Below are 57,671 nucleotides of genomic sequence, written 5' to 3' on the forward strand. Positions count from 1 at the left end.
TGGAGCGGTATCTGCAATGATAACCAGTTTAAAAAACAATAAAAGAAAAAGAGTTAGTGCTTTTGATAAACTAGAACGGTTTCAAAAAGAAAACAGTGATAAATTATATTTTGATAGGTGTGCTAACAAAAAGGAACTTGATAAAATACGCCTACAAACCTTAAAGAAAATAAAACTCAATACATTAAAAATAACATTGGCATCCTCATAATCTTCTTTATACTAATATACATTGCTTTTGTTTTTGTGAATTCCTAAAATATTCCCCAAAAATCTTTCTTACTTTTGCAGTGCAACACACAACAAATGAACAAGAAAGTAATTTTAATGATTTTGGATGGATGGGGAATTACCCAAGATCCAAAAGTATCGGCCATATACAACGCTAAAACCCCATTTATAAATTCGTTATACGATAAATTCCCACATGCACAGTTAAGAACTGATGGCGAACATGTTGGTTTACCTGTAGGACAAATGGGAAATTCAGAAGTTGGGCATATGAACTTAGGTGCTGGTAGAATTGTATATCAAAACTTAGCTAAAATCAACAAGGCTGTAAAAGAGGGGACTTTGGCGCAAGAAAAGGAACTTCTAAATGCTTTTGAATATGCAAAGGCAAACAATAAAAATGTTCATTTTTTAGGGTTGGTTTCTAATGGAGGAATTCACTCTCATATTGACCACCTAAAAGGATTGCTATCTGCAGCTAACAATGTTGGTTTAGATAACGTATACCTACATGCTTTTACTGACGGACGTGATTGTGATCCAAAATCAGGGAAATACTTCATCAACGACATTCAAGAACATATGCATAAAACCACAGGTGAATTGGCTACAATTACCGGTCGTTACTATGCTATGGATCGTGATAATCGTTGGGAACGTGTACAACTTGCTTACAATGCCTTAGTTAAAGGAGAAGGCTCTTTTTCTTCGGATGCTTCAACTAGTATTCAACAAAGTTATAATACAGACGTTACCGATGAGTTCATTAAACCAATTGTGATGGTTAATGAAGATGAACAACCAAAAACCACAATTAAAGAAGACGACGTTGTTATTTTCTTCAATTTTAGAACCGATAGAGGGCGTCAGTTAACAGAAGCTTTGAGTCAAAAAGATTTTCCTGAGTTCAACATGAAGAAATTACCATTGTATTTTGTTACTATGACAAACTATGATGACACGTTTAACAAAATTCATGTTATTTACGACGGAAAGAACATTGAAAACACCTTGGGTGAAGTATTAGAATCGGCAGGGAAAAGTCAAATAAGAATTGCTGAAACAGAAAAGTATCCACACGTAACTTTCTTTTTCTCAGGCGGAAGAGAAGAAGAGTTTAAAAGAGAAAAACGTTTACTATGTCCATCTCCAAAAGTAGCTACTTATGATTTAAAACCTGAGATGAGCGCTTATGAGATTCGAGATGCTATTGTTCCTGAACTACAAAGCGGTGATGTAGATTTTGTGTGTTTAAATTTTGCAAATGGTGATATGGTAGGACATACTGGTGTATTTGAAGCTGCTGTTAAAGCCTGTGAAGCGGTTGATGATTGTGTAAAAGATGTAATTACCACAGCACTAGATAACGACTACACTACTATTTTAATTGCAGATCACGGAAACTGTGAAACAATGATTAACCCAGACGGAACACCACATACAGCCCATACTACAAACCCAGTGCCTATGATTTTAATTGATAAAGAATTAAATTCAATAAAAAGTGGTATTTTGGGCGATGTTGCTCCAACTATTTTAAAACTAATGGGCGTTGAACAACCTGAAGAAATGACACAACATTCGCTTATTTAAAAATAAACCTTATGAAAAAAATCGTATACTTTTTTGTAACCCTACTTATTGTTTCTTGTGCGTCAACACCCAAGAACTTGGCAACAAAAAACGAAAATGGAAATTTAGTTGGTATTGCCACCAAAAAAGACTTTCAACAAGAACCATATGGAAGTGATTGGTTCAACGATTTTTATTCATATTACGAAACAGACAAGGGTACCGTAGAAAAGCTAAAACCATACTTAAAAGATATAAAAATAAAAGGTTTTATGGGAACTTGGTGTGGAGACAGTAAAAGAGAAATCCCTAATTTTTATAAAATTTTAGACGAAGCAGAGTTCGACTATAAGAACCTTGAATTGGTTACTGTAAACCGTCAAAAAAAAGCCAACGGACTAGAAGAAGGCTTTAATGTAATTAGAGTTCCAACCTTTATATTTTATAAAGATGGAAAAGAAATTGGTCGTTTTGTAGAACATGCTATTGAAGATAGCTCAGTTGAAGAAGATTTCTTAAAAATACTATCTGGTCAAGAATACAAACATCCATATCAAAAATAACTGTAAATTTGCGCCTCAATATTTTTACCATGATTAAACCAAAAACTAGAGAAGAAATTGAATTAATGCGCGAAAGTGCTTTAGTAGTATCAAAAACTTTAGGTATGCTTGCTAAAGAAGTAAAACCTGGAGTTACTACATTGTATCTTGATAAACTTGCCGAAGACTTTATTCGTGAGCAAGGTGCCATTCCTGGTTTTTTAGGCTTGTATGATTTCCCAAACACTCTTTGCATGAGTCCAAACTCACAAGTAGTTCACGGAATCCCAAATAACACACCTTTACAAGAAGGTGATATCATTTCTATTGATTGTGGCGCTATAAAAAATGATTTCTATGGAGATCATGCCTATACGTTTGCTGTGGGTGAAATTGCTCCTGAAACTCAAAAACTACTTGACGTTACTAAAGAGAGTTTATATGTAGGTATTCGTGAATTTAAAGTAGGAAATCGTGTTGGAGATGTAGGTTTTGCTATTCAAAACTTCACAGAAAAGCATGGCTATGGTGTTGTTCGTGAATTAGTAGGTCACGGATTAGGACGCAAAATGCATGAAGATCCTGAAATGCCTAATTACGGACGCAGAGGTCGTGGTAAAAAATTCATAGAAGGTATGGTAGTAGCCATTGAACCTATGACCAATATGGGAACTCATAAAATCCGTCAACATAGTGATGGATGGACAATTACTACTTTAGACGGAAAACCATCTGCACACTTCGAACACGATATAGCTATTATTGACGGTAAACCTGAGTTATTATCTACCTTTAAGTATATATACGATGCATTAGGTATTGAAAGCAACGAGGAAGATGAATTCAGACAACAACCATTAGTCATATAATTTGTGTCTTTATTTAAAGTAATACTAAATACAATTCCAAGACCAATATTAATTAAAGCTAGTTATTGGGCTCGCCCAGTTATTGCTTGGTGGCTAAAAGGTGATAATTTCACAGATCCTATTGATGGAAAATCATTTAAGAAATTTTTACCTTACGGGTACGGAAAACAACGTGAAAACGCACTATCTCCTTCTACCCTATCTCTAGAAAGACATCGTTTAATGTGGCTTTTCTTACAACAAGAGAGTAACTTTTTCTCCTCAGATAAAAAGTTAAAAGTATTACATATTGCTCCTGAGCAATGCTTTTTGGATGTTTTTAGAAAACAAACGAACTTAGAATATACTACTTCTGATTTAGAATCGCCTATAGCAGATGTAAAAGCAGATATTTGTGACCTTCCTTTTAAAGAAAATTCTTTTGATGTAGTATTTTGTAATCATGTATTAGAACACATTTCTGACGATACGAAAGCAATGCAAGAATTGTATCGTGTAATGAAAGTTGGTGGGTTTGGTATTTTTCAAATTCCTCAAGATTTATCTAGAGAAATTACTTTTGAAGACGATTCGATTACTGATCCAAAAGAGCGTGCAAAAATATTCGGCCAGTATGACCATGTTCGCGTATACGGTCGTGATTATTTTGACAAACTACGTTCTATAGGTTTTAAAGTTGATGAAATAGACTACACAAAAAAAATCGCTCCAGAAAAACTAGAACGATTTGCTTTAATGAAAGGCGAAATTTTACCTGTATGTTATAAAAACTAGTTAATATACTCTGCTAACTCATTTGCTTCATTGTGATATAATAACACCACTTTCAACTCTGGATGTTTCTCTAAAAACGCTTTAGTTTTCTCTAAGCCCATTGCTAAAAAAGCAGTTGCATACGCATCTACATCAGCACAATCTCCTTTTAATCTAACCGACACACTTAGCAAGTTACTTTCCTCTGCCAATCCTGTCTTTGCATTTACCGTATGCACTATCTTTTTCCCTTCAGCATTTACCTTGTACTTTCTATAATTTCCTGAAGTTGCCATTGACTCATTATCCAATTCAATTACTTTTTGAATAGAGCGTGTTCCGTCAACATTTGGTTTCTCAATAGCTACCTTCCATAATTTTCCATCTTTTGTCCCTCTAGCTCTAATCTCACCTCCTATTTCTACTAAATAATCATGAATATTTTTTGATTCTAAAAATCTTCCTACCACATCTACACCATATCCTTTAGCAAAAGCATTTACATTAAACTCTATATCTGAGCTTTCTCTATGAACTTTTCTATCCTTTAAAGAAACTTTATCAAACCCCACATGTTCCATTAAGACTGAAATTTCCTCGGTAGTTAGATTCTTTTTTTCCTTACCTGACCCAAATCCATAAGCATCAATCAACCTTCCAATTGTCGGATCAAAATACCCATCAGTTTCTTTATAAATTCTTTTTGCTTTATCAAACACTTCAACAAACATATCGTCAACCACTACCGTAGTATCTCCTTGATTTATTTTTGAAATATCTGAAGTAGGCATGTATGTTGACAATGATTTATTTACCAAAACAAACAAACTATCAATAGATTTTTGATAATTAACAGTATTCAAATAAGTTATATGATAGGTAGTTCCAAAAACCGCTCCCTGTAGCTTAGTTATATTTTCTTTTTTTTCTTCTTTACAAGCTATTACTAACAATAATGAAACTACTAAAAGCGTTATCCTTTTAATCATCTTTAAAAATTTAGTCACAAAAATAATGCTTTCACACTTCATAAAAGATTGTTAATTCTCTTTTTTGTGTCTTCATTTTTATAAATTTGCTTAACTATTAATAAATACATCTAAAAAAATCAGAATAAAATGAGAAAAGTATTTTTATTCCTTACTGCTTCAATTTTACTAGCATCTTGTGCTTCTACAAAAGAGTTAGAAGCTATTAAAGCTAAACACGAACAGACAAAAGAAGAGTTACTAGCTGTAAAAGCCAACCTAACAAAATGTCTAGTTGAAAAAGAGAACTGTGAAGACAAAGCATTTTCTTTAGAGTCTAGAGTAACAGAATTAAAGAAAGATAAAGAAAATACGTTACAACAAGTTGAAAACTTAACTGTGTTAACTAAAGGTGCTAACGACAATATTAAAGAAACATTAGCTCAATTAAGCAAAAAGGACAAATACATCAATAAAATTAGAGAAGCTGCTTCTAAAAAAGACTCTTTAAACTTAGTGGTTGCTTTTCATTTAAAAAGAGAACTACAAGACGGTATTGATGATGAAGACATTGAAGTTAATGTTGAAAAAACAGTTGTATTTATTTCAATATCAGACAAATTATTATTTAAAAGCGGAAGCTACACTATTAACGACAAAGCTTCTAAAGTGTTAGAAAAAGTTGCAACTGTAGTTAACGGACAACCTCAAATGGATGTAATGGTAGAAGGACACACAGACAACACTCCTGTTGCTGCTGGATCATCATTAAAAGATAACTGGGGATTAAGTGTATTACGTTCTACTGCTATTGTTCGTGAATTACAAGGAAAGTACAATGTAGCACCAAGTAGATTAATTGCTGCTGGTAGAAGTAGCTATGTTCCTTTAGTAGAAAACAACAGTCCTGCTAACAAAGCTAAAAACAGACGTACGAAAATTATTATTTTACCAAGATTAAATCAATTTTTTGATTTATTAGATCAAAAGGTGGAATAATTTTTTTAACATATAATTTAAAAAGCGTGCAAAAAGCACGCTTTTTTTATACGCTTTACTTAGCTAAAACAAACAACATAAAAATTAAACTAACACGCTATTTGTCAATCAAATAATTAATCGTACATTTGCAGACCTTTTTAAAGGATTAAAATAAATTATTAATAAACAAAAACTAATCGTGTAATTATGAACACATTAAGTTACAAAACAGTATCGGCTAATAAAGCTACCGTAAACAAAGAGTGGGTTTTAGTTGATGCGGACGGGCAAACATTGGGTCGTCTAGCTTCTAAAGTTGCAAAACTTGTTAGAGGTAAGTACAAGCCAAATTACACTCCTCACGTAGACTGTGGAGACAACGTTGTTATTATCAACGCTGAAAAAATTAACCTAACTGGTAAAAAGTGGACAGATAAGTCTTACATCCGTCACACAGGTTACCCAGGAGGACAAAGATCATTAACTGCTACAGAAATGTTCGAAAAAGATCCTACAAGATTAATCGAAAAAGCAGTAAAAGGAATGTTACCTAAAAATAAATTAGGTAGTGCGTTATTCAGAAACTTATATGTTTACGCAGGTACAGAGCATGGTCAAGAAGCTCAAAAACCTAAAACTATTAACCTTAACGATCTTAAATAATTATGGAAACTGTACACAAAATAGGTAGAAGAAAAACAGCTGTTGCTCGTGTTTATGTTTCTCAAGGAAGTGGAAACATCACTATCAACAAAAGAGAGTTTAAAAACTATTTCACTACACCAACTTTACAATACAAAGTTCAACAACCTTTAATGTTAACTGAAAACTTAGAGGCTTACGACATTAAAGTTAACGTATACGGTGGTGGTGTTACTGGTCAAGCTGAAGCTATTCGTTTAGCGATTACTAGAGCATTAGTATCAATTAACGAAGAAAACAAAGCTGTATTAAAACCAGAAGGATTATTAACTCGTGATCCAAGAATGGTTGAACGTAAGAAATTCGGTCAGAAGAAAGCTCGTAAGAAATTCCAGTTCTCTAAACGTTAATATTTTACTGAACTTGTTTCAGTATTTAAATGTTTCGAGACTGTTATTTATAAATCAATTTTTAACAGTTTAGTATCTAAATATTTCAGACTTAATAACTACTGAAATATTGCGAAAACAGAACGTAAACACATTTATTAAAATGGCAAACATTCAAGAATTATTAGAAAGTGGTGTTCACTTTGGACACTTAACTAGAAAATGGAACCCTAACATGGCTCCATACATTTATACAGAGCGTAATGGTGTTCACATCATCGATTTGTACAAAACTTCAGCTAAAATTGACGAAGCTTCTGCTGCGTTACAAAAAATAGCTAACTCAGGACGTAAAATCTTATTCGTTGCTACTAAAAAGCAAGCTAAAGATATCGTTGCTGAAAAAGCTAAAGCTGTAAACATGCCTTACATTACTGAGCGTTGGCCAGGTGGTATGTTAACAAACTTCGTTACTATCCGTAAAGCCGTTAAGAAAATGACTTCTATTGATAGAATGAAGACTGATGGTTCTTTTGATGCATTATCTAAAAGAGAAAAATTACAAATTACTCGTCAACGTGAAAAATTAGAAAAGAACTTAGGTTCAATTTCTGATATGACTCGTTTACCAGGAGCTTTATTTGTAATTGATGTAAAGAAAGAACACATTGCTGTTGCTGAAGCACAAAAATTAAACATTCCAATCTTTGCTATGGTTGATACAAACTCTGATCCTAGACCGATTGATTTTGTAATTCCTGCAAATGATGATGCTTCTAAATCTATCGATAAAGTATTATCGCATGTAACTGATGCAATTGCTGAAGGCTTAACTGAAAGAAAAGCTGACAAGGAAAAAGCTAAAGCTGAAAAAACAGCTGACGCTCCAGCAAAAGAAGAAGCAAAATAATTTTTAATTTAAAGGTTTCATTACATTGGAACCTTTAAATTTTTACAACTTTGTACAACAATATATTTACAACTAAAAAATAACGATAGAAATGTCAGTAAAAATTAGCGCTGCAGACGTAAAAAAATTAAGAGAAACTACCGGAGCTGGTATGATGGATTGTAAAAAAGCATTAGTAGAAGCTGAAGGTGATTTTGATAAAGCTATTGAAATTTTACGTAAAAAAGGACAAAAGATTGCTGCTAAAAGAGCAGATCGTGAGTCTACTGAAGGTGTGGCAATCACTAAAATTAGCGATGACAACACATATGGTGTTGCTATCGTATTAGCATGTGAAACAGATTTCGTAGCTAAAAACGATTCATTCAAAGCTTTAGCGCAAGAATTTGTTGACATCGCTTTTAACCACAAAACAAAAGAAGAGTTCTTAGCTGCTGATTTTGGTGGTGTAACTGTTGCTGAAAAATTAATCGAGCAAACAGGAGTTATCGGTGAAAAAATAGATATCACTGCTTTCGAAAGAATTGAAGCACCATACGTAGGAGCTTATACTCACGTTGGTAAAATTGCTGCAATGGTAGGTTTAACTGCTGTTGTAGATAATGCTGCTGAGTTAACTAAAGACTTAGCTATGCAAGCTGCTTCAATGGGAGCTACTACTTTATCTTATAAAGATTTTGATCCTGCATTTGTAGCTTCTGAAACTGAAGCTAGAATTGCTGCTATCAAAAAAGATAACGAAGAATTAGTACGTTTAGGTAAAACTTTAAAGAACGTTCCTCAATTCGTTTCTCGTTTACAATTAACTGATGAAGCTATAGCTAAAGCTGAAGAAGAAGCTAAAGAACAGTTAAAAGCTGAAGGTAAACCAGAACAAATCTGGGACAAAATCTTACCAGGTAAAATGGAAAGATTTATCTCTGACAATACAACTTTAGATCAAGAACAATGTTTATTAGATCAAAAGTTTATTAAAGACGAAAAGAAAACTGTTGCAGAATACGTTTCTTCTTACGGTGACGTTGAAGTTAAAAACTTCGTAAGAGTTACTTTAGGATAATTCTCGACAATCATATTATAAAAACCATCCATTTTGGATGGTTTTTTTTTATGTGTTAAAATTAGAATAAAAAAAATATGTAGCTTTGCACAACTTTCAACAAAACAAATGCAATACAAAAGAATTCTTTTAAAATTAAGTGGAGAGGCACTGATGGGTGAACGTCAATATGGTATTGACCCAAACAGACTTAAGGAATATGCCCAAGAAATAAAACAAGTTGTAGATAAAGGTGTAGAAGTAGCCATTGTTATTGGTGGTGGAAATATTTTTAGAGGAGTTGCAGGTGCAAGTCAAGGTATGGATCGCGTACAAGGTGACCATATGGGGATGTTAGCAACTTGTATTAACGGACTAGCTTTGCAAAGTGCCTTAGAAGATGAAGGAATACATACACGTTTACAGACAGCTATTGAAATTAAAGAAATTGCGGAGCCTTACATTAAACGTCGTGCTAATCGTCACTTAGAAAAAGGACGTGTAGTAATTTTTGGTGGAGGAACAGGAAATCCGTATTTTACAACCGATACAGCAGCTGTTTTAAGAGCTATTGAAATTAATGCAGATGCTATTTTAAAGGGTACACGTGTTGATGGTATTTACACAGCCGATCCAGAAAAAGATAAAGATGCTGTTAAATATGAAAACATTACCTTTAAAGACGTTATTGAAAAAGGCTTAAAAGTAATGGACATGACAGCTTTTACTTTAAGTGAAGAAAATAAACTACCAATTATTGTTTTTGATATGAACAAACAAGGAAACCTATTAAAGTTAGTTTCTGGAGAAAACATTGGAACAATAGTTGATAACGAATAAACCGAAAAGTTACCCTCAACTTATTTGAGGTATTATAAATACGAACAAAATGAACGAAGAGATTGATTTTATTTTAGATTCGACAAAAGAGGCAATGGACAAAGCTATTAGCCACTTAGAAAAAGAATTAGTAGGAATTAGAGCTGGTAGAGCAACTCCTGCTATGTTAAGTACAATTATGGTAGATTACTACGGTTCTCAAACACCATTATCACAAGTAGCAAACGTAAATACTCCTGATGCTAGAACTATATCTGTTCAACCATGGGAAAAAAATATGTTACAAGAAATCGAAAAAGCCATCATGCTTGCTAACATCGGTTTCAATCCAATGAATAATGGAGAAAACATTATAATTAATGTTCCACCATTAACCGAAGAACGTCGTAAAGGTTTAGCTAAACAAGCAAAAGCAGAGGCTGAACATGCAAAAGTAGGAATTCGTAATGCTCGTAAAGATGCTAACAACGAAATTAAAAAAGTTGATATTTCTGACGATATGAAGAAAAATGCAGAAGCTGAAGTTCAGAAGTTAACTGATGATTACGTAAAAATAATCGACGAAAAGTTTACTGTTAAAGAGAAAGAAATTATGACTGTATAGTTTCTTTTAAGAAATAGTTAAAAAAGAGCGTCATATGACGCTCTTTTTTTCGTTTAATTAATTCATTTAGCATAACTTTGCTGAAATTTTTTTTGGATGACTTTTTGGACTAAAATCGCAGGGTTCTTATTGCGAAATCGTTACTTAGTTTTAATTACTATTGCTATAATTACAGGGCTTTTAGTCACTCAGATGAAATATATGCGCTTCTCCTATACAGAAGCCAACTTACTTCCTACCGATCATGAGGTAAATATTCAATACAACAAATTCTTAGAGATTTTTGGAGAAGAAGGTAATCTCATCATCTTAGGCGTTAAAGATTCTACAATATTTACACCTGCTAAATTTAATGCATGGAATAAACTTGTTAAAGATTTAGACAGCTTACCACAAGTAGATTTTACTGTTTCTGTTGCTGATGTTCAGCAATTAAAGGCCGATAGAAAAAAACGAAAGTTTGTCGTTGAGCCACTGTTTGATAAGGCTCCATCTACTGACGAAGAAATTAAAAACATAAAGAAGCAACTTTTTGAGAAACTTCCTTTTTATAACAACTTATTATACAATGGCAAGGGTACTTTACAAACAGCTATTTATTTAAATAAGGATATTGTAAACACTCCTATCCGTAAAGATTTTGTTTTTGATGTTTTAATACCAACTATAAAATCTTTTGAAAAAGACAATAAAATAGATGTTCGTGTTTCTGGTATGCCTTACATAAGGACCTTAAACTCTCAGAATATCACTGATGAAATGGGAATTTTTGTTATTGGTGCATTATTAATAACAGCTATTATCTTTTTCTTCTTTTTCCGTTCGTTTAGAGCTACATTTATTACGCTACTCGTAGTAAGTATTGGAGTAACTTGGGCTTTTGGTTTCATGGGATTATTCCGTTATGAAATTACCGTGTTATCTGCTTTAATTCCGCCTTTAATTATCGTAATCGGTGTACCAAATGCAGTTTTCTTAATAAACAAATATCAACAAGAAGTAAAAAAACACGGAAATCAAGCAAAATCATTACAGCGTGTAATTTCTAAAGTTGGAAATGCTACATTAATGACCAACATTACTACTGCTTCAGGTTTTGCAACTTTTATATTTGTTAAAAGTAGGCTAATGCGTGAGTTTGGTGTTTTAGCATCTGTAAACATCATTAGTATTTTTATTCTAGCATTATTAATTATCCCGATTATATACAGTTTTATGCCACTACCAGAAAAGAAACATTTAAACCATCTAGAGAAAAAATGGATGGGTAATGTTGTTTCTTGGATGGAACGTATGGTAAAAAAACAACGAATTGCTATTTACATTACTACAGTTTCCATAATCATTTTTAGTATGATTGGCCTATACATGATTCGTGTATCAGGAAGCTTGATTGAAGACATGCCTAAGGGAAAGCAGTTTTATAAAGATATTAAGTTCTTTGAATATGAATTTGGAGGAATTATGCCTTTAGAAATTTTAATTGATACTAAGAGAGAAAAAGGTGTTATGAAGCTTTCTACCTTAAAAAAGATGGAAAAGCTTAATGAAACTATTGAAACTTTTCCTGAATTATCAAAACCTATATCTGTTACAAATCTCGTAAAATACTCTAAGCAAGCCTATTACAACGGAAACCCTAAATATTATCAATTACCAACAAGTCAAGAGAAGAGTTATATTTTCTCATATACTAAAAACTCTGACAGTAATTCTGGTATGCTGAAGAACTTTGTAGATAGTACAGGACGTTACGCTCGCATAACTACGTTTATGAAAGATATTGGTACTGATAAAATGGACATTATCCAAGAGCGATTACAGGCTGTAATTAACAAACAATTTCCAGGTGAAAAATTTGACGTTTCATTAACAGGTAAAGCATTAGTATTTTTAAAAGGAACTAACTATTTAATTAAAAACTTGGTTATTTCACTATCGCTGGCCATCATATTAATTTCAATATTTATGGCGTGGATGTTCCGTTCGCCACAAATGATATTAATCTCACTAATACCTAATATGCTTCCACTACTAATTACAGGTGGATTAATGGGATTCTTTGACATACCTATAAAACCTTCAACTATTTTGGTATTTAGTATAGCCTTTGGTATTTCTGTAGATGATACTATTCACTTCTTAGCAAAATATCGACAAGAATTGCTAGCAAATAACTGGAAAGTAAAATCCGCTGTTTACTCAGCTTTAAGAGAAACAGGAGTAAGTATGTTCTATACTTCTATTGTACTATTTTTCGGATTTTTAGTCTTTACGGTTTCAAGCTTTGGTGGTACTATCGCATTAGGAGGTTTAGTTTCTATTACATTATTGTTAGCCATGGTTTCAAACTTATTATTGTTACCTTCTCTCCTACTTTCATTCGAGAAAAAAATAGCAAACAAAAAAGTTTTAAAAGAAACTAAGTTTAAAATATTACCTCCTAAAGAAGAAAAATAAGGCTAATATTAAGAATATTATGTTTAGTTTATAAATACTTGTTTTCCTATTAAACTTAGTAAGTAAAAGTTAACTCTTTATTCTTCGGTCTCTTTATTGCTAATTAACAGCAAAAAAGTATCTTTGCTTGATTTTATTGAAGATATAAAGACATGAAAAGAAGTAGCGTTAAAGATTTATTACAATCTGACAAATTTTTACAAGAAGTACACGTAAAAGGATGGGTAAGAACTTTTAGAAGCAATCGTTTTATTGCTCTAAATGATGGTTCTACTATTAATAATATTCAGTGTGTTGTAGATTTTGAAAATACCGACGAAACTTTATTAAAAAGAATAAATACTGGTGCTGCAGTTAGTATCCAAGGTACTTTGGTAGAAAGCCAAGGTAAAGGACAAACAGTAGAGATTCAAGTAAACAATTTGGAAATTTTAGGAGATTCAAATCCTGATGAATATCCAATTCAGCCTAAAAAACATAGTTTAGAGTTTTTACGTGAAAACGCACATTTACGTGTAAGAACTAACACTTTTAGTGCTGTAATGCGTTTACGTTCTGCATTATCATTTGCAGTACATCAGTACTTCCAACAAAACGGATTTTACTATGTAAATACTCCAATTATTACTGGTTCTGATGCTGAAGGTGCTGGTGAAATGTTTAAAGTAACTCAATTTGAAGCTAACAAAGCTCCTGTAAACGAAGAAGGTGAAATAGACTACTCTAAAGATTTCTTTGGAAAAGAAACTAACTTAACAGTTTCTGGTCAGTTAGAAGGTGAAACCTATGCCATGGCATTAGGTAAAATATATACTTTCGGCCCTACTTTTAGAGCAGAAAATTCAAATACAACACGTCACTTAGCAGAGTTTTGGATGATTGAGCCAGAAGTAGCTTTTAATGATTTAGATGCTAACATGGATTTATCTGAAGACTTCATCAAGTATGTATTGCAATATGTATTAGATAACTGTAAAGATGATTTAGCTTTCTTAGATAATCGATTAGCGCAAGAGGAAAAAACTAAACCTCAAGCACAACGTAGTGAAATGGGCTTAATTGAAAAATTACGATTTGTTGTAGACAACAACTTTAAGCGTGTAAGCTATACAGAGGCTATTGACATTTTAAGAAACTCTAAGCCTAACAAAAAGAAAAAATTTCAATTCCCTGTTAACGAATGGGGGGTTGATTTACAATCTGAGCACGAACGTTATTTAGTAGAAAAGCACTTTAAGTGTCCAGTTATTTTATTTGATTATCCAGCAAATATAAAAGCGTTTTACATGCGTTTGAATGAAGATGGTAAAACAGTTCGTGCCATGGATGTTTTATTCCCTGGAATCGGAGAAATGGTAGGTGGATCAGAAAGAGAAGAACGTTTAGATGTTTTAAAAGAAAAAATGGCTGAACTAAATATTCCTGAAGAAGAATTATGGTGGTATTTAGATACTCGTAAGTTTGGTACCGCAGTACATTCTGGCTTTGGTTTAGGTTTTGAACGTTTGGTTTTATTTGCAACAGGAATGAGCAATATTCGTGATGTAATTCCTTTTCCAAGAACACCACAAAACGCTGAGTTTTAAAAAAATCATAAAACTTATAAATATCAATCGTCATTCCTTTACGAATGACGATTTTTTTTGTCCTATTTCATATCTTTGTATATATGCTAAAACAAAGTTTACATCAAAAATTACTTCAAAAATTATCTCCACAACAAATACAGTTGATGAAGTTAATTCAGTTGCCTACACAAGCTTTTGAAGAACGTTTGAAACAAGAAATTGAAGAAAACCCTGCATTGGATACAGGTAAAGATGAACCTGAAAATTTTGAAGACTCTTTAGCCAATGATGTTGATTATGATGATTCAGGTAATGAAAAAATTGATGCAGAAGATATAAATATTGATGAATATTTAAGTGACGATGAATACCCTAGTTATAAGACACAAACGAATAACTATTCTTCAGATGATGAGGATAAACAAGTTCCTTATGCAGCTGGTACTAGCTTTCATCAATCATTAAAAAATCAATTAAACACTTTTAGAATTGACGAAGAAGAACGTGCTATTGCTGAGTTTTTAGTGGGTAGCATCGATGATAGCGGATATATTCGTAGAGATATTATAGATCTTGTTGATGACCTAGCCTTTACCCAAAATGTTTTTACTACTGAAGAAAAGGTACAAGATGTTTTGGTAAATGTTGTTCAAAAGTTAGATCCTACTGGTGTTGGTGCTCTGAACTTAAAAGAATGTTTAATTATTCAATTAAAAGCTAAATCTGAGAATGAAAGTAGAGCATTAGCTATAAGAGTTTTAGAAGAAGCTTTTGATCATTTTGTTAAAAAACACTACAAGAAACTTTTAGAAAAATTCAGTATTTCTGAAGAACAATTAAAGGATGTTATTAGCGAAATAAGCAAACTAAACCCAAAACCAGGAAGTTCATACGCTGGAAATAATAAAATTGCAGAGCAAATAGTTCCTGATTTTTCAATAAAAATTATTGATGGCAACTTAGATTTAACTTTAAATTCTCGTAATGCTCCAGAATTACATGTTTCTAGAGAATATAACAACATGTTAAAGGGGTATCAGGACTCTAAAGAGAAAACTAAATCTCAAAAAGATGCTGTACTCTTTATAAAGCAAAAGTTAGATGCTGCAAAGTGGTTTATTGATGCTATAAAACAACGTCAGCAGACACTTTTAGTAACAATGAATGCTATTATGCATCGTCAAGAAGAATATTTTTTAACAGGTGATGAGCGTAAGCTTAAGCCAATGATCTTAAAAGATATTGCCGATGAGATTAGCATGGATGTTTCAACTGTTTCTCGTGTTGCAAGTAGCAAATATGTTTCTACACCTTATGGTACGAAGTTGATTAAGGAATTCTTTTCTGAATCGATGAAAAATGACCAAGGTGAAGATGTTTCAACCAAGGAAATTAAGAAAATTCTAGAAACAGTGATTAAAGAGGAAGACAAACGAAAACCTCTTACTGATGAAAAATTGTCAAAAATTTTAAAAGAGAAAGGGTATCCTATTGCAAGAAGGACTGTTGCCAAGTATCGTGAACAATTAGACATTCCTGTCGCTAGATTACGTAAAGAAATTTAATGCGTTGGCATAAATTCATATCAACAATTCTTCACCCTATTGTAATGCCTACTATAGGGATTCTTTTGTATTTCTTTCTTTCTCCAATAGGATTGAATAAGCAGCAACAATACACAATATTGGCTATAGTTTTTGTAGCTACTTATCTTATACCAATGCTTTTATTAGTTTTTTTAAAGTCTATTGGTTATATAAAATCATTTCGTGTACACAGTATCAACGAACGAAAATTTCCTATTTTCTTTATGATGACTTTATTTTTGATTTTAGGAAAAATGTTTGCAAGTATGAGTATTGTAAAGGAAATTAGCTACTTATTTTACGGGACTGTATTTGGTTTAGTATTTATTTACTTACTATTTCCTTTTAAGATTAAAGGAAGCCTTCATTTGTTATCAATGGGAGTAGCTGTTGGATATTTCTTATTATTTCAACAAATACAAGCTGTTTATGTGCTTCCTGTAATTATATCGTTTATTTTCTTAGCAGGGCTTCTTGCAAGCTCTAGATTACACCTAAAAGCTCACACTGTTAAAGAAGTATATCTTGGTTTTTTTATTGGCTTAATAGCTCCTTTTATAGCTTATTATGCTTTATAGAAGATAAAAACTTAAACCAAGTTTAACTATTTTACTATTAATTGGCTTTCCTTTCAAGCTAACATCTTTAAACATTGGTGACAAACCGTAATATACATGAAAGTTAAATGTACCATAACCTGCGGATAGAGTTAAACCTGTTTGCCATTTGTTATATTTCTCAGCATTTGAAAAACTAACTTGTCCAGTTGGTAAATCGTATCGGAAACTATTACTTATGTTATAAGAAACTTTAAAGCCAGCATAAAAACGCCAAAATGAATACGTATTAGCATCTGAAGATCGCCATCTAAACTGGATAGGTATTTCTAAATTATGAAGTTTAATTTTATTGGATGTAATATCAGGATCAGTTTCAAACTCTTTAACACTACCATCTAACACTTTTAATCCATGATTAAATGAATCATAACTATAGCCTAAACCGAAAGCTATAGCTGTTTTTCCTTTACTATTGAAAGGTATATCTTTCATATATCCAGCTGCTAAACCATATGAAAAACCTGTTCTACCTATTTCTTCAGGCTGATCTTGCAATAAGTTATAAGTTATATCAATATATAATTGATCTTCCCAATACTTATCACCTAACTGTAAAGAATCTTTCTGACTAAAAATATTTAAAGGCAGAAAAAACACAAAAAAACTTAAAATGTACTTCATAGATAATTATCTAACGATAAATATACCTTTTTTGTATAAAAAAAGAGCAATCTAATGATTGCTCTTTTTGTTTTATTTAAAAGTAATTACTTCTTAATAACATCTCCCTTGTGAGTAGATAAACTTAATTTAAGAGCATTAACATCTCTTAATTTTTCACGAATATCGGCTAATGTACCTACACTCGATTCTCTATCTGCTTTTATAGAAGTTGTCATAAATGGTACTTCAGCTTCAGAAACATTATCTCTTTCAAGATATATAAACGACGGTACTTCATCAGGAGTAGCTATTTTATCGTTTAACTGTATTCTATTATATCCTGTACCATACTTTGGGTCTTTAGCTTTACCAACATAAATTGTACTCACTAAACTTTTACGCTCAAGTTTTTTTACTTCACTTGCACTTGGTAAACGAGGTGAATCAATTTGTAAATCTGTTTCTCTCATAGTAGTAGTTACCATGAAGAAGAATAATAACATGAAAACAATATCTGGTAAAGATGCCGTAGATACAGCAGGCAATCCTTTTTTCTTCTTTTTAAATTTAGACATACTCTATTGTTTTACTATTATTGAACATTTGTTGGGTCTGTATCAGAAATAATTTGAGGGTAACTCGCCTTAATATCTTCAACTTTCTTTCTTAATGACTCATCTTTTCTTGCGCTATCTTTGAAAGCTTGTTCTAATTCTGTAAAGCTCATACCATATTTTTCTTGGCATAATCTATTACGTAATTCTGTATAAGCTCTTAATAACTCATTTTGTACAGCAACATAAGTACCATACTCAGTACCTCTATCACTTTCAACAGAGATTACAGCTTTAGTTGGATGATCTGATGATTCAGGATCCTTATCACCTTTACAGTAATTACAAGTAGTTCCTGCTTCCATTCCTGGCATTGGGTTACCAATACCCCCACCATTATCAATAAATTTAATAGCAGCATCTTTTAAGTCTTTCAACTCCATTGCCTGATCTTCAACTAAAAGTTGATTATTTCGGTTAATGCTTACTTGAAAAATATTTTTCTCTTTAATAATTGGTGGCTTAACATCAGTTTTTTCAGCTAACTTTTTAGGGATACCTGAATCAACATCCATAGTTGTTGTTACAAGGAAAAAGATAAGTAGCAAGAAGGCAATATCTGCCATCGAACCTGCATTAATTTCTGGGTTTTCTCTTCTTGCCATATTAACTTACGATTTAACGATTCCTTTTAATAAATCCCAAACAAAGAATGCACCAGCAATTCCTCCTAGGATAATGCTGTATGTAATTCCTGTTCCTACCCATTTAGATGTACTTCCTTGAGCTGCTAATTTTCCTCCATCTGCTCCAATTACTTGTGCATCTGAAGACAAGAAATAAGATACAGCAAAAAGAACTGCTAATGCTAAAACACCTAATAATACCTTTTTTAATGCTGCAGGATTTTTAAACATACCCCACATTGAGGCTGCAACTGCTGTTACTACCACTCCAATCAATAACCAGTAAGAATAAGTTACTAAAGGAGAAACAGCACTTGATACTGCTTCTACATCTTCTTTATCTATTCTTGCTACATTTAAGAACAATGCAGCACCGATTAGTGAAATTGCAGCTACTAGTAATGTTAATATTTTACTATTCATATTGATTGATTATTTTTTATACTTAGCTAATAAATCGATTAAAGAGATAGATGCGTCTTCCATGTTGTTAACGATACTATCAATCTTCGAAATAATGTAGTTATAGAAAATTTGTAAAATAATCGCTACGATAAGACCAAATACTGTTGTTAATAATGCAATTTTAATACCACCTGCTACTACTGCTGGAGAGATATCGTTTGCTACAGCAATTCTATCGAATGCATCAATCATACCAATTACAGTACCCATGAATCCTAACATTGGTGCTAATGCGATAAATAAAGATAACCAAGAAACGTTTTTCTCTAATAATCCCATTTGTACTCCACCGTATCCTACTACAGCTTTTTCAGCAGCATCTAATCCTTCATCAGCTCTTTCTAAACCTTGGTAAAAGATAGAGGCAACAGGACCTTTTGTATTTCTACAAACTTCTTTAGCAGCTTCTACACCACCTGAACTTAATGCTTCGTCAACGCTAGCTACTAATTTTTTAGTATTAGTTGTAGCCATGTTTAAATAAATAATTCTTTCAATTGCAATAGCTAAACCTAATATTAAGGCTACCAATACAATTCCCATAAACTTAGGGTCTCCTTCAATAAAACGTTGCTTTAACTCTTGGTGAAAAGTTTTCTCAGCTTCTTGAGCATAAGTTGATTGAATAGCTCCTAAAAACATAAATCCTGTAATAGTTAGGATATTTACTACTTTTTTCATTTTGTTATAATTAATTTTAAATAGTTAACGGGTTAAAAATACAAATTTTACCATGAAAAACTTAATTTTTTATAAATAAGTGATTCTTTACTTGTACTTATTACGCTTTTAATTTTACAGAGTGGCAAGTAACAAAAAAATGTTGGTACATTAAAAAAAATCTATAGGATTTCTATTAACCACACCTTTTTTAACTCTTTTCTATAGTATTTCAAGCAGTTACAAACACAAAATTAACGATTTATTTACAAACTATGCCATTTCTCCTCTTAGGGGTGTTTGAAAATAATGCGTAAAATCTTCTTTTGAAAGCTTTTCTCCTAACAAATACATCATTTTTGCAATGGCTGTTTCTGTTGTAATATCCTTACCATCAACAATACCAATGCGTTTTAATTCTGAACTTGTTTCATAATGTCCTAAAATTACACTTCCTCCTTTACATTGAGTTACATTAACAATGTAAATTCCTTTGCTTACCGATTCCTCTAATAAATCAACAAACCATTTTTCAGTTGGTGCATTTCCTGATCCGTAAGTTTCTAAAATAATACCTTTTAAATCTGGGATATTCATAAAACTTCTCACTACAGACTCTGTAATTCCTGGAAACAACTTTAAAATAGCTACGTGATTATCAAGGTTCTTTCTTACTACTAAATCATTTTGATTCTCTTTAGACTTAAGTAATAATGGATAATTAAAGTTTAAATGCACTCCACTTTCTGCTAAGGGTGGATAATTCATAGAAGCAAACGCTTCAAATTGTTCGGCATTTATTTTTGTAGTTCTATTAGCTCTGTATAGTTTATACTCAAAATACAACCCTACTTCCTGAATAACAGGTTTACCATTTTCATAGGCTGATGCAACTTGTATAGATGTTATTAAATTTTCTTTAGCATCTGTACGTAAATCTCCAATAGGTAATTGTGATCCCGTAAAAATCACAGGCTTTTGTAAATTCTCAAACATAAAGCTTATTGCTGACGATGTATACGACATGGTGTCTGAGCCTGTTAACACTACAAATCCGTCAAACTTGTCATAATTATCAGAGATTATTTCTGCTATTTGTATATAATAGGCCACATTCATGTTAGAAGAATCAATAGGTTCGTCAAACGATATCGTATTGATTTCACAATTAATCTGCTGTAATTCTGGGATTTTACTTGATATTTGACTAAAATCAAACGCTTTTAATGCGCCCGTATTATAATCTTTAACCATACCAATAGTTCCGCCTGTGTAAACTATTAAAATTTTAGGTTGATTTGCCATTTTGACATTTTTTTATACCGTTAATATTTTGGAATAATTTATGTTGTAAATTTAACCAACAAAAATGATACAAAATTTTAAAACTATATAGATTATGATAGGATTTTATATTCTAATTGGTATTATATCTCTTTTCAGTTGGTTAGTGAGTAATACGTTAAAAAACAAGTTTAAAAAATACTCTCAAGTTCATTTACGAAATGGAATGAGTGGTGCTGAAATTGCTCAAAAAATGCTAGTTGACCATGGAATTTCTGATGTACAAGTAATTTCTACACCAGGTAGGTTAACAGATCATTATAATCCACAAAACAAAACTGTAAACTTAAGTGAAGCTGTATACAACCAACGAAATGCTGCCGCAGCTGCTGTTGCTGCACACGAGGTTGGACATGCAGTACAACATGCTAGAGCTTACCAATACTTACAAATGCGTTCTAAACTAGTACCAATGGTAAGCATTACCTCACGCTTTTCTCAATGGATGGTAATTGGTGGTATCGCTTTTGGTGCTGCTTCTGGTAGTACGGGTATTGGTTTTTATATAGCACTAGCTGGTTTAGCTTTTATGGCTTTAGGTACTATTTTCAGCTTTATAACCTTACCTGTTGAATATGACGCAAGTAATAGAGCCTTAGCTTGGTTAGAGAATAAAAACATGGTTACTCATGAAGAATTAGCTGGATCTAAAGATGCTTTAAAATGGGCTGCAAGAACTTATTTAGTTGCTGCTTTAGGTTCTTTAGCGATGCTATTATATTGGGCTTTACAAGTTTTAGGAAATAGAGATTAAATTAATATTTTATTTAGAAATACAACCAAATAAGCCCCTCGTTTTGATAAATTTAAAACGAGGGGCTTATTTTATATATTTTTTTTCCAAAAACTTCACAAATAGTTAATCTTAAAATGAATATATTCGTCCCTTAAATATTAATTATTAAATTTTTAACTATGAAAAAAATTATTTTATCAATTGCTATGGTAACTTCTATCTTTTTTATCGCTTGTTCCGATGACGATACTCCTCAAAAAGACTGCAAAACTTGTTTAAACATTGCAGAAACTGGGATTGACATTGAGGTGTGTGACAACGGAGATGGAACCGCTACTGTTACATCATCTATTAAAGGAAATGAAATTTCAACTACCACTATAAATATTCCTGAAGGAGAAAGCGCCAATACTATTAATTGTACTGATCTTTCTGATTTTGGTGATGAAATAGTTACTGATGAAGTAATCAATTAAACGATTAAAAAAAGGAAGCTTTAAAGCTTCCTTTTTTTAATCGTTTAATTTCAATACTGCCATAAACGCTTGCTGTGGAATTTCTACATTACCAACTTGACGCATACGTTTTTTACCTTTTTTCTGCTTTTCTAATAATTTACGCTTACGAGAAATGTCTCCTCCATAACATTTTGCAGTTACATCTTTACGTAAAGCTTTAACCGTTTCACGGGCGATGATTTTTGCACCAATAGCAGCTTGAATAGGAATATCAAATTGTTGACGAGGAATCAATTCTTTTAGCTTCTCACAGATACGTTTTCCAATTGAATACGCATTACTATCATGTAATAAAGCTGAAAGTGCATCAACTATTTGTCCGTTAAGTAACATATCTACACGAACTAATTTCGATTTTTGCATTCCTATTGGATGGTAGTCAAACGACGCATAACCTTTAGACACAGTTTTTAATCTATCATAGAAGTCAAAAACGATTTCTGCTAATGGCATATCAAATATTAATTCAACTCGCTCTGGAGTTAAATAGGTTTGATTTACAATCTGTCCTCTTTTTTCAATACAAAGTGACATTACTTGTCCTACAAAATCAGCCTTGGTAATAATTGAAGCTTTAATAAATGGCTCTTCTACTCTATCTAATTTTGATGGATCTGGTAAATCTGATGGGTTATTTACTATAATAACTTCATCAGGATTTTTCTTCGTGAATGCATGGTAACTTACGTTAGGAACCGTAGTAATTACCGTCATATTAAATTCACGCTCTAAACGCTCTTGAATAATTTCCATGTGTAACATCCCTAAGAATCCACATCGGAAACCAAAACCAAGTGCTGCTGAACTTTCTGGTTGAAATACCAACGAAGCATCGTTTAACTGGAGTTTTTCCATCGAAGCACGAAGCTCTTCATAATCTTCAGTATCTACTGGGTAAATTCCTGCGAATACCATTGGTTTCACATCCTCAAACCCTTCAATTCTATCTGTAGTTGGATTTGCAAAATCTGTAATAGTATCACCTACCTTTACTTCTTTTGCTGCTTTAATCCCTGTAATTAAATACCCTACATCACCTGTTTTTATTTCGTTTTTTACAACTTGACTTAATTTCAAAGTTCCTACCTCATCTGCTCCATATTGTCTACCAGTAGCCATAAACTTTATTTGTTGATTCTTTTTGATAGAACCATCAATTACTCTAAAGTAAGTTTCAATCCCTCTATATGAATTGTATACTGAATCAAAAATCAATGCTTTTAAAGGTGCATCAGGATTTCCACTAGGCGCAGGAATTTTTTCAATAATGGCTTTTAAAATATTATCTACTCCAAAACCTGTTTTTCCACTTGCATGAATTACATCTTCAGGTTCACATCCTAATAAATCTACAATATCATCTGTTACTTCTTCAGGGTTAGCTGATGGTAAGTCTACTTTATTTAATACTGGAATGATTTCCAAATCATTTTCTAACGCCAAATACAGGTTAGAAATAGTTTGTGCTTGGATACTTTGTGCCGCATCTACAATTAATAATGCTCCTTCACATGCTGCAATAGAACGAGAAACTTCATAAGAAAAATCTACGTGACCTGGAGTATCAATTAGGTTTAGTATATAATCTTCACCTTCATAAACATAGTCCATTTGAATGGCGTGTGACTTAATGGTAATTCCACGCTCACGTTCTAAATCCATGTTATCAAGTAACTGATTTTGTTTTTCACGCTCAGTAACTGACCCCGTATAGTCTAACAATCTATCTGCAAGGGTACTTTTACCATGGTCAATATGTGCAATAATGCAAAAATTTCTAATGTTCTTCATCAATATAAAGTTTCTCAAGCCATTTCTAGATATGCAACATAAACTTTTGTTTACTCAATACCTATCATGGATTCATTCGTCGTAATTCTAACTACTTGTAATTTGCAAAGATACTTTATTTGCAGGCTACTACAAACAAAATAAATAGCGAAAATTAAACATCATTTTTAACTTATTTAACTAAGTATACCACCACATATACCTAATCCGATTATCAGATATAAAACTGCTAGTATGTAAAATATTTTTGAGGCTGTTTTACTTTTTTTTCTAATAGCTGCTCCAATAACAGCTAGTAACACGGGTGGACCAAACATTATTAAACCTATAATTACGAATAAGCCTGAAAGATCGCCTACTTCTAAAAATACCATATCCTTTTTCTTATATTTCTTGTCTTAACTTTTCTAAATATTCTTTTTTATCATCCCTGTAAAAGAGATTCATTGTCTCAAAAGGAATAATTTTATTGTCTTTATCTACTATGTGTACACATGATTTTTTTACCGCTCGTACATCAAAATTATAAGCATCAATAAACTGCATGATTATAACTCTAAATAAATTATCGTACCCTAACTCTGGTGCATCAATATTTGGTAAACAACACATAATAGATTTTAAATTTTCTTCAGCCACTTCAACAGAATTCCCTGTACTAAATAAGTCTATCATTTTTCCATGCAAGGCTTCATCTTGCTCGTAAATAATCGTGTTTTTACTATTATCTAATAAGTCATTTGGATTAATATAGCGTGTTAACGGAAACACTTCTCCTCCCAACTTAAGAGCATACCCCATTACCAAAGCATCAGGGTTACAAGGTACTGGAATTAAATCGTCAGTATTAAAAACATCAGTTTGTTCCATGATTTTTCTTCTGACTTCTGTAAGCGTCATTCTATCTGTTTCTGGATTAAAACTTTCTAATCTTCCCGCTATTTGTGTTGGTTGGAAAGTAACACCACGAACACATTTTTGTTGTAAAGCATAATCAATTACTTTACCTATTTCATGGTCATTTAGTCCTTTTTGAAGAGTAACTACCAAAGTTGTTGATAGATTTAACTTATTCAAGTTTTCGAGCGCTTGTTTACGAATTTCATTCAAATCTGCTCCTCTCAACTCTCTCAATACACTATCTTCAAAAGAATCGAACTGTAAATATACTTCAAAATCTGGCGTATACGTTTTCAAACGTTCTGCAAAAGCAAGATCTTTAGCTATTTTTATTCCGTTTGTATTTAACATTAAATGCCTAATTGGAAGCGATTTTGCGTAATCTAAAATTTCCCAAAACTGTGGATGTATAGTTGGTTCTCCTCCGCTAATTTGTACCACATCTGGTTCTTTCTCATTTTTCACCACAGCATCTAACATCGCTTTTACTTCTTCTAAAGTTCGATGGCGTCCATAAGTAGGTGATGAGCCAGCGTAACAGGTAGGGCAAGTTAAGTTACACCTGTCCGTAACCTCAACAACAGTCAAGCACGAATGTTGTTCATGATCTGGACACAAACCACAATCGTAAGGACACCCATAATCTGTTTTTGTGTTAAACGTATAGGGCATCTCACTAGGTTTATTGTAATTTCTGATATTTTTATAATATTCAATATCATCTGCTATTAACACTTTTGAATTCCCATGTTCTCTACAACGTTTAAGCATATAAACTTTGTCATCTTCAAAAACAATTTTGGCATCTACTCTTTTTAAACATTCAGGACACAAGCTCAGTGTAAAATCATAGTAGTTATATTTTCTTTCTGGCATTTTTTATTTTTTGAATTATAAATCTCGTGTAATATACATAACAAACTATACATAGTATTTGAATAGTACTTAACCCTAACACAAAAAAGGTATTCGGTTTTAAAAACTCTATACAAAAGCGAAAACCAAAGTATGCCAACATAAAAAACTTAAAAAGTTCTCCTGATTGTAAAGTATGACGTTCTTGTATGATTTTTAAGCAAAAAAACACCCCTATTAAAAACACCAACTCATATAATGCAACTGGATGTCTTAACACTCCATCACCTAAATCCATACCTAAAAAAGAAGTAGTTTCAATTCCATAGGTAAACTCATTTGTTCCTGAAAGAAAACACCCTATTCTCCCTATAAAAATTCCAGCAATTATAGGAAACACAAACAAATCACCAGATGATTTTGTTTCTCCTATTATTTTTTTTGCTAATTCTACCCCTATTAAACCGCCAAATAAGCCTCCCATAATAGTTTTTACATTTAATAATTGAATGACGTTTTTTGCTGAAAAAGTTACTAAAGGATTTTCTAATACTCCAACTAATCGAGAACCAATAAAAGCTCCTACAGCAGCTCCTAAAATAATTGACAATCTGTTATTAGAAGAAATATAATCTTTCCTTTTCTTACGTAAGAAAACATAATAACGAAAAGCTAAAAAGAATGCTAAATATTCTAAAATAAGATGAATATTAACCGTGTAACCGAACAAAATGGGCTCAAAAGGCAGTTTCAATAAAAAAGTTTGTGAGTTAAAAGGCGAAATATACGTAATTACTCAAAAAAAAGTAACTTTGCAGCATGGTAAAAATAGGTAACATAGAACTTCCTGATTTTCCGCTATTGTTAGCGCCAATGGAAGATGTGAGTGATCCACCGTTTAGAGCTTTATGTAAAGAAAACGGTGCTGATGTAGTGTATACTGAATTTATTTCTTCGGAAGGATTAATTCGCGATGCAGCTAAAAGCGTAATGAAATTAGATATCTACGAAAAAGAACGCCCTGTTGGGATTCAAATTTTTGGTGCTAATCTAGACTCGATGTTGCGTTCTGTAGAGATTGTTGAAAAAACGAATCCGGATATTATTGATATTAATTTTGGCTGTCCTGTTAAGAAAGTAGTTTCTAAAGGTGCTGGAGCTGGAATTTTAAAAGATATTGATTTGATGGTTTCTCTTACTGAGGCCATGGTTAAACACACAAACTTACCTATTACCGTAAAAACTCGTTTAGGTTGGGATCATGATTCTATTAGAATAATTGAAGTTGCCGAACGTTTGCAAGATGTGGGATGTAAAGCTATCTCTATCCATGGACGTACACGTGCTCAAATGTATAAAGGTAATGCTGACTGGGCTCCTATTGCTGAAGTGAAAAATAACCCTAGAATGCATATTCCTGTATTTGGAAATGGTGATGTTGATTCTCCTGAAAAAGCTATGGAAATGCGTGACAAATATGGACTAGATGGTTGTATGATTGGTCGTGCTTCTATTGGATACCCTTGGTTTTTTAATGAAGTGAAACATTATTTTAAAACTGGTAAACATTTATCTAAACCAACTATTTCTGAACGTGTTGATATGGCACGACGTCATTTAGAAATGGCTATAGATTGGAAAGGTGAACATTTAGGTGTTGTAGAAACAAGAAGACACTACACAAACTATTTTAAGGGAATTCCACATTTTAAAGAACACAGAATGAAAATGGTTACTTCTGATGATCCTAAAGATGTTTTTGCTGCGTTTGACGAGGTACAAACTAAATTTGGAAATGCAACGATTCCTGAAATAGGGTAGGTTAACGTTTTATCGTTCAATAAAACTTTTTGAAATTCTAGAACTTGCAATTTTTGCTGCTAAATATCCTAAAGCTGAAATTGTAACAACTACTACTAGTAGGTTTAACCACTTAAATTCTACTGGGTATGCTAAATTTTGTGTAATCATTAACAACTCAAAGCGTTGTTGCAATAATACTAGAATTACACCTAAAACAATTCCTATCCCCATTCCCACGAGTGTTAACAAGAAACCTTGTAATACAAATATCTTTTTTATATCCTCTACACTACTTCCTAAGTTAAAGAGAGTTTTTAGATTTTGACGTTTATCAATAATCATCATGATAATTGACCCTATCACATTAAACAAAGCAATAGCTACAATTAACGTAAAAATTAAATATGAGATAAAGTTTTCAGTATTTATCACCTTATAATACAGCGTATTTAACTGTGTACGTGTTTGTACCTTTAACTTACCCCCTAAAATGCTTTGTAAATCCTCTTGGAATGCATCGAGATTTACACCTTCTTTTAAGCGTAACTCAACTCCTGTTATTTGGTTATTATCGTAACCTAATAACTCTTGTGCAAGTGATGCCTCAGTAAATACATATTTATTCTGAAATTCTTCTGATCCTGTATACACACCCACTATTTGTGTTGAAACCGATCGAAAAGCGTTATTTGCATTGATAAATCCTTTTCCTGGTTTTGGCACTAAAATTTGAAGTGCTTCACCAAAATTAAAAACCCCCAACGATAGTTTATAAGATATTCCGTATCCTACTACTGCTGTATTTTTATATTCTTCATCAATCCAAGTACCTACTGTTAGCAAAGAATCTGTCGGAATAATTTTTGAGTAATTTGAATCAACTCCTTTAATTTGGGCAATATGCTCTTTATCTTTATACTTTAAAAAAACACGTTCTTCTACTACTTTTGAAGCAGCCTCTATCTCTTCATTTTGTTGTAAAACATTATCTAATTTTTGTGAATATTGAAAAGATTTTCCTTTTGAAGCCGTAATTTTTATATCTGGATCTGATGCATTAAGTAATGAATCACTAAAAGTCTTTAACCCAGAAAAACCAGACAATACAACAAACAAAGCCAAGGTACCTACCACAACACCAAAAACAGCTATTGCTGTAATAATATTAATTGCATTGGTACTCGTTTTAGAAAACAAGTATCGTTTAGCTATGTATAAAGAAAAGTTCAAGCATTAATAAATTTAGCTAGCCAATGTAACAAAAATTATTAACGTTTTTGACGACGAGGCAAAACATCTGGATTTTTTATTGGGTCGACATCTTTTCCTTTTAAAGACTTATCAATCTCTTCAATATAATCCAAACTATCATCTCCAAAGAACAACAATTCTGGCATTCTTCGTAATTGATTTTTTGTTCGTTGTGCTAATTCATGGCGAATTAAAGGTGTATTAGATTTTACTCCTTCAATAATTTCGTCTCTTTTTTCTGAAGGGAAAACACTTAAGTATACTTTTGCCACTCCCAAGTCGGCAGTAACCGAAACTTTAGAAACCGATATAATCACTCCCTTCATTCCATCTTGAGCAGCACGTTGTAAAACGTCTACTAAATCCTGTTGCAACACTCCTGCTATTTTTCGCTGTCTATTTGTTTCTTCCATGTTGCAAATTTAAGCATAAAATTACGGAGTGTAAATTTTATTTTTTATCGCATACATAACTAAGCCTACTCTATTTCTTACATTTAACTTTGTAAATAGACTATCTCGATAACCATCTATCGTTTTTGGGCTTAAAAACATTTTTTCGGCTATTTCTTTATACGTTAATTCCGAGCATGCAAGTTTCATAAAAGTTATTTCATTGTCTTTAAATGCCAAGTTGTTTCTTGAGTTTTTTCCTGAAACGGAATCTAACAATAATGTAGTAACATTTTTTGTATGATAAAATCCGTTATCCATCATTTCTAACAACGCTTTCTCTAGGATTTCTTTTTTGGTATCTTTTAGCAAGTACCCTACAGCACCAGCTTTTAACATTTTTAAAATAGTACCATCAGCGTCTTCTACTGACAACGCCATAACATGAACTTGTGGGTAGTTATTCACTATCCACTCTGTAGTCTCAATACCGTTCATCACTGGCATATTTACATCTACTAAAACTAAATCTGGTATGTTTTTAGGCGATGCTAAAAACTTTTCTTCGACTTCTTTACCATTTTTGCAAGTGTAAAGCACTTTAAATTTATCAAAAGTGTTTACCATACCTTCGATAGCTTGTGATAATAACGTATGATCATCTACAACAACAACTGAGTATTTCATAATTTTGTGGGTTATATTGGTTATTAGTTGTTGGGGAAATACACTAAGGTTCTTTAAATATAGTAATTTATTATTAAACTTGTGCCTTTTTGAGACTCTGACATAAACTTAGTCTCTGCGTTAATTAGTTTAGCTCTTGCTTTTATATTTTGTAGTCCTAAACCTTTTAACCTGGCTCTTTCCATATCAAAACCTACCCCATTATCTTGAGCTTTTACCTCTATTGAATCTTCTTTATAACTTAAAAACACTTCCAATTTAGATGCTTTAGAGTGCTTTATCGTGTTAGAAAAAAACTCTTGAAGAATTCTAAAAATAATTATTCCATGTTTTTGATTTATCTCTTGTTCTTCTCCTGCAATTGTTAATTTAGCATCAATATAGTTTAGCCTATTAAATCGCTCAATTTCTAAGTTTAATGCTTCTTTTAATTTTATATTATTAATAAAATCTGGATTAATAATTTTTGATAACGCTCTTACTTCCGTTAAGCTTTTTGCTATAATTTCAGAAATTTCTTCCATACTTTCAGGAGAAGCATGTTGTAGCTGTATTTTAGCTAAAGTTAGGAGTTGCCCTATATTATCGTGCAACTCCCAACTAATATTTCTTAAAGTCTCTTCTCTTATTTCTATTTGAGTCTCAGCAATTTCACGTTCGTAACGTTTTTTATTTTTATCTCGCTCTTGCAACAATTTATTCTTACGGCGTTGAAACACCATAAAAAGAACCACTAAAAAAACTACAATAAATGTAACAACTATAGTAGATATTATTAATATTTCACCTCCTTCTTGCTGCATATTAAACCATAAACAATTATCAAATTCATTAAAATAATTAATATATTTAAAATAAAAAACAACCCTCTTGTTTTCATATAATTTAGCATACTAAAAAAAGGAATAGAAGGTAAATAAAAGACTAAGAACCCTACTGAAACCCAAAATGGTAATAATTTTTTATAATTTAAGATTCTATCAGATAACAACAACTCTCTAAGGTAAAAGAAAATACTAATCGCTGTGTTTATTGCCCCGAATATAAAAACATACATCAACCATGATGAATTATACATAACGAAAACCCAACAAATATTAAACAAAATTAATAATCCTTTCATGACATTAAGTAAAATAGTATCTCTAATCAACATAAAATAAAGAAATGCTATTAGATTAAAATTTATTATTACGTATATATAATGACAATAAAAGCTAGATTTACCTATATACAAATAATAATATCCTATTCCCTCTACCAACAAAGAAGTGACTTGTATAAACAATAATAGAAGAATAAACTTTCTATTATACCTCTTAAAGTACAAGAAATTTACTATAGCAGCAATAGTCTGTATCAATAATTGAAGCTTAATAAATGTTAAATCTGACATTAAATATTTAATATTTCTATTAACGATATGGAGGAGAATAAGTACCTAAATTTCCAGCTCCGCTCAATAATTCATCATCTAAAGAAGTTATAAACATAAACCCTGCTTTATTTTCTCTCACAGTTTTGATTCTATAGTTATAATCATCTCTTTTCCCTTTTTCAAACTCTTCTCTCGTATTATATATCCATTTATATCCATGCTTTGCCAGCATTTCTTTAAACGTTACTAATTTTCCATGTTTTGCTGATTGTACAGGATCAAAAGCTATTTGTTCCCCATCAATTGTAGTCGTAGGTATATAAATTAAACTACTGTAGCTTTTACCAGTATCGTTATGATTCTCTTTAGCTGTAGATATAAAGCTGATTCCTGTTATTTTTATTTTTGCTTTCTTACTAAGGTTTTCTACATGCCCCAAATACTTTTTAAATTGCACAAAGTCAAATGTATTAATACGTGTATCTTCATATCCTAAAGCTTCTTCTAGTGGTGCAATTCTTGTTCTATCATAACTTGATAGCATTTGAATGACTTCCTTATAGTTTAGCATTTCTTTTGTTCTTCCTTCATCAGAGTAACAAAAAGTACCTTCTGGCACTTGAGACTGCCAATCGTCACAGTCACATTTATTGCCATTGATCTTATCACATGAAATAGCAAAAGTCATTACAAGAGTTAACAATAATAATTTAAGTTGGTTAGTGTTTTTCATAATAAAATTGATTTTTTGATTTTCTAAATATAACGGCTTATTTCTTAATAAAAAAAACGGAATTACTCAGAAACCCTTTAAAACCTGAGTTATCAAATGGTTACTTAACCTTCCACAACCCACAAACAGGAAAAACCCCTAAGCCATACAAATGTTTTAACTCTTGTTTTTTCATGGCATATACTCTTGTTTTTTTCTTGTAAAAAAAGTTAAACATCCTTTCTACACTAATTTTACTACAGAAAAAGATTTTTTACTTGGAATATTAAAAAAGTGTTCTTAAAACCTTTACTCGTAATTTTCAAAAACACATAAACAATCTGTAATAAAAATTATAGAGAAGTGATTTTTATTAAATTTTTCATAGCATTTCAAGTCTACTAATAATAACTATACAAAACAAAAACTTTTATTCCCTAAAATATACAGGAGAAAAATCTCCTTTAAAACCTAGGGCTATCACAACACTTTTACAGTTCTACTCCTCTAAACTGTACTCTCTATTTCATTCAACTTTGCCTTCAATTATTTCGAAATACTAGGCGAACACCGAAAAGCCTCATAATAAACAGAGTAGGTACACAAAATAAAAAATATGCCAAATTTAGTTCCAGAATTAAACAGTTTAGACTTCAACGTATATGTTGGAGGACCTTTACAAGCTGCAATACAAGCACAAACAGCAGCTTCAATGGCCACTGTAAATTTTATTAAAGAAGTAGGTTTTGAAAAAGACAATAACCCTGCTAATCCAGATTCATTACGTTATGTTGATTTTCAATATGAAAAATCAGTACCTAACCCTGATTACGATCCAAATGAAGCCATTGGTCCTGACAATCTAAAATTCATAAAAAGCGAAATTGAAATCAAAGTACCATTTTTAACAATGCTTACCATTCCATCAATTCGTATTGATGAAGTAAACATTGATTTTAATGCTCGTTTAAGTTCTACTGAAACAAGAAATGTATCTTCTGAGTTTGCAGCTAGTGCTGAATTAGGAATCAATTACAAAATCGTAAACTTTAAAGCTTCTGCATCTTACAAAAGAAACACATCTCAAGGCGTTAAGGTTGATAAAACATATAATCTTGGGGTAAAAGTTCGTGCCGTAAACGACGAATTACCTGAAGGGTTAAGTAGAATTTTAAATATGCTAGAGGACAGTATTGCTGCTGTAGCTTAACATTCATAACGAGGTTGTACTGTAACAAACCGTACAACCTCTTTTTAAAAAATTTTATTATGGTAAATTTAAATGAGTATTTAGGTGGAATTGCCACCAGCATCGCAGAAGCACGTTTAATGTCTGATTTGAAATCTTTAGAGATTGCTGAGAAGTTTTCACGTCATGAACTCTTGAAACATTTTTCTATCCCTCGTTTTAAAGCACAAAATATTGAACTCACCATTCCTGTGGCGATTGGAGAATTAGAAGAGACTTATGAGGCCGATTATGAACCTATTGATAATATTGCTTTCAATTCGCAGACCTATACAATTTTAAAAGATGCTTCAAAAATTACTTCTTTTGACAGAAAAACGTCTACTATGCTTCGTTCAATAATAGCACAAAGAACAGATGAACTTGAAAAAAACATAAAAGCAACTGGTGAAATCGACCCTGTATTATCAAGGTTTTCACAACAATTATCTGAAGAATTCATCTCTATTTATAATGAAAAAGTAAGTTACGACGTATTAGTTAAAAAACTTAATTCAGAATTAAGACCATCTATTAAAAGTAGGCAGATAACTCAAAAAAACACAAAAGTTATTGTAGAAGCTCATAAACTAAACGAAATCAAACCTGAAAATATAGTTCAGATTAAAATGACTTTAAATGAAGAAGGTATGGAGTGGTATACTTCAGAAAATGAAGATGGTGTAAGAGAAACCAAACTATTACCAGAATAGTTATGAGAAAATCAATTACAAAAATAACCAATCAACTCAAAACTCAATTGAATGAAATACATGAGTTGGCGAATCAAATTGAGAAAAAAAATACGCAGAGCACAAAAAATATTCGCGATTGGTTGTTAGCTACAGAAGAAGTATTAAAAGCACTTAACTTACCAGAATCATCAAAATTTGCAGTTAAAAGAGCCATGTTAAGTTCATTCATTCCAAATAGTAGAAATAAAAAAAAAGAGATTCTACAATTAGGAGCATCAACATTAACAGAAGCTCAACAAGACTTATGGGAAGTATACACTCCCTATGCTACCATTTTAGATAATTCAACAACCTTGATAGAGCAACTTTTAGCAGTAATTTACCAAACCAAGCAGTTTAAATACGATACAAATGAAGATTTTACGCAATTTCTAGAACAAGTTTGGAGGTTTTGCTGCAATCATGAACAACTTAAAGGAATTAGCTCACAAATACTTTCAATGATAAATCAATCAGACGTACTTATTATTATGGCTGAAAAAATAGCAATAGAAAGTTTATAGATAGTTCGCTATATTTTTTACTTTTACGTTATGAACAAAATTGAACATATTGGTATAGCCGTTAAAGATTTAGAAAAATCTAACTCATTATTTGCTTCTCTTTTTGGAGAATCTCATTATAAAATTGAAGAAGTTGCTAGCGAAGGTGTAAAAACTTCATTTTTTAAATCTGGCCCTAATAAAATTGAATTATTAGAAGCTACAAAGCCCGAGAGCCCTATAGCAAAGTTTATAGAAAAAAAAGGAGAAGGAATTCATCACATTGCTTTTGCAGTTGATAACATAAAAGAAGAAATTAAACGTTTACAAGGTGAAGGTTTTACTGTTTTGAATGAAACTCCTAAAAAAGGAGCCGATAATAAACTAGTAGCTTTTTTACATCCTAAAACTACCAATGGTGTACTTATTGAGTTATGCCAAGAGATAGAAGAATAGGAACAGTTTAAAAATTAAATATTTGTATCTTGCAACGCCTTAAAATCAGTATTTACTAATGACAACCTCTTTTGATTCTTTTCAAAAACGCCGATTACAATCTTCATACATATCAGTAGTAGTAAGTATTGCTTTAGTACTTTTTATGATTGGTGTTTTAGGTTTAGTTCTTTTAAAATCAACAAAAGTTGCGAATCACTTTAAGGAAAAAGTAGTTATGACGCTTTTCTTAAAAGATGAAGTAGTTGATAAAAACATTAAAAGTCTTAAGGAATCAATTAAAAAAGAGACGTTTGTTAACAAGGTTGTTTATATTTCTAAAGAAGACGCTGCCAAAGAGTATAAAAAAGATTTAGGTGAAGATTTTTTACAGTTTTTGGGAGATAATCCCTTAAAAAATGGAATTGACATTTATCTAAAAGCAGATTTTGTGACTCCTGAAAAAATGAGTGAACTTGAAAAGTCTTTTGATAAAAACAAATTTGTTGCCGAAGTAAGTTATGATAAACCATTGGTTCAATTGCTTACCAAAAACATCCAACGTATTAGTTTTTGGTTATTGGTGTTAAGTGGTTTTTTCGGATTAGTTGCTATTATTTTAATAAACAGTTCCATCCGATTGTCAATTTACTCAAAACGATTCAACATAAAAACCATGCAAATGGTTGGTGCCACTAAGAGCTTTATTCGTAGACCTTTTATTTGGCAAAGCATTAAGCTAGGGTTACTAGGTGCTTTTATAGCAATAAGTGGATTGGGTATTTTAATTTATTATGTAGATAAATACATCCCTACATTAGAACTACTTACAGACTATGTTGCTTTAGGTTATGTAGCTGGAGGAGTTATACTTGTTGCTTTTTTTATTACATGGATTAGCACTTTCTTTGCTACACAACGATTCTTAAATTTACAAACCAACGATTTGTACTACTAAAATATTTATGAAAAAAGACAATTCACCAAAACAAGAATTTCTATTCGGTAAACGAAACTATATTATTATGCTTATTGGTATTGCTGTAATTGCCTTAGGGTTTATTTTAATGGCAGGTGGCGGTAGTGATGATCCTAATGTATTCAATCCAGAAATATATAGTTGGCTTAGAATTCGTTTAGCTCCTACCTTAGTAATTATCGGATTAGGTATAGAAATTTATGCTATTTTTGCCAATCCTAAAAAATAAGCATGGATTTATTAGAAGCAATTATCCTTGGAATTATCCAAGGTCTTACTGAATTTTTACCCGTATCCTCTAGCGGTCATCTAGAACTAGCTAAAGCTTTATTTGGAGATACTTCTGTACCTCAAGAAAGCCTAACATTTACTGTGGTTTTACATGCTGCAACAGCATTAAGTACTATTGTAGTATTTAGAAAAGAAATTGCTGAGATTTTTAGAGGTTTATTTCAGTTTAAATGGAATGAGGAAATGCAATTTTCTGTAAAAATCATTCTTTCTATGATTCCTGCTGTAGTAATTGGGTTGGCCTTTGAAAAAGAATTGGAAAGCTTTTTTGGAGGAAAAGTTTTATTAGTAGGTTTTATGCTTTTAGTAACTGCTGTGTTACTTTTATTGGCTGATAAAGCTAAGAACACTAACAAAAGTGTTTCTTTTAAAAGTTCAGTAATTATAGGAATCTCTCAAGCAATTGCCATGTTACCTGGAATTTCACGTTCGGGAGCTACTATTTCAACATCTGTTTTATTAGGTGTAGACCGAACCAAAGCAGCTCGTTTTTCTTTTTTAATGGTGGTACCTTTAATTTTAGGAAAAGTTGCTAAAGATATTTTAAGTGGAGAAATTAATTTTCAGAGCTCGGAAATTGTTCCTTTATCTGCTGGATTTATTGCAGCTTTTATCTCGGGATTATTAGCGTGTACTTGGATGATAGCCCTAGTTAAAAAAAGTAAATTATCATATTTCTCATTATACTGTGCTATTGTAGGTTTAATTGCCATTGGCTATTCTTTATTTTTCTAGATGACTGCAGAAGATTACAAAAACGGACAGGTTTTATTGATTGATAAACCTTTAGAATGGACTTCTTTTCAAGTAGTGAATAAGCTACGTTGGCATATCCGTAAACGTTTTGATATTAAAAAAATTAAAGTAGGACATGCTGGAACGCTTGACCCTTTGGCAACTGGTTTGTTAATTATTTGTACTGGTAAACAAACTAAAAACATCAACGAATATCAGGGACAAGTAAAAGAATATACAGGTACGTTTGTTGTGGGTGCTACAACACCAAGTTACGATTTAGAAACAGAAATCAACGAAACATTCCCAACAGAACACATAACAGAAGAGTTACTACACAAAACTACAGAGCAGTTTATTGGAAAAATTCAGCAAAAACCACCTATTTTCTCTGCAATTAAAAAAGATGGAAAACGTTTATATGAATTAGCTCGCAAAGGTGAAACCACTGAAATTAAAGCTCGTGAAGTAGAAATTAACGAGTTTGAAATCACAAAAATTGATTTACCTAATGTTGAATTCAGAATCGTATGTAGTAAAGGAACTTATATTCGTTCTATAGCCAACGATTATGGAGAAGTATTAAACTCTGGAGCACATTTATCAGTTTTAAGAAGAACTAAAATTGGAGATTTTTCAGTTGATAATGCTCTCAGTGTTGATGAGTTTATCGACTCTTTAGAAATGGAATAATTTTTGCTTATCAAAGCAAAAATTATCTATTACTATGAAAAAAAAACTACTCCTATTAGTTATCCTATTAACAGCTCAATTCACTTTTACTCAAGAAAACTACAAAAAACCTTATTTTACAGGAAGTCTTAGCACAACATTCGCTATAAATGAAGATTATACATTAGATCCTGATGATGATGAATCTTTTTTAGAACCTGCTTCTCTTTTAATTCGCCTAGGTGCAGGATATCAACTTCACAGACGTTGGCAAATTGGTATAAATGCTGGTTTTGACCATCACTTTAGATTTGGTATCAACGCTATTCCTTTTTACGGTAACTTACGTTATAATATTGTTGAAAAAGACAACGACAATTTTTTTATTGAGTATAGCCAAGGAAAAATGTGGAGACCTTCTTCTAAATATGAAAATGGTAATTACTACGGATTAGGACTTGGGGTACAAGTAACGGGAGCCAGTAGATGGAATACTATTGTACGTTTAGACTATCACAGAAAAGCTATTCAAAACTTTGAGAACGGTCATTTAGATAGTGTGTCTATCGGTATTGGATTTTCTTTCTTTTAGAAGAGAAAACTCACAATTTTAGTAGTTAAAAATTTATTATAAAAATCGACTATACCAACTTTCCGTAATTGGTACTTCCCAATAGTTTTCTAATTCCACTTTGGTTTGTACTAAATTATCAAAAACTATTGTTTTTGCTGACACAGACTTCTTTTTAAGCAACTTTTTAAATTCTTTGACGTCTTTGTACTGAATAAATTCTCCTTGCTTAAAACACACATTCATCTTATCTAACAACTCTACTTCATATTCTTGTTGTAGTTGTAAAATAAATGCTACTTGCTTATCAATATCTGCATTCGTTAATGTTGAACCTTCTTCCGCAGAAAAGATAATAAAACGACTGTATTTCAGTTCAAAAGAAGCTTTGAAATCAGTATCTTCAGACTTCCACCCATCAACAAAGCCTTGTAACTTTTCTTTTAGCCCGTCAATTTCTTGCGGATAAAATTTTCGACTTGATGGATATACCCAAACTTTTGCCTCTTCTGATAAACTACTGAATTCTACAAACATATTTATTCCTTATGGACGCAAAGATACAGAAAACAATTCCCCTTTTTGATAAAAACAAAAAGGGGAATTTCTAGCTTTTTTATGCACTATATTACTGAAGCATTGACACTAAATCTTCTTGTGTATTTTCTCCTTTATTTTTGTTATACCAAACTTGTAAATCTGTTTTAAAGTCAGCATCCAAGCTACCATGTTTTTCTTTATAATCAACAACCATTTTAGTTGCTGTGGTAGGTCTTGGTCCCCATGTGTTGATTACTTCGTTCTCCTGATTTAAAGCAATTAACTTAGGTATTGATCTTCCTCCATTTGTTAAAAATTTATCCATCAACTCTAAATTTTCATCTCGTAAAACTAGTTTTAAATTGATGTTTGGATTCTCTTCTGCTATTTTATTAATTACAGGTAAGTTTTGTGCTGCATCACCACACCATCCTTCAGTTAATACTAACCAAGTTTGTGGTTCTTTTACATCTTTAATTTTAGCAAGTGTCTCTTTAGTAAGTTTTACTGTTTTATCTAAACGCTTCATACGTTTATCATTTAACTTACTATAGTTTAATAAATCATCTGATTGATTAGGTCCAGTAGATTTTCCTTGCGACAATAAATCACTTACTAAATCTCTATATTCATTATAAGACAGCGCCTTTTCTAAGCTATTTTGAATAATTTTTTTCATCGTAAATATATTGTTATTACAAAAGTATTTTATCTATAGTGAATCCTAGGTAACCTAAGTTACAATTCACTACAAAACTTGAATAACATAGACGAAAACACAAATACAACCTTACACTTCAGCTGACTCTTGAGCTTTTGCTTGCAAATTGGTAATAATATCTTTAGTCATAGAAGCTAAATCAAACTGATGTCTCCATCCCCAATCTTTTCTTGCTGCTGAATCATCAATTACTTGAGGCCAACTGTCTGCAATCGCTTGTCTAAAGTCTGGATTATATGTAATGGTAAACTCTGGAATGTATTTTTTAATTTCAGTAGCTATTTCAGCTGGTGTAAAACTAATTGCCGCTAAGTTGTATGAAGTTCTTGTTTTAATATTCTCTTCATCTGCTTGCATTAATTGAATAGTAGCATTGATAGCATCATCCATATACATCATTGGTAAACGTGTATTTTCTGATAAAAAGCACTCAAAAGTTCCTTTTTTCAATGCATCAAAGTAAATATCAACAGCATAATCAGTCGTTCCTCCACCTGGCAAAGTTTTCCAGCTTATAATTCCTGGATAACGAATGCTTCGTACATCTACCCCATATTTATCGTGGTAATAATTACACCAATGCTCTCCTGCTACTTTACTTATTCCATAAACTGTAGAAGGCTCCATAATTGTTTGCTGTGGTGTATTCATTTTTGGTGATGTTGGTCCAAAAGCAGCCATTGAACTAGGCCAATATATTTTTTGAATATGCTTTTCTCTAGCTAATTCCAATACTGCTAACAACGAAGTCATGTTTAAATCCCAACCTTTTAATGGATATTTTTCTGCAGTTGCAGATAACATTGCCGCCATTAAATACACTTGGGTTACTTTATATTTTTGAACAACACTTAAAATTTGCTCTTGGTTGGTAGCATCGATGATTTCAAAAGGTCCAGAACTCATCATTTCTGCATTTCCTTCTCTAATATCGGAAGCTATTACATTATTTGCTCCATAAATAGAACGCAATTTTTGGGTTAATTCTGTTCCTATTTGCCCGCAAGCTCCTAAAATTAATATCGTTTCACTCATTTTAAATTATTCAAAAATAGATGTTTGCAAAGTTATTAAATTTAAGATTTCGCAAAAAGTATTTATTCTTTTTTAACTATCTACAAAAGAGACTGCTAATCTACTGATTTCAAACTTCTAATTTAATTCTACAAAGAATACCAAGTAAAATATGTACTTTTATCGCTTAATTATTTTATTAAAATGAGTCGTTTTTTATTTGTTATTGCTTCATTCTTTTTTTTAGTTACTTCTTGTAAAAAAAAGAGTGAACAAAAAGAAGAGTTACCAACTAAAACTGAAATGAATATTTCGGTTAAGCATACTGATTACTCTAAAATAAATGAAAAATATATTGATAAAATCAAACCTTGGAAAGAATATTTTATAGTTGAAGATTTTTTACAAGAGTTACAAAATACAACACCTACTGAGGCTTTAAACAATGCTTTGGAATTAAAAACACTTACCAAACAATTTAAGGATAGTTTAAATATAGAACCTCTTAAAACACCTGCTTTTAAAGCTCGTATTAATGTTTTTGAAAATGAAACTTTACGTTTAGCGGATATGACTTTTATCCCATCGATTTCCGCGAATCAAGTTAACAGTCAGGTTGAAAAAATTATGATGCTTTTTAGTAGTGTTAACGATAAGATTAATACTGTTTACACTAAGAAAAAGTTTGATAGCGAAATAAACTTAGATAGTTTATTTAAGAATCAATAGTTTTTAAGGCTTCATATATTAAGCTACTTTCAAACCCTCTGTATAAAAGATAATCAGCAATCTTCTTTTTTCTTTTAAAGTGATTTGTTTCAGAGACTGACGCATTCTTTTTTTCTACCAAATTATATAAGGTTTTGATATACTCCTCTTCGTCGATTTCTTTCAGGGCTGATTTTATATTATAGGCAGAAATATCTCTAAATTTCAATTCTCTAACGATACGATCTTTTCCCCATTTTTTAATTCTGAATTTCCCTCTAGCAAAACTTTTTGCAAATCGTTCTTCATTTAAAAAATTATGTTCTAATAAGTGAAGTAAAATATGCTCTCTTGCTTCTGGAATTAAGTTATAATCTTTAAGTTTTTTCTCTACTTCTTTATGACATCGATCTTGGTAAACACAATACTGCTCAATCTTCCTTTTTATTTCTTCAACTGTAAAAACCGGTTTGTTCATAGCACGAAAATATAAATTCTATTTCCATTGATTCAAAAAAGAGATTACCTTTTCTTTATAACTAGCACCTATTGGAATTTCTATTGAGTTTATTTCAACATCGTTAATTGTAAAAGCAGATATTTTATTCGTATTGATAATATAAGATCTGTGAACTCTTAAAAAATTACTATTTAATTTTTCTTCAATATCGCTTATCTTATACTTAGTTACAACACGTTTATCATTAACTGTATGAACTTTTACATAATCTTTTAAGCTCTCTATAAATAATATATCTCCAATGAAGACTTTGTGGTACTTACTTCCTGATTTCAACAACAAAAACTCTTCTGTGTTTTCACTTTCTTTGGTTATAGACATATCACTCTCCTTTATTGACCTCAAAAAACGATCTACAGCCTTAAAAAAACGTTCGAAAGTTATTGGTTTTAACAAGTAGTCTAGCACTTCTAAATCATAACTTTCAAGGGCGTAATCTCTGTAAGCTGTTGTGAAAATTGTTTTTGGAGGGTTTTTAATTGTTTTTAAAAAGTCTATTCCTGTAATATTTGGCATTTTTATATCTAAAAACAATAAATCTACTTTTTGAGAACTTATAACTTCAAATGCTTTCAATGCATTATCACAGCTCCCCACTATTTCAAGTGCTGGTATTTTTGAGATGTGATTTTCAATCAATTCTCTTGCTAAAGGCTCATCATCAACCACTAAACATTTTACTTTCATCAACTATTTAATTTGAATAAATTTTTAAAACTACATTAAATTCATTTTCTCCATTCTCTATTGTCAAACTATATTGGTCTTGATAGATTAAATCTAATTGTTTTCTAACATTTGACAAGCCTATACTCTCTTTTTTGAGGACATAATCTTTGGAAACCGTATTAGATATTTTGAACCTAAAATTATTCTCTGAGCTTAAAAGCTCAATTTTAATTTCTGGCGACCCACTATCTTCTCCTGCTCCATGTTTAAAAGCATTTTCAACTAACGATAACAATATCAATGGTGGTATTTTGATATCTTTTTCTACATTATTTATCAAAGAAACTTTTAAACGTGAGTCGTACCTTAGTTTTTCTAACTCTATATAGTTTTCTATCAATTGAATTTCATTAGAAAGTAACACAAACTTAGTATTACATCTATACAAGACATAATCTAACATTTCTGATAGTTTACCTATTGAGGTTGGTGTTTTGGGCGAGTTACTCAAAGACAAACTATAAATATTATTAAGAGTATTGAATAAGAAATGTGGGTTTAATTGTGCTTTTAATGTTTTTAATTCTGCTTCCGTTTTTTCTTTTTCAAATACTAGTTCTTTTTCTTTAACTCTTTTATAATCCAGAAAATATTTTACAGAAAGGAAAACCAAAGTTGTTAAATACATATTTGGAATATAACCAAACAACAACTTTTTCCAATCAGTTAAAATCTCCAAAAGGGGCTCTTGTGTAAAAACTCCTTTTCTTATTAATGTTTCTCCTACATGCACAACCAAAACCCTGTTGAACGCTGCTAATAAATATGTTCCTATTAAAAACAAAACAACTGTAATTATATATTTTTTCTTCAATAAAAACTTCGGAATAACATAATAAGCTATGAAATAGGATATAATTATCTTGGGAATCATATGACACATAGACATTACAAAAGTTCCTAAAAAAGAAAACTCTTCTTGGTATATAAGTGAGTCTTTAGGAAAGTCTAAAACAAGAAACACACACCAAAATAGTACGTGTTGTAACACCCTACTCTCTGAAAAAAACTTAATAACTGCTTCTCTTGTAATCATAGTTTGTAAATATATAAATACCTTGAGTACTTATAACTCCAAATCGACAAACTTGGTCTTTTACCTCCTAAATAAAGCTTTTTTAAGCCTTAAATTGTTCATCTATTAAACAATCCTCTATACGTCGATTATTTGTAGTCTTTTATCTATTACAACAAACCCGCATGTCTTTTAAATTCATCTTTGCTGCATAATTCAAATATTAAGTAATAATGAAAAAGTCTTTATTTATTCTACTACTATTTATTTCTATTCAGTTATCTGCTCAAATAACGCTTACTGGTAAAGTTGTAGAAAGAAACACCAAACAACCTTTAGAGTTTGCTACTATTATTTTAACCAACCCTAATACAAATGAAATTGTAGCAGGAGAATCTACGAATAGCCAAGGAGAATTTTTAATGAATATTAAAAAAGGTCAGTATAATATTAAAGTGGAGTTTATTGGTTTTAAAAATCATTCAATGAACAATATTTCACTAACCAAAAACCAATCACTTCAAACTATTCTTCTACAGGAAGATGCTCAAGCTTTGGATGAAGTAGAGATTATTGCTGAAAAATCTACCACGGAGTACAAACTAGATAAACGTGTTTTTAATGTTGGTAAAGATTTAGTTTCTAAAGGTGGTTCTGTTAATGATGTTTTAAATAACGTTCCGTCAGTGAGTGTAGATATTGAAGGAGGTATAAGCTTACGAGGCAATCCGAATGTTCGTATTTTAATTAACGGAAAACCTTCTGTTTTAACAGCAAACAACGGCTTAGAGTCAATTCCTTCCGAAAACATAGAAAAGGTTGAAGTAGTTACCAACCCTTCCGCTAAGTACGATGCTAGTGGAACTGCTGGAATCATCAATATTATCTTAAAGAAAAATAAAAGTGGTGGTTTTGGTAGCTCTTTACAGCTAACTACTGGAATTCCTGATAATCATAATATCAACTACAATATGAACTACAAAAAAGAGAAATTCAATTTATTTTCTAATATTGGATATCGTTATATATCTTTCGATGGAAATGGTTATTTGAACAGAACTAATCTCGATAATGGGGTAATAACCTCTTATTCTAACAGGGTAACTAATACTACTAGAAGCCGTAGTACTTTTAATCTTTATTTTGGAAGTGATTATTACATTAATGATAAAAACACCCTTACTCTAAGTTACTACCATAGAAACAATACAAGTAAAAACAATGTTGATTATACCTTTAACTTTTTAGACAACACACAACAAACAGATAGTATTCTCACTACACAAGAATCATATAAAGAACCTCAAAAAGCAAATCAAATTGAATTAAACTATGTAAAAACATTCGCTAGAAAGGGACAAAAATTTACAGCTAATTTTCAATATGATTTTTGGAATGATGACGAAAATGAATTAGTTAAAGAGCAACAACAATTTCCCACAACCTCTGCTATAAACACTTTACAAAGTAGAGATATAGAAAGCAGTAAAGACTTTTTATTTCAATCTGACTTTAAGCTACCTATCTCTGAAAAATCACATTTGGAAATGGGAATAAAAGGAGAAATTAGAAATATTGACAGTGATTATAAGGTTTGGGACAATACTGTTTTAATTGATAGCTTAAACAACTTGTTAAGGTATAACGAACGTATTTATGGTGCTTATATTCAATATGGAAACCAAAAAAACAAACTTCAATATTTATTAGGCTTACGTGCTGAACATGCAAATACTGGAAGCACGGACAGAAACAATCAATTTAAAACCGATAAAAAGTATACTGATTTATTTCCTACAGCCCATTTTACATACAGTTTTAATCAGGCTACCAATTTACAACTAAGCTATAGTAGAAGAATTAGACGTCCTAGTTTTTGGCATCTAAATCCTTTTGGTGGAATTTCTGACCGCAGAAACATACGTGTAGGTAATCCTGATTTAAATCCTATGTACACAAATTCTTTCGAGTTAGGCCTATTAAAAAGATGGAATAAATTCACCTTAAACCCATCTATATATTACCAACATACTACTAATGTTTTTGAAACTTTAGTTACAATAAATTCATTTGGAGCTTTGGTATCTAAACCTATTAACTCAGGAACTGAAAAAAGATTTGGTGCTGAATTAGCCATTCGATATTCTCCTTATAGATGGTGGAGATTATCAAGTGAATTCAACTATTATTCTTTCGATCAAAGAGGAATATATACTGTTGATAACAACACATGGTCTACTCGTTTAAACTCTAGAATGAAGTTTTCAAGATTAACTATTCAATCTAGCTTAAATTATCTTGGAGAAAGACAAAGCGGACAAATATTTACTGAAGCTCAGTATAGAGCTAATATAGGTGTAAGTAAAGACCTTTGGAATGACAAAGCTACACTAACCCTAAACATGAACAACATTTTTGACTCTAGAGTAAGTAAACAACTAATTACTGGCGAAAATTACACAGCAACCAGATATAACAAACCTATTGGTAGGTATACTTCTTTAACTTTTACTTACCGATTTAACAGAACTAAAAAAGATAGGGATCGCCTACCTGATTAACTTTTTGTTCTACACAATTAAAAAAGGGTTAAAAATAAATTACTTTTAACCCTTTTTACAGTTAACAAAAAATCAATTATAAAACGCTACGTAACCACATTTTAAACTTAGTGATTAGGTAGAATAATATCGGTACTACAATTAATGTCAAGAAAGTTGCTATGAATAATCCATAAATAACAGTCCATGCTAATGGACCCCAGAAAATTACATTATCCCCTCCAACATATATATGTGGATTCAACTCACTAGCTAAGGTAAAGAAATTAATATTTAAACCTGTTGCTAATGGAATTAGCCCTAAAATGGTTGTGATTGCCGTTAATAATACTGGACGTAAACGTGCTTTTCCTCCTCTAATAATAGCTTCTCCTAAAGCATGTACATCTACGAATTCGTCAGAAGACAATCCTTGTTCTACTTTTTTACGATCTATAAGTAACTGGGTATAATCGAGCAGTACTACTCCATTATTCACCACAATTCCCGCTAAGGAAATAATCCCCATCATGGTCATCATAATTACGAATGGTTTTGCCGTAATAATTAATCCTCCAAATACACCTATTAAACTTAAAAAGATTGCTAGCATTATTATTGCTGGCTTAGAAACTGAATTAAACTGGAAAATTAAAATCAAGAAAATTAATCCTAAACCTCCAAAAAATGCTTTCATTAAGAACGCCATCTGTTTATTTTGCTCTTCTATTTGTCCTGTATAGTCAACTCTTACTGAATCAGGTTTTTCAGTAAACGTCTTCATTTCATTTTGAATTTTTGAAACAATCGCTGCAGCATCTGTATACCCTGGTGCTAAAGCAGAATATACTGTCACCACTCTTTTTACATCTTTATGCTTAATTGCGCTAAATCCTGAGGTATTTGTTTGTTTTGCTACTGCCGACACAGGAATTTCTTTGATCGTTCCTGAAGACATATCTCTAAAAGTAATTTTCTGGTTAAAAATTGCACTTTTATTATACCTGTTTTCTTTATTAAAACGAACATAAATATCGTAATCATCACCATCTTCTTTATAAATACCTGCTTTAGAACCAAAAATAGCATTACGCAATTGGTTTCCTACTTGCGATGAACTTACTCCTAATTCTCCTGCTTTTTTACGATCAACATTTACTAACATTGATGGTTTAGATTTATTTACATCAATCTTTAATTCATCAATACCAGCAATACTTTTTGAGTTAATGAAATCTCTCATCTTTTCTGCAGTGTTGATTAATTCTGCATAATCATTTCCTTCTAACTCAATATTAATAGGGTATCCTGCTGGTGGACCTACTGCTTCTTTTTCTACTGAAATTTCTAATCCAGGGTAAATTCCTCTTAATGCTTCAGTAACTTTTCTTTGTAACTCTTTACTATCAGCTCCTCTACGGTATTTGTATTCACGCATTGAAGCAGTTATTTTTCCTTTATGAGGCATTTCTGCAGTTGAACCTCCATCTGTTTGCGGATTTCCAGAACCAGCTCCTACTTGTGAAACAGCACTTTCTACTAAGAAATTATAACCGTTATCAACATATTCTGGCGAGTTTAATACTTTATACACACGTTCTTCCAAATCTTTCATTATCAGATTTGTCTTTTCAATGTCAGTTCCTTGTGGATATTCGATATAAACAATAATCTGGTTTGGTGTATTATCTGGGAAAAACTCAACTTTTGTACGTTGACTTCCTATTGAGGCTCCAAAACCCCCAAAAGCAATAAATAATAAAACAAAGGTACCTAAAGAGATAACATACGGCCTCCAGCCTCTTAGAGCTGCTCTTAACATTCTTTCATAAAAACGTTCCCATCGTGGTAATACTGTATTTTGAAAACGATTTGCCCACGGACGTAATGCCAATCGATATACCCACAACATGATAGCTGTAAAAATCATCACAGTACCTAAAGCTCCATATGTTCCGCCTAAAAGAGCTATTAATAATCCTATCACTGCCATTACTGACGATAAAATAATAATACGTCTTAATGGCATATTTTTATCTTCAACACTCATAAACTGTGACACTAACACTGAGTTAAAAAATATTGCCACAAATAATGATGAACCTAATACTACAGATAATGTTACAGGGAAATAAATCATAAACTGCCCCATAGTTCCAGGCCACATTCCTAACGGAATAAAAGCTGCTACTGTTGTTGCTGTAGAAATAATAATTGGAAATGCAATTTCTCCAATTCCTTTTTTAGCAGCTTCAATTCTAGGCATACCTTCATCCATTAAACGGTATACGTTTTCAACAACCACAATACCATTATCTACCAACATTCCCAGTCCCATAATTAATCCAAAAAGAATCATGGTATTCATGGTATATCCTAGCCAACTCAATATCATTAGTGACATGAACATTGACATTGGTATCGCAAATCCAACAAATAAGGCATTTTTAAACCCTAAGAAGAACATTAGTACTAATACTACTAAAATTACCCCAAAGATGATGTTATTTACCAAATCATCTACCTGACCAATAGTTTTTGAAGATTGATCGTTAGCTATGGTTACTTTTAAATTACTTGGAAATATATTGGCTTTGGTATCTTCTACAATTTTCTGAATTTTTTCAGCAGCCTCTACCATGTTTTTCCCTGAACGTTTTTTTACATCCAGCATTACTACAGCTTCTCCAAACTCACGAGCATACGTAGTTTTATCTTTATCTTTAAAAGAAACTTTTGCAATATCTTTAAGGTAAATTGAATTCCCTTTTTCTGATTTTACTACAAAATCTTGTAATTCTTGTGGATCTTCAATTTCTCCTAAAATTCTAACAGTACGTCGTTGTCCACTAGCAATTAAATTACCTGCAGACATTGTTAAGTTTCCTCCGTTAATTGCATTAATTACATCTTGGAAACTTACTTGCGCTGCCATCATTTTGTAAATATCAACTGCTACCTCAACTTCTTTTTCTTCAGCACCACGGATATCTACTTTTTTTATTTCTTGTAAATCTTCAATTTCGTCCTCCAAATACTCACCAAATTCTTTTAATTTATCTACTGGGTAATCTCCCGAGATATTGATATTTAGAATTGGCATTTCTTCAGAAATACTTAGCTCAAAAACATTTGGTTCTACTTTAGCTCCGTTAAACGTAGGCCAATCTTCTCCAGACGTTTCTTGATCTATTTCATCTTTTACTTTTTGTTTAGCTTGATCTACTGATATGTTTTCATCAAACTCAACAACCACCATTGAGTAGTCTTCTTGAGATGTAGAGGTTATTTCTACTACATTACTTACCGTTTTAAGTCTATCTTCTAACGGATCGGTAATTAACTTCTCTATGTCTTCAGCTGTATTTCCTGGATACAGAGAACTTATATAAATTTTGGTTTCTCTAATTTCTGGGAAATTTTCTCTTGGCATACTTAAAAAGGCAGAAATACCTGTTATAAGTATCATAACCATCATTACGTAGATGGTTGTTTTATTATTTATTGCCCAAGAGGATAAACCAAACTCTTTATCTACTTGTTTTTTTTGTTTTTCAGTCATTAGACGGATAGTTTTTGGTGTGTTATTTTGCTTCTTCTGAAAGAGTTAATACCTTAACCTCTTGTCCGTTTTTTACACTACGAGCTCCTTCTTCAATAATTTTTGTTCCGTTTTCAATTCCGCTTAGAACTTCAATAATATCTCCTTGCGTTTTCCCTGTAGTTATAATTATTTGTTTAGCGGTTCCTACCTGATCTTTTATGTTTTCTACAACATACACATATTGTTCTCCATTAGCATTCTCTGAAATAATACTTTGAGGAATTAAAATTGCTTTTTCATTAGAGTAATCATTGATTCTTAACTTAGCTGTTAAATTCGGCTTAATCTTTCCTTCATGGTTAGGAACTCCAACCTCAACTTTAAATGTTCTGTTTGCTGGGTTTATAAAGTTGCCTGCTTGACGAATTTTAGAAGTTAACTTTTCTCCTAATACAGGGAACTCTACCTCAACATTTTTCCCTTTTTTAATTGACGTGATATAACTTTCAGGTACATCTGTTTCGATATACATGTTTTTTAAGTTTACAATTCTGAAAACTTCAGAACCCATTCCTGGTGCTACTACTGTTCCTTGCTCTTTTATTACGTCATCAATTACTCCTGAAAAAGGTGCGGTAATTACCGATTTTGCTAACTGTCTTCTTAATTGACTAACCGCGTTGGTTTGTGCTTCATAGTTAGTTTTAGCTTGTAAAAACTGAATTTCTGATCCTATTTTTTGTTCCCACAAACGTTTCTGACGTTTATATGTTGTTTCTGCTAGTGCTGCTTGCGCTTCTATTTGAGCTAACTGATTTGCCAAACCTCCATCATCAATTTTTGCTAAGGTTTGTCCCTTTTTAACATACTGCCCTTCTTTTACATAAATACGTGTTAAAAGCCCTGGCATTTCAGGATAGATAAGTACATTTTGCTTTGTTTGTACTGCTCCTTGTAATTCTAAATAGTGATCAAAAACCTCTTCCTTAGCAGAAAGCACTGTAATTAATGGAACTTTTTTATTGGTATCTAACTCAGAAATTTTATCGTTTAAAACCTTAATTTCATCAGATAGTGTTTGCATTTGTGTGTCTAACGATGCTTTTTTCTCTCTAATTTTCGCTAAATCATTAGATGCTATTACGTCTTGTACAGACTGCTCTTTTTTACCTCCACATGAGGCTAAAAGCAATGTAATTGCGAATAGTGAATATATTTTTCTCATTATAGTTGATTTTATTTTAGTGGTATGTTTAATGCGTTTTCTAATTGTGCTTTTTTAGCAATTACATTCAACATTGATTGTACATAATTGTTTTGCTGCGTGTATAACTGATTTTGTGCTTGTAGTAAATCAAAACTTGAAGAAATCCCTTCAAAAAACTTTATTTGTTGCTTTTTTTCTATTCGCTCAGCTAACGCTAAATTTTTCTTAGCTGTTTCGTAGTTTTCAATTCCTAATTGATACTCACTTTTAGCTCTCTCTACCTGTAAGTTTAGTTTTTGCTTTGCTTCTTCTAATCGGATATCTGCATTTTCTAATGCTATTTTTGCTTGTGCTGTTCTAGAACTTCTTCCAAAAGAACTGAAAATAGGCACATTTAAACTCACCCCAAATAATGAATAGTCAAACCATTTTTGATTACTATCTAAAAAATTAAAATCGTCTGAGTTGGCATTTGCTCCATAGTTTATAAATGCTGATAAACTAGGTAAAGCTTTACTTTGTTCTAACTTCATTAATAAACGCTTACTTTCTCTGTCGTTTTGAGCTATTTTAAAATCAATATGGTTATCAATATTAAATTGTGTAGCTAACAAACTTAAGTCGGTGTTATCAATAACTAAATTATCTAATGTAGAGGTTAATGTTAGTTTAGTTTCAATTGAGTTTCCTAAAGAAACATTTAACATTTGATATGCTATTTCTTTTAATCGTTTAGCATTTCTTAAGTTACTTTCAACATTACCTAAAGTGATTTGTAATTGTTCTACATTTTCTAACTCTGTTAACCCGTTATCATAAGTTTTTTGAGTTTCATTCAAGTTTTTCTCTAGTACTTCCTTGTTTTTCTCTAAAATTTCAATTGATTTTTCAGTAACTAATACATTTCCATAAGCATTAATAACAGCCTCTCTTGTTGCTAACTCTGTTTTTTCTTTTGCTTGCTCAGAGATTTTTAAATATGTTTTTGCTGATTGTAACCCTACCAAATACGAACCATCAAAAATTAACTGAGATAACGTTACTGATGCATTCATTGTTTGTTTTGTTCCAAATCTTAAAGGAATAAAACCCGTTGGTGTTGTTACTTCATTACCATTTCTTATAACCCCATCAAAATATTCTTCAACAATATCTATTGTACTTTGAGTATTATCAAAAGCTGCAACAGGTAGTAAAGACACTTGCTGTTTTATCCAGTTTTGATACTCTACTTTACCATTAATTTGTGGCAAACCAATAGTAGTAGTTTCCCACTTTTTCTTTTTAGCTGCTTCTATATCGTTTAAGGATACCTTATTGTCGTAACTGTTCTTTATAGCATAATCAATTGCTTCTTGCATTGACAAACTCATTTCTTTTTCTTGAGCAATGATATACCCTGTAAAAAAGAACACAAATACACCGTATATGTATTTCCTCATTGTTTTTAGTTTTTATTTATTTTTCTTAATTGTTTCTCTAATTCTTCTACTCCTTTCTGAGTTGCTATCGCTCTGATATGATATTCTAAAATTTCATATTCAATTTCCATAACCTCTTGCATGTCGTTGCTGTATAATTCACTTTCAAATACACCAAAAACTAGTGTGAAATAAAAATTGACTAAAAGGTCTCCTTTTATACTTGCTCTGTACAAGCCTTGTTCAACTCCTTTTTTTAAGTTGTCTATGTTGCAGTCTCTAAACATACACACCTCTCGTTCTATTAGTTTTGTGTACGTTTCCGGGTAGTACTTTTTTAATTGATACATTGGTGAAGTTTTTGCATTTTTAAACATTTCTTTAAAAATTGCTTTCACTGCAAACTCTTCTTCAACTGCATTATAGTTTTGGCTTTTCACTGTATCAATCGTTTCGCTAATTGTATTATGAACCGATTCTGTACTGGCATCTACCAAAGCTGTTTTATTTGAAAAGTACTTGTATAATGTTTTTTTAGACATTCCAAGTTCTTTTGCAATATCATCCATCGTAGTGCTTTTAAACCCAAGGGTTAAAAACATTTCACCTGCTTTATTAATTATTTTATCTCTCATAATTGTTTGCAAATGTACAACAGGAAACTCTAGAAACAAAAAAAGTTTCCAGAGTTTTAATCTTTTTTTAACATTACCTTATAGTTAAAATTTATCTTTACCTTATTTTTACAAAAATTTTCAAATTTGGACATATTATCATATCAATCAGACTTTATAACTTTTTTAGAATCTCAAAAATTTTCAAGAGAGCCTAAAAACCTTTACGAACCAGTAGACTACATACTAAGATTAGGCGGTAAAAGAATTAGACCGATACTAACCTTAATTGCTGCTGATGTTTTTTCAAACGATTATGAGAAAGCATTACCAGCTGCATTTGCTGTAGAAGTTTTTCATAACTTTACTTTAGTGCACGATGACATAATGGATGATGCTCCTTTAAGAAGAGGAAAGGAAACTGTGCATGAAAAATGGAATATAAATACAGGAATTTTATCAGGTGATGCTATGCTTATTCTAGCATATCAATACTTTGAAAACTATGAACCTGAAATTTTCCAAAAACTAGCACAATTATTTAGCAAAACTGCTTTAGAGGTTTGTGACGGTCAGCAATTAGATGTTGATTTTGAAACTAGAAATGATGTAACTATTGATGAATACATTAAGATGATTACATTAAAAACCTCTGTTTTAGTTGCTGCTGCTTTAAAAATGGGTGCTATCGTTGCGAAAGCTGATGAAGAACAAGCTCAACACTTATACAACTATGGATTAAACCTAGGAATTGCTTTCCAGTTACAAGATGATTACTTAGACACTTTTGGCGATCCTGAGTCTTTTGGTAAACAAGTTGGTGGAGATATTATCGAAAATAAGAAAACATACCTTTATTTAAAGGCTTTAGAAGTAGCAAATGGTACTGACAAAGAAGATTTATTAAACCTTTATAACGGAAAACAAAAAAATAACACTGAAAAAATAGCCACTGTTTCGACTATTTTTAAGGAGAATAACATACCTAAAGAAACACACAAACTTATTGAGTACTATACAGATAAGTCGTTTGAAAGCTTAAATCACCTTAACATTTCTGATAAGCACAAAGAAGGTTTACGTGCTTTTGGTAAAAATTTAATGAGCAGAAAAGTGTAAAAAAATAGGTTTTTATTTAAAAAAGTTTTTATTTTTGCAATCCAAATTTAACGGGTCCTATAGCTCAGTTGGTTAGAGCACCTGACTCATAATCAGGGGGTCCATGGTTCGAGCCCATGTGGGACCACTTTTAAACCCTTGAAAATACTGATTTTCAAGGGTTTGTTTTTTAACAAGGAAAGCAGAGAGGAAAGAAAAAATATAAATAAACACCTTACCCTTTTTAGTTTCGCTTCTTTATTTTTTAAATTAACCGCCCCTATCCATTATTCTTTTTCCAAAAAGCATCACAAATTAAGGTTTTACACCTGTTATCACTCTTAGTATTCCCCTTTTATTAATTACTCCTTTGATTTTATGATGTAAACGAATAACCACTTTAATCCCTGATGAGTTTTTTTGTCTTTTTATGTTAAACGGTTATAAATTTATCATCCGTGTTAATTTCAAGTAAGTTAAGAACGTCAGAGACTCTTAAACCTACCCAAAAACCAATAATAACTATATCTCTACAATCTTCTAATTTTTTATCGTTATAAAATCATGATTAAAAGTCTGTCAATATCTTTTTCGCAGAGCTACAGACACACTTTTTTCTTTGATAACGGAAACTCTCCGTATCACAAAAGCAATTTTAATCAACTAATTAATAGTGTTTTGTTTTTTTAAGGGTTAGTTTTGTGGTAATTTGTTGTAAGTAAGCATTAGTTAAAAATAGATGTTTTTTAAATTGAATTATTTGCTTTTACTCCCCCTCAATTTTCTAATACTAACATTAAATTAATTATCAAAACCAGAAAACTCTTTAACTTCAATAGTAAAAGTAATTTCACCTCCAATTGAAATAATAATTATTTCAAACTCTTTTAAAACCAGCAATCAATTCTTCATTTCTTTTTATAATTAATGATAAAATATTACTATTATTAAGTTTTAGCCAAGAAAAAAGCGAACGTTTTTTAACGCTCGCTCTCTCAGTAATTATTAGTTTTCTTTTACTCCCAATCTGGCATTGTAGCATTTTCGAACAATGCTGTTCTTGTTGTAGATCCTTCGCTAAAAGGTATTTTATAAATTGTTTTTGTTGAAATTCCGTCATTGGATGTATTCACAAAGATAATTTCAGCCTCATTAGGTGATAAGCGAGGGTCTAAATCATTTGTTCCATCAGCTTTTCCTTCTGATAAATCAGTAACTTCTGCTGTAGCAAATTCATATAAAAATATATGACTATTTAGTAGCCTATAATTACTCGATTCATATTCAGAAATATCTCTAGTGTATAACAGCGAGCTTCCATTTATTGTAAAATTAATCCCTCCTGCAGCTCCTTGAACTCCTGTTAAAACAGTGTCAATTATATTTCCTGTCATATCAATCGTATAGATTTGTACATTATACCCACTTGTATTATTGGTTTTTAGTGCTATTTTAGATTCATCATTACTCCAATCGCATTCAGTAATATAATTACCATCTATTGTTTGATATATTTGCTGTAAACCGCTTCCATCTTTATTTATCAAATATAATTTATCGTAATGCGGATATATGATTCGATCTCCGTTTGAAGACCAAGAGAAATCAACTTCGTTTAAATCAAACGCAACTACAGGAACATTAGAAGTAACTTTTTTAACACCTGAACCATCTGTATTCATTGTATAAATGTGAGTTTCGTTATTGTCTGTCCGTAAGAAGGCAACCAAATTCGCTGCTGAATTTTTTCTGGGTCTCCAAGAATTTGTGGTTGGGGAGGTTAACAGAAGTTCATTTATTGGTGCTTCATTAATATAGTCTCCTGAGTAAATAACATTATTTCCTGCTTCCTGTCTTGTATAAAAGTATCTATTATCAGGTGTTGATGTTACTTTAAATGTACTTACAGTACTTAATACTTCTGCATTAATATTATCTGAAGCAGCTACTTGCCAAAAATATTTTACTCCAAATTTTAAATCGGTTACCGTATACAAAGTGTCTTTTACATTTTCAAAAGATATAACATCATTATTAAAGTCGTTTTTAATCTCTATTCTGTATGTTATTTCATCTTCATCTGGGTCGGTTGATTTAAAACTTAATTCTACCGTGTTATTTAAATCTTCTATACCACTTACTGGGGATCTTAATTCTGGAGCAGTTGGAGGGTCGTTTAAAGCTGTTTCGATATCTAATTCAAAAACCACATTAATCTCTGTTTCTGCTCCTAAACCTACAGGTTCAAAAGCTGTTAAAAATCCTTCTTTAGTAGCACTTACAGAGTAGTCTTGTGCTGGTACATCTTCCATTAAAAAGTAACCATCTTCATCTGTAAAAGTTGTGTTATTGGTTGGTGACAATGTTATTTTAGCATTAGCTATTGGCTCAAAACTTCTCTTTTTAACTACACGCCCTTTAATAGTGCCAAATTCAACAAAATCCACAGTGTCTTCACTACAGTTAAATAAGGTTACACACATTAAAAGTATTGTTATTTTTATTATGCTTTTCATTACTTTGTTTCTTAAAAATAAACATTTATACCTGCTCCTATTCTCCATATAAAATCGTTTCTTTTTCCTCTAACTAACTTATCTAAATTATCTGAGCCTAAAAGATAGTTTTCTCCATAAAGAGTTAAACCTATTTTATTGGTTATTAAATACTCTAATCCCAGACCATACTGAAATTTAAACATAGGGTTATCTAGGTTTTTTTCTAAAACCGATCCAATCCCAACATACGCATAAGGTGTTAACCTATCATAAGGCAACATATTGTATTCTAAAAATAGACTTGATGTTAAAAATGTATTTTCAAAAGACCTTTCATTTTCTAGTGAAAACTTCCCTATACTTCCTCCGAAACTAAATCTTGGATCCTTAAAAAAGTACCTATATTTTAAGTCAAACCCAAACCTTGCAACTGGATTTGAATAATCACCTGAAATTATTGAAGTTCCTCCCATAAGACTCATTGAATTGGTAGCCCTTCTTTTTTCTTGTTTTCTATTAAATAATAAAGTATTATCTGCTTCATTTTTTTCTTTTAAATATTCTTTTTTAAAGAGATTAACAACCGTATCACCTCCTTGAGGAGTCCATAAACCATCTACAACACCTTCTATAATTAACTGTTCGACTGCTTTATCTATAGCTTCTTTTACAGCTAATTGCATAGGTTCATTTTTGGTTACTCCTGTTTCTACTTCTAACAATCTTCTTAAAGAAACATATCTATATAAGTTTGCTGAAATTCCTTGCGAGAGTATTGTTTTTGAGACATAAATATTTTTTAAGATTTGTCCGTTTGATGTAGATACAGCTCTTAAATACACTGTTATTCTATCTTCTCTATATTGGTTAGATGCTCCCGCTCCAAAATATCGAACTCCTGAACCCCCTGTAATAATATTAGAATCATAAGAAACCACACCTCCTTCTAAAATAATTCCAGCAAAAAGTAATGGTGGCATTTTTGTAGAATTAACTCCTTGGTATTCTTGCCTTGTAGACCTTATTATTTGTCGTTCATTTAATAAGTTAGCAATGTTCTCTCTTTCTATTGGAGTAAACCATTTTGATTCTTCTAATGATTTTAATAAAATTGATGTACCTCCTTGCGTTACCGCAGTACTAAATGTAGAACCGTTTTCAGTAGGCTTGTATTGTCCTGTTTGATCTCTAAATTTATAAACTCCTACGATTATTTTTTCGACAGGTTTAATGTTTTTAATTAAATCGTTTTGTAAAGAGGTGTTTTCTCCTATTCTAGCATTCGTTGTCTGAAATGGCTGATTAAGGTATGCTCCACAACTAGAAAACAAGATAAAACTTAATAAAGAGAATAATAATTTGAGTAATAGTTTTCTCATAAAATTTAAGTTATAGTTAATCGTTTTGTTTTAATTGTTTGGTATTATTATCTGTGTTTGTTCACC

General features: G+C 31.6%; 59 protein-coding genes and 1 tRNA gene (2 of these 60 only partly in view). 32 read left to right on the forward strand and 28 right to left on the reverse strand.

From position 1 onward, the window contains the following. The 5 genes from C8N27_RS03225 to C8N27_RS03245 all read left to right on the forward strand — a co-directional run. A protein-coding gene (locus C8N27_RS03225; protein ID WP_121146247.1) for a hypothetical protein crosses the window boundary here: on the forward strand, window positions 1-211 show its 3' portion. It extends 11 nt beyond the left edge of the window; 211 of the gene's 222 nt are visible here — the last part of the coding sequence; its start codon lies beyond the left edge, outside the window; its stop codon occupies window positions 209-211. 95 nt (window positions 212-306) lie between these two features. Beyond that, window positions 307-1,824 carry a 2,3-bisphosphoglycerate-independent phosphoglycerate mutase gene (gene gpmI, locus C8N27_RS03230; protein ID WP_121146248.1) on the forward strand — a complete coding sequence of 506 codons (1,518 nt, stop codon included), beginning with the start codon at window positions 307-309 and terminating at the stop codon, window positions 1,822-1,824. A gap of 11 nt (window positions 1,825-1,835) precedes the next feature. Next, complete coding sequence (locus C8N27_RS03235) at window positions 1,836-2,366, forward strand: thioredoxin family protein (RefSeq protein WP_099215749.1); 531 nt, start codon at window positions 1,836-1,838, stop codon at window positions 2,364-2,366. A 29-nt stretch (window positions 2,367-2,395) separates the two neighbouring features. Further along, window positions 2,396-3,214 (forward strand): type I methionyl aminopeptidase, encoded by an 819-nt coding sequence (gene map, locus C8N27_RS03240; protein WP_099215748.1) that lies wholly within the window; start codon window positions 2,396-2,398, stop codon window positions 3,212-3,214. 3 nt (window positions 3,215-3,217) lie between these two features. Continuing rightward, a complete protein-coding gene (locus C8N27_RS03245) occupies window positions 3,218-3,988 on the forward strand; it encodes a class I SAM-dependent methyltransferase (RefSeq protein ID WP_121146249.1) in 771 nt (256 codons plus the stop codon). On the opposite strand, the gene C8N27_RS03250 is transcribed toward C8N27_RS03245, so the two are convergent. Then, a complete protein-coding gene (locus C8N27_RS03250) occupies window positions 3,985-4,956 on the reverse strand; it encodes an FAD:protein FMN transferase (protein ID WP_241210174.1) in 972 nt (323 codons plus the stop codon). The genes C8N27_RS03245 and C8N27_RS03250 overlap by 4 nt on opposite strands. Before the next feature lie 129 nt (window positions 4,957-5,085). On the opposite strand from C8N27_RS03250, the gene C8N27_RS03255 reads away from it, so the two are divergent. From C8N27_RS03255 to C8N27_RS03305, 11 genes are all read left to right on the forward strand, one after another. Then, window positions 5,086-5,934: an OmpA/MotB family protein gene (locus C8N27_RS03255; RefSeq protein WP_121146251.1), complete on the forward strand. Its 849-nt coding sequence runs from the start codon at window positions 5,086-5,088 to the stop codon at window positions 5,932-5,934. 189 nt (window positions 5,935-6,123) lie between these two features. Next, window positions 6,124-6,579 (forward strand): 50S ribosomal protein L13, encoded by a 456-nt coding sequence (rplM, locus tag C8N27_RS03260; protein ID WP_099215744.1) that lies wholly within the window; start codon window positions 6,124-6,126, stop codon window positions 6,577-6,579. Between the two features lie 2 nt (window positions 6,580-6,581). Then, window positions 6,582-6,968 carry a 30S ribosomal protein S9 gene (rpsI, locus tag C8N27_RS03265; RefSeq protein WP_028892298.1) on the forward strand — a complete coding sequence of 129 codons (387 nt, stop codon included), beginning with the start codon at window positions 6,582-6,584 and terminating at the stop codon, window positions 6,966-6,968. Window positions 6,969-7,110: 142 nt separating this feature from the next. Beyond that, the gene (gene rpsB, locus C8N27_RS03270; RefSeq protein WP_099215743.1) at window positions 7,111-7,857 is read left to right on the forward strand and encodes a 30S ribosomal protein S2; all 747 of its coding nucleotides are present in this window, start codon (window positions 7,111-7,113) and stop codon (window positions 7,855-7,857) included. Window positions 7,858-7,948: 91 nt separating this feature from the next. Next, on the forward strand, window positions 7,949-8,917 hold the full coding sequence (tsf, locus tag C8N27_RS03275; RefSeq protein WP_099215742.1) for a translation elongation factor Ts: 969 nt from the start codon (window positions 7,949-7,951) through the stop codon (window positions 8,915-8,917). Between the two features lie 108 nt (window positions 8,918-9,025). Beyond that, the gene (gene pyrH / locus C8N27_RS03280; RefSeq protein WP_099215740.1) at window positions 9,026-9,736 is read left to right on the forward strand and encodes a UMP kinase; all 711 of its coding nucleotides are present in this window, start codon (window positions 9,026-9,028) and stop codon (window positions 9,734-9,736) included. A 49-nt stretch (window positions 9,737-9,785) separates the two neighbouring features. Further along, entirely contained in the window at window positions 9,786-10,340 is a 555-nt protein-coding gene (frr, locus tag C8N27_RS03285) for a ribosome recycling factor (protein ID WP_099215739.1), read from the forward strand. A gap of 96 nt (window positions 10,341-10,436) precedes the next feature. Continuing rightward, a complete protein-coding gene (locus tag C8N27_RS03290; RefSeq protein WP_121146252.1) occupies window positions 10,437-12,800 on the forward strand; it encodes an efflux RND transporter permease subunit in 2,364 nt (787 codons plus the stop codon). Between the two features lie 152 nt (window positions 12,801-12,952). After that, window positions 12,953-14,386: an asparagine--tRNA ligase gene (asnS, locus tag C8N27_RS03295; protein WP_099215737.1), complete on the forward strand. Its 1,434-nt coding sequence runs from the start codon at window positions 12,953-12,955 to the stop codon at window positions 14,384-14,386. Window positions 14,387-14,469: 83 nt separating this feature from the next. Further along, the gene (gene rpoN / locus C8N27_RS03300) at window positions 14,470-15,933 is read left to right on the forward strand and encodes an RNA polymerase factor sigma-54 (protein ID WP_121146253.1); all 1,464 of its coding nucleotides are present in this window, start codon (window positions 14,470-14,472) and stop codon (window positions 15,931-15,933) included. Beyond that, a complete protein-coding gene (locus C8N27_RS03305; protein ID WP_147431697.1) occupies window positions 15,933-16,532 on the forward strand; it encodes a hypothetical protein in 600 nt (199 codons plus the stop codon). Before rpoN ends, C8N27_RS03305 begins: the two co-directional genes overlap by 1 nt. On the opposite strand, the gene C8N27_RS03310 is transcribed toward C8N27_RS03305, so the two are convergent. The 6 genes from C8N27_RS03310 to C8N27_RS03335 form a co-directional block, all read right to left on the reverse strand. Further along, window positions 16,527-17,195 (reverse strand): porin family protein, encoded by a 669-nt coding sequence (locus tag C8N27_RS03310; RefSeq protein WP_121146255.1) that lies wholly within the window; start codon window positions 17,193-17,195, stop codon window positions 16,527-16,529. The genes C8N27_RS03305 and C8N27_RS03310 overlap by 6 nt on opposite strands. An 86-nt stretch (window positions 17,196-17,281) precedes the next feature. Further along, window positions 17,282-17,752: an ExbD/TolR family protein gene (locus C8N27_RS03315; RefSeq protein ID WP_099215733.1), complete on the reverse strand. Its 471-nt coding sequence runs from the start codon at window positions 17,750-17,752 to the stop codon at window positions 17,282-17,284. Between the two features lie 17 nt (window positions 17,753-17,769). Then, window positions 17,770-18,396, reverse strand: a complete 627-nt coding sequence (locus tag C8N27_RS03320; protein WP_047789989.1) for an ExbD/TolR family protein — start codon at window positions 18,394-18,396, stop codon at window positions 17,770-17,772. Window positions 18,397-18,402: 6 nt separating this feature from the next. Beyond that, window positions 18,403-18,840, reverse strand: a complete 438-nt coding sequence (locus C8N27_RS03325) for a hypothetical protein (RefSeq protein ID WP_121146256.1) — start codon at window positions 18,838-18,840, stop codon at window positions 18,403-18,405. Window positions 18,841-18,849: 9 nt separating this feature from the next. Next, entirely contained in the window at window positions 18,850-19,563 is a 714-nt protein-coding gene (locus C8N27_RS03330) for a MotA/TolQ/ExbB proton channel family protein (protein ID WP_121146257.1), read from the reverse strand. A 252-nt stretch (window positions 19,564-19,815) separates the two neighbouring features. After that, window positions 19,816-20,847: an asparaginase gene (locus C8N27_RS03335; protein ID WP_121146258.1), complete on the reverse strand. Its 1,032-nt coding sequence runs from the start codon at window positions 20,845-20,847 to the stop codon at window positions 19,816-19,818. Between the two features lie 94 nt (window positions 20,848-20,941). Between C8N27_RS03335 and C8N27_RS03340 the strand changes: the two genes are divergently transcribed. Together C8N27_RS03340 and C8N27_RS03345 are read left to right on the forward strand one after the other, a co-directional pair. Further along, entirely contained in the window at window positions 20,942-21,640 is a 699-nt protein-coding gene (locus C8N27_RS03340) for a zinc metallopeptidase (protein ID WP_121146259.1), read from the forward strand. A gap of 161 nt (window positions 21,641-21,801) precedes the next feature. Then, entirely contained in the window at window positions 21,802-22,098 is a 297-nt protein-coding gene (locus C8N27_RS03345) for a hypothetical protein (protein WP_121146260.1), read from the forward strand. 36 nt (window positions 22,099-22,134) lie between these two features. On the opposite strand, the gene lepA is transcribed toward C8N27_RS03345, so the two are convergent. The 3 genes from lepA to C8N27_RS03365 form a co-directional block, all read right to left on the reverse strand. Then, window positions 22,135-23,931, reverse strand: a complete 1,797-nt coding sequence (gene lepA / locus C8N27_RS03350) for a translation elongation factor 4 (protein ID WP_047789984.1) — start codon at window positions 23,929-23,931, stop codon at window positions 22,135-22,137. A gap of 384 nt (window positions 23,932-24,315) precedes the next feature. Continuing rightward, window positions 24,316-25,707 carry a radical SAM protein gene (locus C8N27_RS03360; RefSeq protein WP_121146261.1) on the reverse strand — a complete coding sequence of 464 codons (1,392 nt, stop codon included), beginning with the start codon at window positions 25,705-25,707 and terminating at the stop codon, window positions 24,316-24,318. Continuing rightward, the gene (locus tag C8N27_RS03365; protein WP_121146262.1) at window positions 25,688-26,440 is read right to left on the reverse strand and encodes a prolipoprotein diacylglyceryl transferase; all 753 of its coding nucleotides are present in this window, start codon (window positions 26,438-26,440) and stop codon (window positions 25,688-25,690) included. The genes C8N27_RS03360 and C8N27_RS03365 overlap by 20 nt, the downstream gene beginning before the upstream one ends. A 65-nt stretch (window positions 26,441-26,505) precedes the next feature. Here C8N27_RS03365 and dusB point away from each other — a divergent pair, with 65 nt between their 5' ends. Further along, window positions 26,506-27,507 (forward strand): tRNA dihydrouridine synthase DusB, encoded by a 1,002-nt coding sequence (gene dusB, locus C8N27_RS03370; RefSeq protein WP_099215721.1) that lies wholly within the window; start codon window positions 26,506-26,508, stop codon window positions 27,505-27,507. A 9-nt stretch (window positions 27,508-27,516) separates the two neighbouring features. Here dusB and C8N27_RS03375 read toward each other — a convergent pair whose 3' ends face one another. The 5 genes from C8N27_RS03375 to C8N27_RS03395 all read right to left on the reverse strand — a co-directional run bounded on the left by C8N27_RS03375 (window position 27,517) and on the right by C8N27_RS03395 (window position 31,930). After that, window positions 27,517-28,719, reverse strand: a complete 1,203-nt coding sequence (locus tag C8N27_RS03375) for an ABC transporter permease (protein ID WP_121146263.1) — start codon at window positions 28,717-28,719, stop codon at window positions 27,517-27,519. Window positions 28,720-28,757: 38 nt separating this feature from the next. After that, window positions 28,758-29,153, reverse strand: coding sequence for a 30S ribosome-binding factor RbfA (rbfA, locus tag C8N27_RS03380; RefSeq protein WP_121146264.1), 396 nt, complete (start codon window positions 29,151-29,153; stop codon window positions 28,758-28,760). Window positions 29,154-29,174: 21 nt separating this feature from the next. Then, on the reverse strand, window positions 29,175-29,822 hold the full coding sequence (locus tag C8N27_RS03385; RefSeq protein ID WP_099215718.1) for a response regulator transcription factor: 648 nt from the start codon (window positions 29,820-29,822) through the stop codon (window positions 29,175-29,177). 50 nt (window positions 29,823-29,872) lie between these two features. Further along, on the reverse strand, window positions 29,873-30,622 hold the full coding sequence (locus tag C8N27_RS03390) for a sensor histidine kinase (protein ID WP_121146265.1): 750 nt from the start codon (window positions 30,620-30,622) through the stop codon (window positions 29,873-29,875). Window positions 30,623-31,234: 612 nt separating this feature from the next. Then, the gene (locus C8N27_RS03395) at window positions 31,235-31,930 is read right to left on the reverse strand and encodes a hypothetical protein (RefSeq protein ID WP_147431698.1); all 696 of its coding nucleotides are present in this window, start codon (window positions 31,928-31,930) and stop codon (window positions 31,235-31,237) included. A gap of 595 nt (window positions 31,931-32,525) precedes the next feature. Here C8N27_RS03395 and C8N27_RS03400 point away from each other — a divergent pair. Genes C8N27_RS03400 through C8N27_RS03440 form a run of 9 tightly spaced genes read left to right on the forward strand, consistent with a single transcriptional unit; the run spans window position 32,526 to window position 38,078 of the window. Beyond that, window positions 32,526-33,119 (forward strand): DUF2589 domain-containing protein, encoded by a 594-nt coding sequence (locus tag C8N27_RS03400; protein ID WP_121146267.1) that lies wholly within the window; start codon window positions 32,526-32,528, stop codon window positions 33,117-33,119. Between the two features lie 59 nt (window positions 33,120-33,178). Beyond that, the gene (locus C8N27_RS03405; RefSeq protein WP_121146268.1) at window positions 33,179-33,850 is read left to right on the forward strand and encodes a hypothetical protein; all 672 of its coding nucleotides are present in this window, start codon (window positions 33,179-33,181) and stop codon (window positions 33,848-33,850) included. 2 nt (window positions 33,851-33,852) lie between these two features. Continuing rightward, window positions 33,853-34,395, forward strand: a complete 543-nt coding sequence (locus C8N27_RS03410; RefSeq protein ID WP_121146269.1) for a hypothetical protein — start codon at window positions 33,853-33,855, stop codon at window positions 34,393-34,395. Window positions 34,396-34,425: 30 nt separating this feature from the next. Continuing rightward, entirely contained in the window at window positions 34,426-34,830 is a 405-nt protein-coding gene (mce, locus tag C8N27_RS03415; RefSeq protein ID WP_099215711.1) for a methylmalonyl-CoA epimerase, read from the forward strand. 58 nt (window positions 34,831-34,888) lie between these two features. Next, the gene (locus C8N27_RS03420) at window positions 34,889-35,767 is read left to right on the forward strand and encodes a cell division protein FtsX (RefSeq protein WP_121146270.1); all 879 of its coding nucleotides are present in this window, start codon (window positions 34,889-34,891) and stop codon (window positions 35,765-35,767) included. A 7-nt stretch (window positions 35,768-35,774) separates the two neighbouring features. Beyond that, window positions 35,775-36,017 carry a DUF3098 domain-containing protein gene (locus C8N27_RS03425; RefSeq protein WP_121146271.1) on the forward strand — a complete coding sequence of 81 codons (243 nt, stop codon included), beginning with the start codon at window positions 35,775-35,777 and terminating at the stop codon, window positions 36,015-36,017. Window positions 36,018-36,019: 2 nt separating this feature from the next. Then, window positions 36,020-36,814 carry an undecaprenyl-diphosphate phosphatase gene (locus tag C8N27_RS03430; RefSeq protein WP_099215709.1) on the forward strand — a complete coding sequence of 265 codons (795 nt, stop codon included), beginning with the start codon at window positions 36,020-36,022 and terminating at the stop codon, window positions 36,812-36,814. Beyond that, entirely contained in the window at window positions 36,815-37,507 is a 693-nt protein-coding gene (truB, locus tag C8N27_RS03435; protein WP_121146272.1) for a tRNA pseudouridine(55) synthase TruB, read from the forward strand. A gap of 34 nt (window positions 37,508-37,541) precedes the next feature. After that, window positions 37,542-38,078, forward strand: a complete 537-nt coding sequence (locus tag C8N27_RS03440; RefSeq protein ID WP_121146273.1) for a hypothetical protein — start codon at window positions 37,542-37,544, stop codon at window positions 38,076-38,078. A 36-nt stretch (window positions 38,079-38,114) separates the two neighbouring features. Here the strand turns inward: C8N27_RS03440 and C8N27_RS03445 are convergent, their stop codons facing one another. From C8N27_RS03445 to C8N27_RS03455, 3 genes are all read right to left on the reverse strand, one after another. Beyond that, on the reverse strand, window positions 38,115-38,594 hold the full coding sequence (locus tag C8N27_RS03445; protein ID WP_121146274.1) for an ABC transporter ATPase: 480 nt from the start codon (window positions 38,592-38,594) through the stop codon (window positions 38,115-38,117). Window positions 38,595-38,685: 91 nt separating this feature from the next. Next, entirely contained in the window at window positions 38,686-39,276 is a 591-nt protein-coding gene (locus C8N27_RS03450; RefSeq protein WP_099215705.1) for a thioredoxin family protein, read from the reverse strand. A gap of 111 nt (window positions 39,277-39,387) precedes the next feature. Further along, a complete protein-coding gene (locus tag C8N27_RS03455; RefSeq protein WP_121146275.1) occupies window positions 39,388-40,353 on the reverse strand; it encodes an NAD-dependent epimerase/dehydratase family protein in 966 nt (321 codons plus the stop codon). 183 nt (window positions 40,354-40,536) lie between these two features. Between C8N27_RS03455 and C8N27_RS03460 the strand changes: the two genes are divergently transcribed. Next, the gene (locus C8N27_RS03460) at window positions 40,537-41,061 is read left to right on the forward strand and encodes a hypothetical protein (RefSeq protein WP_121146276.1); all 525 of its coding nucleotides are present in this window, start codon (window positions 40,537-40,539) and stop codon (window positions 41,059-41,061) included. Here C8N27_RS03460 and C8N27_RS03465 read toward each other — a convergent pair. Genes C8N27_RS03465 through C8N27_RS03475 form a run of 3 tightly spaced genes read right to left on the reverse strand, consistent with a single transcriptional unit; the run spans window position 41,048 to window position 43,325 of the window. Then, the gene (locus C8N27_RS03465) at window positions 41,048-41,518 is read right to left on the reverse strand and encodes a regulatory protein RecX (protein ID WP_099215702.1); all 471 of its coding nucleotides are present in this window, start codon (window positions 41,516-41,518) and stop codon (window positions 41,048-41,050) included. The genes C8N27_RS03460 and C8N27_RS03465 overlap by 14 nt on opposite strands. An 18-nt stretch (window positions 41,519-41,536) precedes the next feature. Further along, window positions 41,537-42,247, reverse strand: a complete 711-nt coding sequence (locus C8N27_RS03470; RefSeq protein WP_121146277.1) for a LytR/AlgR family response regulator transcription factor — start codon at window positions 42,245-42,247, stop codon at window positions 41,537-41,539. A gap of 7 nt (window positions 42,248-42,254) precedes the next feature. Then, window positions 42,255-43,325, reverse strand: a complete 1,071-nt coding sequence (locus tag C8N27_RS03475) for a sensor histidine kinase (protein WP_244174707.1) — start codon at window positions 43,323-43,325, stop codon at window positions 42,255-42,257. Window positions 43,326-43,537: 212 nt separating this feature from the next. Here C8N27_RS03475 and C8N27_RS03480 point away from each other — a divergent pair, with 212 nt between their 5' ends. After that, entirely contained in the window at window positions 43,538-45,865 is a 2,328-nt protein-coding gene (locus C8N27_RS03480) for a TonB-dependent receptor (protein WP_121146278.1), read from the forward strand. A gap of 76 nt (window positions 45,866-45,941) precedes the next feature. On the opposite strand, the gene C8N27_RS03485 is transcribed toward C8N27_RS03480, so the two are convergent. The 4 genes from C8N27_RS03485 to C8N27_RS03500 are packed head-to-tail and all read right to left on the reverse strand — an operon-like array spanning window position 45,942 to window position 52,651. Next, window positions 45,942-49,406 carry an efflux RND transporter permease subunit gene (locus C8N27_RS03485; RefSeq protein WP_121146279.1) on the reverse strand — a complete coding sequence of 1,155 codons (3,465 nt, stop codon included), beginning with the start codon at window positions 49,404-49,406 and terminating at the stop codon, window positions 45,942-45,944. A gap of 22 nt (window positions 49,407-49,428) precedes the next feature. Beyond that, window positions 49,429-50,613: an efflux RND transporter periplasmic adaptor subunit gene (locus C8N27_RS03490; protein WP_121146280.1), complete on the reverse strand. Its 1,185-nt coding sequence runs from the start codon at window positions 50,611-50,613 to the stop codon at window positions 49,429-49,431. Window positions 50,614-50,624: 11 nt separating this feature from the next. Beyond that, window positions 50,625-52,037 (reverse strand): TolC family protein, encoded by a 1,413-nt coding sequence (locus C8N27_RS03495; protein ID WP_121146281.1) that lies wholly within the window; start codon window positions 52,035-52,037, stop codon window positions 50,625-50,627. Window positions 52,038-52,042: 5 nt separating this feature from the next. Further along, window positions 52,043-52,651 (reverse strand): TetR/AcrR family transcriptional regulator, encoded by a 609-nt coding sequence (locus C8N27_RS03500; protein WP_121146282.1) that lies wholly within the window; start codon window positions 52,649-52,651, stop codon window positions 52,043-52,045. Window positions 52,652-52,777: 126 nt separating this feature from the next. On the opposite strand from C8N27_RS03500, the gene C8N27_RS03505 reads away from it, so the two are divergent. Both C8N27_RS03505 and C8N27_RS03510 read left to right on the forward strand, forming a co-directional pair. After that, complete coding sequence (locus C8N27_RS03505; RefSeq protein WP_121146283.1) at window positions 52,778-53,749, forward strand: polyprenyl synthetase family protein; 972 nt, start codon at window positions 52,778-52,780, stop codon at window positions 53,747-53,749. Between the two features lie 53 nt (window positions 53,750-53,802). Continuing rightward, a tRNA-Ile gene (locus tag C8N27_RS03510) sits at window positions 53,803-53,876 on the forward strand. 868 nt (window positions 53,877-54,744) lie between these two features. Here C8N27_RS03510 and C8N27_RS03515 read toward each other — a convergent pair. The 3 genes in view from C8N27_RS03515 to C8N27_RS03525 are tightly spaced (at most 30 nt apart) and all read right to left on the reverse strand, a layout consistent with a single transcriptional unit that may run on beyond the window. Further along, a complete protein-coding gene (locus C8N27_RS03515; RefSeq protein ID WP_167444717.1) occupies window positions 54,745-56,244 on the reverse strand; it encodes a carboxypeptidase regulatory-like domain-containing protein in 1,500 nt (499 codons plus the stop codon). An 11-nt stretch (window positions 56,245-56,255) separates the two neighbouring features. Next, on the reverse strand, window positions 56,256-57,605 hold the full coding sequence (locus C8N27_RS03520) for a CsgG/HfaB family protein (RefSeq protein WP_121146285.1): 1,350 nt from the start codon (window positions 57,603-57,605) through the stop codon (window positions 56,256-56,258). A 30-nt stretch (window positions 57,606-57,635) separates the two neighbouring features. Next, window positions 57,636-57,671, reverse strand: the end of a protein-coding gene (locus C8N27_RS03525) for a curli assembly protein CsgF (protein WP_121146286.1). It continues 381 nt past the right edge of the window; only the last 36 of its 417 coding nucleotides appear in the window; its start codon lies off the right edge, out of view — the gene reads right to left on this strand; the stop codon is at window positions 57,636-57,638.

Origin of the sequence: Tenacibaculum discolor (assembly GCF_003664185.1) — a bacterium.
Classification (GTDB): domain Bacteria; phylum Bacteroidota; class Bacteroidia; order Flavobacteriales; family Flavobacteriaceae; genus Polaribacter; species Polaribacter discolor.

Excerpts from the sequence above, each read along its gene's own strand:
- mce (WP_099215711.1), top strand. The coding sequence starts at position 34,426 with ATGAACAAAATTGAACATATTGGTATAGCCGTTAAAGATTTAGAAAAA.
- C8N27_RS03255 (WP_121146251.1), top strand. The coding sequence starts at position 5,086 with ATGAGAAAAGTATTTTTATTCCTTACTGCTTCAATTTTACTAGCATCT.
- C8N27_RS03330 (WP_121146257.1), bottom strand. The coding sequence starts at position 19,563 with ATGAAAAAAGTAGTAAATATCCTAACTATTACAGGATTTATGTTTTTA.
- tsf (WP_099215742.1), top strand. The coding sequence starts at position 7,949 with ATGTCAGTAAAAATTAGCGCTGCAGACGTAAAAAAATTAAGAGAAACT.
- C8N27_RS03515 (WP_167444717.1), bottom strand. The coding sequence starts at position 56,244 with ATGAAAAGCATAATAAAAATAACAATACTTTTAATGTGTGTAACCTTA.
- C8N27_RS03460 (WP_121146276.1), top strand. The coding sequence starts at position 40,537 with ATGAGTCGTTTTTTATTTGTTATTGCTTCATTCTTTTTTTTAGTTACT.
- C8N27_RS03340 (WP_121146259.1), top strand. The coding sequence starts at position 20,942 with ATGATAGGATTTTATATTCTAATTGGTATTATATCTCTTTTCAGTTGG.
- C8N27_RS03290 (WP_121146252.1), top strand. The coding sequence starts at position 10,437 with ATGACTTTTTGGACTAAAATCGCAGGGTTCTTATTGCGAAATCGTTAC.
- C8N27_RS03485 (WP_121146279.1), bottom strand. The coding sequence starts at position 49,406 with ATGACTGAAAAACAAAAAAAACAAGTAGATAAAGAGTTTGGTTTATCC.
- C8N27_RS03335 (WP_121146258.1), bottom strand. The coding sequence starts at position 20,847 with ATGGCAAATCAACCTAAAATTTTAATAGTTTACACAGGCGGAACTATT.
- gpmI (WP_121146248.1), top strand. The coding sequence starts at position 307 with ATGAACAAGAAAGTAATTTTAATGATTTTGGATGGATGGGGAATTACC.
- rbfA (WP_121146264.1), bottom strand. The coding sequence starts at position 29,153 with ATGGAAGAAACAAATAGACAGCGAAAAATAGCAGGAGTGTTGCAACAG.
- C8N27_RS03495 (WP_121146281.1), bottom strand. The coding sequence starts at position 52,037 with ATGAGGAAATACATATACGGTGTATTTGTGTTCTTTTTTACAGGGTAT.
- C8N27_RS03360 (WP_121146261.1), bottom strand. The coding sequence starts at position 25,707 with ATGCCAGAAAGAAAATATAACTACTATGATTTTACACTGAGCTTGTGT.
- asnS (WP_099215737.1), top strand. The coding sequence starts at position 12,953 with ATGAAAAGAAGTAGCGTTAAAGATTTATTACAATCTGACAAATTTTTA.
- C8N27_RS03320 (WP_047789989.1), bottom strand. The coding sequence starts at position 18,396 with ATGGCAAGAAGAGAAAACCCAGAAATTAATGCAGGTTCGATGGCAGAT.
- C8N27_RS03425 (WP_121146271.1), top strand. The coding sequence starts at position 35,775 with ATGAAAAAAGACAATTCACCAAAACAAGAATTTCTATTCGGTAAACGA.
- C8N27_RS03445 (WP_121146274.1), bottom strand. The coding sequence starts at position 38,594 with ATGTTTGTAGAATTCAGTAGTTTATCAGAAGAGGCAAAAGTTTGGGTA.
- C8N27_RS03450 (WP_099215705.1), bottom strand. The coding sequence starts at position 39,276 with ATGAAAAAAATTATTCAAAATAGCTTAGAAAAGGCGCTGTCTTATAAT.
- C8N27_RS03410 (WP_121146269.1), top strand. The coding sequence starts at position 33,853 with ATGAGAAAATCAATTACAAAAATAACCAATCAACTCAAAACTCAATTG.
- C8N27_RS03480 (WP_121146278.1), top strand. The coding sequence starts at position 43,538 with ATGAAAAAGTCTTTATTTATTCTACTACTATTTATTTCTATTCAGTTA.
- rplM (WP_099215744.1), top strand. The coding sequence starts at position 6,124 with ATGAACACATTAAGTTACAAAACAGTATCGGCTAATAAAGCTACCGTA.
- C8N27_RS03250 (WP_241210174.1), bottom strand. The coding sequence starts at position 4,956 with ATGATTAAAAGGATAACGCTTTTAGTAGTTTCATTATTGTTAGTAATA.
- C8N27_RS03520 (WP_121146285.1), bottom strand. The coding sequence starts at position 57,605 with ATGAGAAAACTATTACTCAAATTATTATTCTCTTTATTAAGTTTTATC.
- dusB (WP_099215721.1), top strand. The coding sequence starts at position 26,506 with ATGGTAAAAATAGGTAACATAGAACTTCCTGATTTTCCGCTATTGTTA.
- C8N27_RS03310 (WP_121146255.1), bottom strand. The coding sequence starts at position 17,195 with ATGAAGTACATTTTAAGTTTTTTTGTGTTTTTTCTGCCTTTAAATATT.
- map (WP_099215748.1), top strand. The coding sequence starts at position 2,396 with ATGATTAAACCAAAAACTAGAGAAGAAATTGAATTAATGCGCGAAAGT.
- C8N27_RS03400 (WP_121146267.1), top strand. The coding sequence starts at position 32,526 with ATGCCAAATTTAGTTCCAGAATTAAACAGTTTAGACTTCAACGTATAT.
- C8N27_RS03325 (WP_121146256.1), bottom strand. The coding sequence starts at position 18,840 with ATGAATAGTAAAATATTAACATTACTAGTAGCTGCAATTTCACTAATC.
- C8N27_RS03475 (WP_244174707.1), bottom strand. The coding sequence starts at position 43,325 with ATGATTACAAGAGAAGCAGTTATTAAGTTTTTTTCAGAGAGTAGGGTG.
- C8N27_RS03465 (WP_099215702.1), bottom strand. The coding sequence starts at position 41,518 with ATGAACAAACCGGTTTTTACAGTTGAAGAAATAAAAAGGAAGATTGAG.
- C8N27_RS03500 (WP_121146282.1), bottom strand. The coding sequence starts at position 52,651 with ATGAGAGATAAAATAATTAATAAAGCAGGTGAAATGTTTTTAACCCTT.
- C8N27_RS03305 (WP_147431697.1), top strand. The coding sequence starts at position 15,933 with ATGCGTTGGCATAAATTCATATCAACAATTCTTCACCCTATTGTAATG.
- rpoN (WP_121146253.1), top strand. The coding sequence starts at position 14,470 with ATGCTAAAACAAAGTTTACATCAAAAATTACTTCAAAAATTATCTCCA.
- rpsB (WP_099215743.1), top strand. The coding sequence starts at position 7,111 with ATGGCAAACATTCAAGAATTATTAGAAAGTGGTGTTCACTTTGGACAC.
- C8N27_RS03440 (WP_121146273.1), top strand. The coding sequence starts at position 37,542 with ATGAAAAAAAAACTACTCCTATTAGTTATCCTATTAACAGCTCAATTC.
- pyrH (WP_099215740.1), top strand. The coding sequence starts at position 9,026 with ATGCAATACAAAAGAATTCTTTTAAAATTAAGTGGAGAGGCACTGATG.
- C8N27_RS03455 (WP_121146275.1), bottom strand. The coding sequence starts at position 40,353 with ATGAGTGAAACGATATTAATTTTAGGAGCTTGCGGGCAAATAGGAACA.
- C8N27_RS03235 (WP_099215749.1), top strand. The coding sequence starts at position 1,836 with ATGAAAAAAATCGTATACTTTTTTGTAACCCTACTTATTGTTTCTTGT.
- rpsI (WP_028892298.1), top strand. The coding sequence starts at position 6,582 with ATGGAAACTGTACACAAAATAGGTAGAAGAAAAACAGCTGTTGCTCGT.
- frr (WP_099215739.1), top strand. The coding sequence starts at position 9,786 with ATGAACGAAGAGATTGATTTTATTTTAGATTCGACAAAAGAGGCAATG.
- C8N27_RS03470 (WP_121146277.1), bottom strand. The coding sequence starts at position 42,247 with ATGAAAGTAAAATGTTTAGTGGTTGATGATGAGCCTTTAGCAAGAGAA.
- C8N27_RS03315 (WP_099215733.1), bottom strand. The coding sequence starts at position 17,752 with ATGTCTAAATTTAAAAAGAAGAAAAAAGGATTGCCTGCTGTATCTACG.
- lepA (WP_047789984.1), bottom strand. The coding sequence starts at position 23,931 with ATGAAGAACATTAGAAATTTTTGCATTATTGCACATATTGACCATGGT.
- C8N27_RS03430 (WP_099215709.1), top strand. The coding sequence starts at position 36,020 with ATGGATTTATTAGAAGCAATTATCCTTGGAATTATCCAAGGTCTTACT.
- C8N27_RS03405 (WP_121146268.1), top strand. The coding sequence starts at position 33,179 with ATGGTAAATTTAAATGAGTATTTAGGTGGAATTGCCACCAGCATCGCA.
- truB (WP_121146272.1), top strand. The coding sequence starts at position 36,815 with ATGACTGCAGAAGATTACAAAAACGGACAGGTTTTATTGATTGATAAA.
- C8N27_RS03490 (WP_121146280.1), bottom strand. The coding sequence starts at position 50,613 with ATGAGAAAAATATATTCACTATTCGCAATTACATTGCTTTTAGCCTCA.
- C8N27_RS03390 (WP_121146265.1), bottom strand. The coding sequence starts at position 30,622 with ATGCAGCAAGAAGGAGGTGAAATATTAATAATATCTACTATAGTTGTT.
- C8N27_RS03395 (WP_147431698.1), bottom strand. The coding sequence starts at position 31,930 with ATGAAAAACACTAACCAACTTAAATTATTATTGTTAACTCTTGTAATG.
- C8N27_RS03420 (WP_121146270.1), top strand. The coding sequence starts at position 34,889 with ATGACAACCTCTTTTGATTCTTTTCAAAAACGCCGATTACAATCTTCA.
- C8N27_RS03345 (WP_121146260.1), top strand. The coding sequence starts at position 21,802 with ATGAAAAAAATTATTTTATCAATTGCTATGGTAACTTCTATCTTTTTT.